The organism is Bacillus cereus group sp. BfR-BA-01331 (assembly GCF_022663915.1).
GTDB lineage: Bacteria > Bacillota > Bacilli > Bacillales > Bacillaceae_G > Bacillus_A > Bacillus_A mycoides.
Genome location: NZ_JAKUGJ010000025.1, coordinates 1 through 57,671, shown reverse-complemented (window position 1 = coordinate 57,671; position 57,671 = coordinate 1). Strand labels below are relative to the sequence as shown.

Genomic DNA, 57,671 nt, shown 5'->3' with positions numbered 1-57,671 from the left:
CTTATGTTTCGGAATCGTTAACGTGGCTGGTAAAGGGTATGTAGAATTTCCAATTACGATTTCTCGTTCTTGATAGGAGTCAGGTCGATCATAGATAGGATGCGGTATGGCATATGTTTTTTTAGGTGTCCTTTGCCCAACTTCATCTACTTTCCCGCCTGGTGTGAATTTAAGCAAAACTGGAATCGTAGTTCCTTCGAACTCTATTGGAATCTCAACTGTCTGATGAACCAAGTTACGTTCTTTTACTTCTGCTGTTCCTATGTTTTTAATCCCACCACCACTACTTTGTGTTCACCAATCTTGCAATTTTTGTGCAGTAAACTTCGATTGAAAAGCAGCGGATGTTAATTGCAGGGCTTCTGTATATTTACCATGCTGGAGATATTCAAAAAATAATGTTGTACGATCGGTTAAAGTGATTTGTTTCTTTTCTACAGATTGTTCCGCACGTGTATCCGCGTGAATAGGCGATGTAATTGGAAAAGATGAAACCCCTAAAGATAAGAGAAGGGTAATGGAAAGTGCTGATTTTTGTATGTTCCGTTTTTTTGTCATGTTTTAACCTCCAAAATGCGATAGTAAGAAATAGGGATGGTAATTAGTGGAATGGTTCCCTCTTGGAGTTTCGGTACATGTAAGGGGGAATCCTGCATAAATATCATAAAAAGCACGTTTGAAATAGTAGGGGATTATAGCAACGTATAGATACACGAACCCGCGATATACCATAGAAATCAATAGTTTTTCAGACAACTATTACAACCTCGTTATGATGTAGGGGAAGAAAAGCAATAAGAGATGGAGGAATAAGATGAAGAAATTTTTGTGGATGATTTCTACAATGTGTATCGCTTTAGGATTGGTAACAGGGTGTAGCAGCAAAGGTCACGTTTATACTCAAATAACATACGAGGATAAGGAGTTTGACCAGAAGATAGGAAGCGAAACAAAGGGAAATAATAATGAACAGGATAATTATGAAACCATATCCGTTCCTGTAAAAAAAGAAGAGTATACGGGTAAAATACAGCACCCAGAATTGATTGAGCAAACGGTGAGGCCAGTACCAGGGGAAAATAAGAAGCAATACAAGAACAAAATCGTTAAAGCGACGATATCATTTGGTGGGAACTATGGTTAGTTATGTTGATACATACGAGTCATGTGGTGTGAGTTTTTATTGTAATCGTGTAATAGTAGGGAAAGGTAGGTTGCTGGAAACCCGCTGATATAAAGGTATCCACAATCAATTACTTATATTCAGTTTACATAACATATCTTATCAGAAGTTGTGGAAATTAAAGCGAAGTCTGTCTCAAAATGAAAAGAATTCTTATCTTATTGAGACAGTTAAAAGAATTTCAAAGCTATGTTTTCAATTCTGTATTATAATTAAATTGGGCTCAACTTCTACATAAAACAAGAGTAATAAAGAACATTTTTGAAGTAAAAAGCAATAAAAGAAACCATCTCTTTCGATATTATAAACACCTCAGTTTCGAGTATAATACAGCCGATTTAGCCCTAAGGGCTTAACTTAGCTGTTTTGTCTTAAATTTATATAATTTTGAGTTTTTATGTTGTTTACACTCTATTAGTAAATGTACAATAAAAAAAGATATGTAAAAGCGGACAGAGCTGAAATCAAAAAATATTACTTACTGATGAAAAGTGAATAATGAATTCTGTTGATGAACATAAAAGAATGGAAAGAAGGGAGAAAAAACATACCTCAACAACTTCGCGCGAAATACCAATTTTACGAACAGTAAGTTATAATAAATAAAGAAGAACAAAAATAAAACGCCATCAGGCGTTCATATATCATAACGTAAGTATATGGCTTGTCTAACAACTTCTTTATTTTCTAAATCTAACGATACTAAAACATCGGGTAAAGTAATATCATCAAAGTTTTCATTGTAACATTGTAATCCGAATCGTATTAAAGATTTCTCTGCATTAGTGTAAGGTTTAATCAATTCTTCAATTTTATCTAAATCAACACCAGAATCAACACAACTCAATAATTCATCTTTATATGTAGCGGACCAAACCCAAGCTAATGACACACGGTAACGATCAGATGATTGTGCGCCCATTTTACTCATCAATTTAGCAAATAATTCACCGTGTAATGTAGATTTAAATTCTAATGTTTCTAACATACTTATCACTCCTGTTATTAATGATGTTATGTAGGCCATTTTCGAATAAATAAAACTTGATTTAACTTTATTATGTCATATAAACCAGCAACAATCTACAAGATTTTCTTAGCTTATTGCTCTTAAAACAACTTACCATAACTTTATTATGTCAATAAGTTTGTGTAAAAATTGAATTTAACGCGAACTTGTGTTCGTGTGTTTTTTCTGTTATAGTATATATGAGGTGATTTTTATGGATTACAGCAAGCAACGTCAAAAATCAGTACATCGTAAGAAATTATACGAGAATTTAAATGAAATGCCCTTTTACATAGAAGAATTTGTGGAGTATAAAGAATTGCATGATGCCTCTCCCTCCACCCTACTGAATTATGTATATGATTTTAGAGTCTTCTTTAATTGGTTATTATCTGAACAAATTATTGAATTTAAGCCCATTAAAGACATATCCTTCTCTGATTTGGAGAATTTAAAGAAAAAAGATGTTGAGAACTTTATGAGGTTTTTAAAACTACAACAAAATATGCAGAATTCCTCTGTTAACAGAAAAATTTCAGCCTTAAAGTCTTTATTTAAGTACCTTACCTCCCTATCAGAGAATGATGATGGAGAATGTTATTTTTATAGAAATGTAATGGCTAAAATTGAAATACATAAAGATAAGGAAACATTAAATGCCCGTGCAAAACGTATGAGATCTAAAATATTTCATAATAATGATGATCAAGAGTTTTTGAATTACATTAAGTACGAACATGAAAAGTCTTTAACAAAACATCAGTTGTTCTATTTCCTAAGAGATAAAGATCGTGATGTAGCTATTCTTTCCCTCTTTCTTGGTAGTGGTATTCGTGTAAGTGAATTGGCCGATCTTCGTATGGAAGATATAAACTTAAAAGAAAGATTAATTGATGTAATCCGAAAAGGAAACAAAGAAGATTCCGTATGGATTACCCCAATTGCATTGAATGATCTTGAAAAGTATATGGAAATTAGAGATAAGAAATATGCTCCAGGGAAGGAATTAAGAAATGTGTTTCTATCGAAGTATAAACATACTGCACAGCCTCTTTCGGTTAGGGCTATCCAAGATATAGTAGAAAAATATACTAAGGCTTATGGTAAAAAGATGTCTCCTCATAAATTAAGACATACACTGGCAAATAAATTATATATGGAGGAAAAAGACTCATTACAAGTGATGCAGCAACTTGGGCATACCAGCCAAGATACGGCCTTATTATACACACAGCTTGGAGAAACAACTATTAAAGATAGCTTAGGCAGAATAGGAAAAAATAAATAATAAAAGTTCAGCAATGCAAAATTGCTGAACTTTTATTATTTTCCCTGCTAGAGGTAGTAGTTTTAAATGTTATGTATTGTTCATTTCATCTTTAATTTTATTATATAAAAAATACATAGTTTAAATTCTAATCTAATTGGTATATAAAAACTCTCTCTTGTTAGATTAAATAAATGATAATTTTAGATTCCTACAATTGTTGTTTACGTTAAATGAGAATTTAACGAACACTTAGGTGGATGATGGGAGTAACCCCCTTCCCCCATCTGTACAAGGACATGAAACTCCAAACTATTTGAACAAGAAAGTTTAAACTTTCACTTTTAGATTATTGGTTGGGACATGAAACTCTAAACCTAAATTTTATAGATTTACAGAACTAACCCCATTTAATCTTGTGTAAGATGCTCCCATTCTTACCTAATGACTTATACCATCATTCTTGTTAATGCACTCATATAAATATAATGATTCAAATGGATTACGGGAATTACATTATCTTAAAGGAAAACTTTTCCCAACAATTCATATATGATTCAAAAGGTCTATGTAGTTTTGAAGTCCTTCAAAATGTTATCTCGAACCTTTCGACACATTGATTTTTAAAGAAATATAACTACATCAAAAGGCGTACCTTTTGATATGTGGAATTTAGAGTTTATTAAAATATTTTTATAGATTTATTCCTACACTGTATATTCTTTAACTAGTATAGGTAAAAAAATGAATCATTAAAGATTCAATTAATATGCTAAGTTAAAATGAGATGGGGGTGAAATTGTAAAAAAGGAAAGAAAGTAAAAAAACATAGAAAACGCTTTAGTGCGCAGTTCTGAAAAATATAGAAAGGAATGATATCAAATGACAAATATTCATAAGATTGGATTGCTTAGTTTCGTATGTACCTTTTTAATTTGGAATTTCTTTTCAGTATCATACGCTTTTGCTGTTTCGCAAGATAAAATAGAAAATAAAAATGCCTCAATAATGATGAAGCTATGAAACAAGCCACGAATAAAATAACTTCCTGGTCTGAAAATAGTCAAAGACGTAAAGGGACGATTGAGGTACCAGAGGGGACTTGGAAATCTCGATATTTGGTGGTGTAGCTTTAAAATTAACAACGAATATTTTTAGTAGAGAAGAACAAAATTAGGTTGCCCGCAGATGATTTTGTGAATATGCTGAGAAATAGTATAGGGAAAGGAATAGTGTATCAGAGGGAAGATGAAGAGACTGTTGTAGTTAAATCATGAGGGTGAGCATTTGGAATGTATTCAACTTAATCATTTATTAAAGTAAACTATATAATAGAAGAAGCTCGTCTTAAATGAAAAATGGAGAAATAATTAAGTCTAAATTTATGGTTCTGGTGCAAAGATTTTAGCCATTCCGAATAGTTGATGAATAAACTTTATTTTATTTTGGACAGACTTGTCCCGTAAAATAAGTTGGCCTTTTTTAATGATATGCATCACTTCTATTCCTGAAAGAATAGATTTAGCTGTACGAAAAGATTTCAATCCTAACATTGAAAGAACTCTCTTTTTAATAAAACGATGATCTTACTCTACAATGTTATTAAGGTATTTTACCTGCCTTATTTGGATGCCTACAGGCATCTTTTACTCCTTCTTCAACTCTTCACTCGCTATAGGATAGGCCGAATTTTTATCTACTGTAATCAAACAGGGCTTTGAAACATGAAAAGACTGCAAAGCTTTCTTGAAAAAACGCTTTGCAGTCCTATGATCTCTTGTTTTACTTAAATGAAAATTAATTGTATTTCCTTTTGAATCAACAGCACGGTATAGGTACGTCCATCGGCCTTTGACTTTCACATACGTCTCATCGACTCGCCAAGAATCATTGCTTGACTTAAGATGACGTCGTACTCGCTTATCTAATTCGGGACCATATTGATGAACTCATGGCATGATAGTTGTATGAGCAAGGGATAGCCCGCGTTCTTCTTCATATATTTGCATCAGAATCATTATACATTTAGACACAAATTAACCGGTTCTCTGTACGTTAAGGAACCGGTTAATAGTATTACTGATTAATAGTAAAGAAATCGCTCCTTAAATGTTTGCCGTAAATATAAGAAACTGCAACGTATTTACCTGGGCCATAAGCGTCAGTGATTTGCGTTTGGAATACCGCAATTTGCTTATTTGCGCTGTAATCAAATTCATTTGTCCAGTTGATTGTTTTAATACGAGCTAATTGTCCATCATCTAGTACACGGAAAATTTTCACTTGGTCATTTGCAGTTAAAGAGCTAGACCAGTCTGTAACAACTGTGAAGATATTTCCAGTTTTGTATCTAGACATAATATGTTTTTTGTATTCAGCAGGCATTGGTTGAATGTACTCATACAAAATATGTGTATTTATAATACCCCAGTCATCTTGTGTTACAGCTGCTTTTTGTACTGATGTAACTGCTGCCGCTGGTTTTGCATCAAATGCTCCAACTGCTGTTACACTACCTAATGCTAATGTTCCAATTAGTACTAATTTTCCTAACTTCATTATTATTCCCCCTAGTTATTTTCATAATTAACAATTGTTAAAAACTTAATATAATAATATAACGAATTGAATATTATTTTAAATATATTACAAAAAAATAAATTAGTTACTTTTTTTATAATATAAATAAGGTTGTATTAAATTTTGTAAAATTTGTATAGATAAAAGTTATCAGCAACAGAGCTAGTTGCTGATACTTTTATTTAAACTACATTTATTGATATAATAATTAGTTGGAATTAAAATCTGTAGCCTTCGTTTCATCAATTCTTTGTTGAATTTCTTTTAAGGCTTCTGCATAATTTTGTTTGCCTGCTATTTCTTTTATCTTTTTTTTATTTTTCTCTGATAGCTTATTATTGTATATAACAATCATTTTTTCATCCTGAATAATATTTCCATAATCATCAAATTCAATATGCGTATTTGAGCTGGCAGTTATATCAAATCCAGGATTTAATTTTTCAGGGATAAAGGTAGTGTCTGGAACTCCGTTATCTTGTTTTAAATACACAAAGTAATGTTTATTCTGACTTTCACGTTCATTTTTTACTTCTACTCTATCATCATTTGTACCAGATACGCTTTTTTCTTCAGTAATATTCTTTGCACCATCATTCAGAAGAAGATATCCACCAAAAGATAGAATACCCAAAATTATAAAGCAACTTAATAAAACTATTTGTTTTTTCTGTAACAAATATATCCCCTCTTTACTATATTTAACTTACTTTCCTAGTAACGTTAACTTGGTAATTTTGCGTTCTTTTGCAATCAATAAAATGCTCATTAATAAAATATCACAAATTGCCAAACCTAAACTAATCTTAAATAATAACCATCTATTATTAGAAAGGAAAAAACAAACCATAAAGGAAAACTGCCAAAATACCAATAAAGCGAGATAAACAACATTATGCTTTTCAAAAAAACTGTATCCAAAAACCCATTGTAATGCGAGTACTTGTTTAAACATTTCTAAATAATATATAGCAGAAAAGAAAAGTAACACAGCAGAGAGCACTAAAAATAATGTACAACTAATTATAGTTAATTGAAGTTTTTCTGTATCATTTGATATCTTTTGCTCTACAAGGGAATATGCAATAGATACAGGACTCCAAATATTATCAAAATTATACTTTTCAATTGTTTCTTTTGTTTTCTTAAAAGGAAACTCATTAGCTACATTCTTTGTATAGTAACCATAACCCATGGCAATTGAACTAGATGTATACATTGGCTCAAACTCATGCGTCAAAATCACCACTATTGGATCGATAATTTGATGATTCGTATCTACAGCCATTTGAGTAGTAAATGTAAAATAAGATTGTTCATTTTTTACATATAGTATCTTTATTTGTACTGAGTTAGGATTTTCATGATTTAGCATCATGGAATAATCTTTTTTTACTGTTGTTTTTATATCTTCTTGATATTCTTCATATCTTTTAGGCACTAAAACTGTTATTTCAGATTTATTAGGTTTTGGTAACTGTACCTTATTATAATCAATTCCATATATAGGATTTAGCGATAAATAATTTTTATTGATAACGATTTGTTTTCCTTCTATCCCCCAAGGATTGGGATTTAATTCATTATCCTTTTGATTGAAATAATAATAGGACGGAGCAATGTATATGGCTCCCTGATCCTCTAATTCTTTATATAAATTCTTGAATCGATTCAAGTTATCTTCATTTTTGATATCGAATCTATCTCCAGCCCCTACTTCCATTCCTAGTGATGCATAATCTTTCATCAATTTCCATTTTTCTTGTTGTGTTATTGTTCTTTTTAATTCACTAAAAGTGCTAATTCCTTGTTGCAGTGCAAGAATTAAGAATACAGCTAATATAAATCGAATCCCGAGATTAGAATAAAAAAATAGTTTTATTGGTTTTTTATTCTTAATCATTTGAGATATATGTATGTTTTTACTACCAAGCCAAGTGATGATTATAATTATAAGTATGATTAAGAATAATAGAGAGATGTTTTTTATCCAAAAACTTAGAAAAGGTACTATTTGCTGATATTGATTGTAGTAATGAAGATATATTAATAAACTCATGCTAGCCAGAAGGAATGAACCTAAAATGACATTTACATACCTCCTAAGTAAATATAACCCGATTTGTAAAAAACTATCTCCGTGCATATATTGAATGGCAATAGCCTTGTAATTGTTCATAACGTCATAAGACATAGCCAATAATAATAATAAACACAAAACAAAACTTGTTGTATAGATCATGGTCTGATACGGATACTCTGTAAAAACAGATATTGATTCTTTCTTTGTTATTTTTATTGAAAATCCATTATTCTCGGCCATTTGTTTAAATAGCTTAATATTTTCTGAATTGTTTAAATTATATGTGCCTCTAATATCTTTAATTGATGCTGCTGCAATCATTGGCCGAATTTCTATTGGATTAAAATTATGAAAAATCTCTATCTGACCAATTTGATTTTTATTATTAGTTTGTATAGTAGAAAGGAATGTATCAGGATTACTATTTGAATTCAAGAATTTCCCTGTTTTTAATTTTAGCTGCTTAAAATATTGATTGTAATCATACAATGCTACGTAATACACGATTTTTTCTTGTTTATTTGTTGCAATTTCGTGCGAAGTCCTTTGCAGATTAACCTTAGCTTGCATTGCAATTTTTGATAAAATTTCAAAATTTTCAATTTTATCCTTTTGAGGATTTCCTTCTTTTATTTCTAAATCAAAATTTTCCTGAGAATAGTTAACATCATAATTAAAAGCTTGAAACTCCAAGTATTCAAATTGTTTAATTGATAAAAAACTCACAATTGTAAAAGTAATAAAACTAAGAACAAATATTAATTTTTTCATAATAAAACCTTTCTCTTATAATTGAATGATTCTTGAAAACAGATGAGATAAAGATGTATCATGAGTTACTACAATAATTGTTTTTCCTTGCTGATGTAACTTTTGAAAAAGTGAAGTAATAATATCACGATTCTCACTATCCAATGAGCCAGTTGGTTCATCTGCTAAAATGAGCGTTGGGTTTTTAAGTAGTAGTCTAGCGATTGCGACACGCTGCTGTTCCCCTCCACTTAAAGTATGAACCTTCTCTTCACCATAGTTTGTAAGATCCACTTCCTTTAGTACTGAGCACATTGCATCTTTTTTCTGCTTTTTATTCAGTTTTTTATGTTTAATAGCAATTTCTAGATTACTATTTACGGACTCGTTATCTACTAATGCATAGTTTTGAAATATAAATCCTATATCATATCTTAATAAGTCTCTTTTTGTCTTCTTGGAATTTGTTTCCCTGCCTAATACTTTAATTTCGCCAGCATCTGGACTTTCTAACATACCAATAATATTTAAAAGTGTTGTCTTCCCTTTACCACTTTTTCCGTATATCCCAATAAATTCTCCTGTTTTTACTTCTAAATTAAAATTTTTAAAAAGCATTTTATTGTTAAAACTCTTATCCATATTCTTTATATAAATCATATAAATCCCACCTTAAAAAACATTTTAAGGGGATTTATATTTTATATAAATCCCCACAATATCAATATATTTAATTAATAAACATATTTTTGGTAAGTTACAGCATATGGCCCAGTAAAAGCTAAATGTAAAGCCGCTTTATAACCAGCTGGTGCAACTGCACTCTTATAAGGACGGCCATTTTTTGTGATTCCAGCGGCATGTGTTAAACCAGAATGATAATATATAGCGAAATGCTCCATTTTATTTTGATCAAAACCAGTATCAAAGCTTTCTGCAGCAGAAGCTGCAATAGGTACTAGTGCTCCAATCCCCAACATAGCTGAAAGTGCTAAAGTAATTGCTTTCTTTTTCATTTTTAATCCCGCCTTAAAAATTTTGTTTTTTATTATATCAGAAAAAATATTCCAATTTACAAATTATGAAAGGTGCGCATCTTTCAAATCAATCTTAATCTAAATGGTATATTCTAACAATACATTAATTAAAATATGCAGAATTACATATTTTAATTAATGTACCGCTTTTCACCATAAATACTATATAAAAAAGCTAGTTCCTCTAATAAGAACTAGCTTTTCCTCTACATTTATTATAACTTTGGGTACACTAATTTACTTTTCTATAATCTATCTTTAAAATAGCATTACCTGCTAATTCTAAGTATTCAACTGTGATTTTATGTACACCCGCAGTCATCGGTACTGTAACTTTTCGAATCTCACCCCCACTAGGAATCCAAGAATCGATTACTCGTTTATCATCAACATATACTCTTACACCATCATCAGCCTTGGCTTCAAATTCGTAATTTCCATTCTCAAATAGACCTAATTTTGTAAAACGAGCAGAAAAATTATCATTAGGAATGCTTGGGTATGGAGAAGCGTTACCCCAGTTAAAATCAATATTAATAAATCTATCTAATGACCATTTTCCTCCTTTTACTATGGCATCACCCTTTAAATCCTTATTGGCATAATATTCTGCTGTCCAATGTGGGAATGGAACAGCATCAGCATATGGCTCCATACCAAATTCTACTTTACTTCCGCCACCTTCTTCTAAATATTGTACTTCAATAAGGTGAACATCTTTTTCTGCAGACTTTCCAAGGATTGTTGCACCTGTATTGTCATCAATAATTACCTTTCGAGCATCTTCTACAAATCCACCACTTCCATGCCAACGATCTATAACAATTTTGCCATCAATATAAACTCGAAGACCATCATCAGCTTTTCCACGAATAATATATTCACCTCTAGGTAGACGCTTTACCGTGGTATAGCGCGCAGAAAAATTATCCTTAGGTACTTTCAAAGTTGGAGCGCCTTCGCCATTATCTTCTGCAAGTTTTTGCTGCTGCCCAAATGGTGCAATTACTTTAGCATCTACAGGAAGCCCTTGTAAATTCTTATTTGGATAATAATAAGCCAACCAATGATCAAATGGAACTACATCAGAGAATATGCCTGCATTTCCTGTTAATTCATGAAAATCTGTATCTATTTTATGCTCCCCTGCTGCTAACTTTGGCAGTAGCGCACGTTTGATTTGTCCAATTGAATCGTTATTCCATCCATCAATAATATTCTTGTCATCAAAATTTACTTTAACATAATCATCGGCAAGAGTTTGCATAAAATAATCCCCTGCTTCTAAATGTTGTGATTGATCAAATTTAGCCGAAAATTCATCATTCTTTTGTCCTTCTGGTGCACCTAAACCCCAATTATAATGAACTTGGCTAGTTTTTTCTTTGTAAACATTATTACTAGATGAAATATCAGCACCTGGAATAACAGCATAAAAATTATCAATATCCGGAGTCCAAACAAGATAATGATCTTGCGGAGTAGAAACCCATTCATCATGTACAATTGCTGAACGATGCCAAACTCTTTCTGCAGGATCAAAAATCTCTTCATATCCTACACCTGTTACAGCATGATTTTTATAAATAGGGTGGGTTTGAGTTGTAATAATAGCTGGTCTATTTTTATCTATCTCTTTCTTATATTCTTCAAAGACGGCTGGGTTTGCAGGTTTGTTCTTATATTCTTTGATAGAAACAGAATATTTACCTGTTTTCTCCCAATATTCTTTCGCACCAGCGATACCATTATTTCCAAATGTATTGCCCTCAGCATCTGTTTTCATTAATTTAGGTAAGGTATCAATAATATAAGTTTCATAATCTGCTTGGTTATTTTTCAAACGTGGAAATCCATTATTTAACCAATAAGTTGTAACATTTGCATAAGCTGTAGGTAAACATCCATGTGTCCAGTCGTAGTCTGGCACGTTCGGTATATACTTATGATTATAATATGGAGCATTTGCGGAGCGAGTTAACCCATTAACTTTATTTATATTCCCGCTATTAGAAGTAGTGTTCTTTGCATTCGTAAATATATTTATTTCTTCTAATTTTTTCTTTGATACTGATTTTTTAGTATTCAAATCTATAAAAGAATCTTCTGTATTCGATTTTTGCAAATACGAAATTGGACCTACATAAATACTATTTTCTCTATCTACTTCTTTGTATGGATTTGCACCTTTTCTTGTGGATTCTATTACACCTGGAAGTTTTTCTTTTCCACTCACAATTATAAACCCGTTGTCCTGATTTTCTTTTTGTAAAACAAATAGATACGCAGTTAATTTTTTATTTTCATCATATAATTTTCGATCTAATACTAGCGTACTTTCCTTCCAATCTGTATTAGAATTATTTTGAATAATATTAAAATAATTTTTCGCTTGCTGCGTTGCTTTCTCTACGGGGACAGTGTTTACATCCCCATTCTCTTCAGCACTAACACTTGTTGTAGCAAGGAAGAGTAAAAATAAAAAGGTTAAAACAGTATAACTTTTCTTAGATACTTTACACATACTAAAACTCCTTTTCTATATGTTTTGCAATTCTCGAATATGATATAACAATATTTAGAAAAAGTGAAATAATTTTTCTATATAAAAATTTACATATTAAAAGAATTGCATTATAAATATATAGACAAATAAAAAAGGGGGTCCATGTATATGTGGAAAAAAGCATCACTTATTTTGTGTTTATTATTCTCGTTTTATTTATCCGATGGTGGCTTTGTATCTGCTCAAACAATACCATCAAATGAAATGACTTCAAGCTTCTCTTATATTTTAAAGAGAAATGCCTTAATCATGGCATATGCTGCTGAAGAGGCTAAAGAAGAAGGCACTTATCCTTGGAGTGTTGGATTGGCATTTGCCGAAAAAGTAAAGCCTGGTGGTGAATGGGATTATAAAACAAAATTCGGAAGAAAAAAACAGTTCATTTACAATGGCTACTTGATGAAAGGTGAAGACTTAGGAAATATTCACTTTGGTTATGTAGCAAGAGCTGGAACAATACCAATTGAACTATTAGCTGATATTGAAGGAGCTTACCAAATGTGGTATAGCGAGGAATTAAAAGGATGGGCTGATAATTATTTTGATCAAGAAAATGATGAAGCAGGTAGAGCATATGGGGTTATTTTATGGGATAACAAATTGCTTCCGAATCCCCAAGATCCACCTCCTCCACCGGTGAAGCCTTTTAATCCTACTGCAGAGAAACAAAAATTTAATGCTTTGACTGTTCAAGAAAAAACTAAAATTAAAGCAGATATACAACGTATATCTAAAGAATTATCAAAATAAACATATAAAATTTTGAAAATGTAAACTGGCCTCATAAATAGGGGTCAGTTTTTTATATTCCTTAAATATGCAATTATACATATTTAAGGAATATAAATTGCTATAATATACCATTCATTCTAGAATATTATAAGATTATGAATTAAGGAGATTCGATATGAAACCAATTATTAAAGGATTAAGTATGAGTGTTTTAGCAATAAGTTTTTTACTTCCTTCTAACGTCAGTCTTGCAGATGAAAATATTACTCCTAGTCAAACAGAAAACACAGGCGCTTCGCTAGATGCAACATTTTTAGAGACAGATGAGGGGAAAAAAATAATTGAAATTGGAAAAGAAAAAGCAGAAAAAGCCTGGGAACAAGAAAAGAAAAAACAAAAAATGAATAGACTACGACAACCAAATGAAAAGTACTATTTAAATGCTACACATTTTGAGCAAAGCGATTGGTATTATTGTGGACCAGCATCAGGACAGGAAGTTTTAAGTTTTCATAAAAGAGATAGTGGCTCTGATTTCACTTTGCCAACGCAAAATCATCTCGCTTCTGTGATGGGTACAACCTCAGCTGGTACTAACTCTGCTAACTTAGCATGGGGATTAAACTTATATAAACAAGATTATGATTTTGCTGATAGTCCTTATGGAGCTTCAACTCCAAGCAGCATCAAAGAATTAGAAGTATTTATTAAATCTAAACTATCGCAACGGACTAACATGCCTATTGTCTTAACAAATACACAATATATGTGGCGCTATAAGGATGCTGAGAAAAATTACAGACATTATGTTGCAATAAATGGATATGATGGAGCAGATGGAACAATGCACGTAGTAGACCCTAATCATAAAAAAGATAAAAATGGTTATAATTTAGGAGGGGAATATTGGGAAAAGATTGGCGATTACAATATGACTGGATATGGTGTAGGAAAAGCAGTTCAAAGTGCTGCTGGTGCTAACCCGACATTAGTATGGTAAGAAGTATCAAAATAATTCCAGTTCTCTTTTTATGTTGGGGAGTCTTAGTTTCCTGCAATCAAACTGCCCCTACTCAATCAACAGCAAATAAACAAGATAAAAGTAACACCTATTCTGAATTAAAAATAAACTATGAGACATTTTATATGCCTTCTAATTCTAAAAATAAATTATATCTACCTGTTGATGATAAGAGTATGTCAGGAATGCCTAATAAGCTTATTGCTTATAACCTTTCTAACAAAAAAGAAGAAACTGTCTTTCATTCTCAAATAAAAGATGCAAATGTTCAAGGTGTTCAGGCTAATGAAAAATGGTTATTATGGATTGATACAGACTCTTTTGGGACAAATTCTGTTCTCTATGTAAAAAATTTAATTAATAATCAACAATCTAACATCTATACAACAAAAAAAATACTAGATCCATTTCTTTATGATCATTATGTATCTTGGATGGATATTGATGATGAGAATGGTATCGGAACTATAGTACTTTATGATTTAGAAACTAATACAAAAAAACAAATAGCTACATTAGAATCCTATAATACTTATAGTACAACTATTCATATGAATAATAATCAATTAGTTTATTCAAATTCTAATGGAGAACAAACAACTGTATACACTTATAATCTTAAAAACGAGCAAGTTAATACTTATGAAATTCCACAAAAATATATAATGAAGCCTAGGATTGTTGGAAATAAAATTTTCTATACTAGTTTTTCTTCTCCAGAAAAACAATTGCCAGAGTCATATTATATTTTAGATATGGAGTCAAAAAATGTAGTGCCGTTTTTAAAAGACGATATTACTGGAGAACAATCAAATAGTATTGGATTAGTAAGCGCATCAAAAGATTATATGATTTTTCAAACAACAGATCAAAAGATTTTTGCGTATCATATAAATAATAATGAGTATAAAAAAACAAAATTAGAAATATCTAATATGTTTAAAGTGCGCATGTCAGAAAACAGGGATGTTACTGTTATATGTGATAATCCAAACGCATCTAAAAAAAGTGATTTGCAATTTATTAAATTGATTCCCTATAATGAATTGAAAAAGAAATTTCAAAATGAAAAGTTACAATATTTTAATTACTAAAAAATTGTGTGTATAAAAAAGCTATTTCTTTGAAATAGCTTTTTTATTTCCTTAAATGGCACCGTTTCTTTGAAAAAAAGGAGTATATAGAAATGATTAAAAAAAGTATTTTAACAGGAGTTATAGGATTACTTTGTATTAGCTGTTTGTTTTGGTTTATGTACCCTTCACCTTACCTAGAAGAATTAAATCAACAAGAACAAAAATTATATAATCAATTTCACAAAAAAAAAGATATCTATATATTAAAAGATAAAGATCCAAAAACTATCGTTAGATTGTTTTTATATTCTATTCATCAAGAGCATTACGAAACCACTTATCACTTTTATACAACTCTTCATGATGAAGAAGATAAGAAAATGTTTTTAAAAAATGCAAGTGCTCAAAAAGAAATTTTATTTGCTTTTAAATTTGCAAATAAATCTATAGAAACTGGAAAATACTATGCGCGTATAAAACTACCGTCTTTTTTTAATAATAAATATTTTGAAATGACTCAAAAAGATGGTATATGGTTAATTAATGAGCCCCCCATTAATATACGTTAACTTATTTGTACACTTTCGTTTCGGTTCTGGTGCAAATACTTAGGAAAGATATAAAGAGGCGAAAAGTTTCCTTAGTGGAATCTAGTCTTAAGAAGCAATTCCAAATAGTTGATGGATGAACTTCACTTGATTTTGGACAGACTTGTCCAATAAAACAAGTTGCCCTTTTTTTACCATATGCATAGCTTCTATTCCAGAAATAATGGATGTTGCTGTGCGAAAGGATTTCAATCCTAACATCGAACGAACTCGTTTTTAATAAACCGATGATCTTGTTCTACTATGTTATTTAAATATTTTATCCTTCGGATTTTGGTGCCTATTGGTATCCTTTTTTCTTTCTTCAACTGTTCGATAGCAATTGGATAAGCAGGGTTCTTATCAACCGTGATGATACGAGGTTTTGAGACATGAAAAGACCGCAAGGCTTTCTTGAGGAATCGCTTTGCAGCCTTATGATTTCTAGATTTACTCAAATAAAAGTCAATCGTGTTTCCTTCAGAATCAACGGCACGATATAAATACATCCATTGTCCTTTTACTTTTATATATGTTTCGTCCACTCTCCATGAGTTATTCGTTTGTTTGAGATGACGTCGAATTCGTTTATCAAACTCTGGCTCATATTGATGTACCCATCGCATAATAGTTGTATGAGCCAGGAATAACCCTCGTTCCTCCATCATTTCCACCAAATCACGAAAGCTTAAGTTGTACCGTAGGTACCAACGTACAGTTAACAAGATGATGTCTGGTTGATAATGTTTCCACTTAAATAAATTCTCCTTTTCCATACTGGTCACACACCTTTTATAGAGTAGTACTATTAGTATTTCCAAGTTTGATAGATTATTTTCATATACTTCAAAGTTTTTGTACCAGAACCGTTAAATCAATATTTTGAATGTATACTAATGGCTAAAAGTTTACATTGGAGTTTTGAATCATTTTATAACTAATTTTGTAATAAATTTCTTAATATAGATATACTTGTTAATTATGGTTATAATATTAAAAATTAACAAAAAAAAAATAAATTATAATAAAAATATGATGGTTATTCCCTTTGTTTACTCCTTGTGCTAAAGATAAGATTGTGTTCCCGATCTTATCTTTTTTCTTTGTAGATTTTTGATACAAAAAAAGAATCCTTATAACAAGGATTCTGCAACAGGAAATAACAAAATATAAAAGATTGTAGCTCTGGTGCACAAGATAATTGAGATAGAAGAGAATTTACATTATATATTTGTAAGAGATATTTTGCGTATTGAGTATTCTGAATAAACTTTTCATACATAAATTAAAACTCCATAATAATAATCTTTTTTTATATCTCTTTACAGAAAAATATATAAATTTAGTTCTTATTATAATGGTAATCCTTTGGCTACTCTATTTTGATATTCTTTAAGGGGTAGTGTAATAGATTTATTTGGTGCATCTATTGGAGTTGCTTTAACATATATCTCAGAATAATGACCACCTTCACCGCTAAACTCAGATTGAATATCTACTACTGGTATTTGTATATTTTTATTATCTGGTTGTACATAAGATTCAAAGTTTAAATATGATGGTGTTGGTTTTGAACCATTCGTAAGTAAAGAATACACTTTTGAATTGTAAAAATTAGGACGTGATTCCTGCCACGTCCATCCATATCCATTTTGATCATAGTAGGATAGTTTCGGAACATGAACTTTTGATTTCGTTTTAAATGTTCCTGAGAAATTAGCGGCTTTCACTATACCAAAATATGTTGTGGTATAACCAGCCTTACAAATTACAGGCTGTGATTTAAATATAATTTGTTCTTCATGAGTAGATGTGTTAGAACTTGTATGAGTATAATTAAATTCAGATGAAAGTGTGATCTCTTGACCGCCTTCAGCAACAAAAGGAATTTTAACTGCTAACGTTGATTTTGAAGATACCCCTAATTTAGCCCCTTCTTGGTTTGAATAGGTAAAAGACTCTGTTGTTTTGATACTTTTTTCAGGAGAATACCATGTTTGGTCTACTAATCCATCATTTTTGTATGATAGTAGTTCTATTTGTTGTGTAGGTCCCCAACTATCAAAATGTGCTGTTATATCTAAGTTATTAACATCAGTATGATATTCGGGCTTAGATACATATTTAGTTGCAGTATTTGGATTAGCTGCAGTACCTTCTTGAGTCATTCTATCTTTTATATCTTGTATAAACTTATCTTCATTATAAACATTATCACTCTTTGTATTAACATTTAATATTGTACTTTTTGTAGCATCTGCAAAAGAAGTAGTAGGCATACTTACTACTCCTATACTTAACATACATGCGAATGGCATCATTACAGCCATTTTTTTATATGATTTCATCAATATTCCACCTCTCTTAATAGATTTAGCATTATGCTATTAATATATCCAATTGGCAGAAAATACTCAACATTCCATTTAATTAGTCGCTATCGGATAAAATTAACTAGTTTTTTACGTTTTATTAGATATATGCATCTAGAAATATGTTAATTTTTTTTGTTAATGTCATATTTAAGATAAAAAGATATATAGAAATTAAGAAATCTACTGTTAATTGTCATAAATTCTACAATGTTTTTAAATGTGTTTATCTTTCTGGCGTACCGCCAGCATTTCGGAAAAAAACCACGTTAAGCCAAAAATACAATAAGCTGTCCATATGGACAGCTTATTTACATAATTATCGAAAACGGAAGTAAATAATTCAAATATATTTCTCGATAGTTTAACATCTTCTTTTCAATTACAATTTATGTTAATTTGGTGATAAACTATAATTTTATTAAACAAAATAAGGGGAATTAAAATATGAACCTATTTGCTTACATAGTTGGTATATTTTTAATTATTATTGGTGGTTATAATATTTATAAAAGTCTTTGTTTCAGATTTTCCAAATATGGTACAACTATAAAAACAATGGTTATACCATTTTGGGTTATTCAACTTGGGGGATCTTTACTACTTATAAGTTTAGGAATGTTTCTAATAATGATTTAAAAAAAGCTAATTTTATATAAATTAGCTTTTTTAGTTTATGTAAAATTCAAAAGTGAAAATCAATGTATACCGTATTCACGTGAGGTTAACATAACATCTCATTATCGGTAGCAGGACTCGAAGCATTACGTTGGACAATTGAAGAAAAAGAGAAATTAACAAAAGCTGATTTATTACAAATATATAGTAAAAGATGGTTAAGGAAACATGGATTATCCACACCTTTACAAAGGTTTTGGAGATGAAATATAAATTTAATGTTGCAAGATCTATATGAGGTCTCGATACCCAAATGACATAAATCCTATATTAGGGGTCGCTATATTTTATGAGATAATACTTTCAAAATTTTAAGAGAACAGGAGTCAATTTTGACTCCTGTTCTCTTTTGTTAATTATTAAGAAGACACTATTTTTACATAGCAATTGTGGAAATAGCTTGCTTGTAGACTAGTTGTTGTTTACTCTGAACCATCATAAGAACGGTAAATTTATCCGTTGCAAGGATCTGCCCACGCACTGGAACGCCATTCTTTAAAAATACAGTAACTTCCCCTTTTTTCTCTTTCAATTGTTCATACATATCTTCTTGTAAATTAAACATGAAATGCGCCCCCTGGTTTGTTTGGATTTACTTTTCTTCTAATACCTGCTGCTTTTCACTGTTGGATATTTGTGATTCCCATTCGCTTTCTATTTTTCTAAACCATTTTCCTATTTTGCTTAGATAATATCTTTTTACTTCACCATTAGGAATCCAAATTTCACGTTCCTGTATTTGATTCATCACTTCATGAAGAATCTCATCATGTTCATACTTTCTAGGTTTTCTATAATGTGTTTTTACAAACTGTGTATATTCTCTACGTAACCAATTAGAAATATGTTGTCTTTGCTTGAGATGTGACCATTTTTTATTTGTTTGAAGGATTTTTCCATTTACTTTTATGTGGTTTTTCATCGACACTCCTCCCCTTTTACTAGCAAAACGAATATATAACTATCGTATCACATTTAAATTGAAATACTGCTCTAGGTACATATTTCGCAAGAAATCTATCCAAAACACACAATACAGTTTCCATTAAGGGGTCACCATATCAAAAAAAGAAAATTGTACGTTAAGGAAGCTTTTTACATGAAAAAGATTATTCTTTTTATAATATTTTTCTTTATCATAACTAGAAATTATTTATCAATATCTATCTAGGAAGAAATTTGGAGGTATTTGTAAAAAGAAAAAGAATGTTTATAATTGCTAGATAAAAAAATTAAAAATGTAGGAGGATGTTAAAATGGAAAAAACAATGATGGTAGGTACAACAAATATGATGATGTCTATGGAAAAAATGATGTGTGAAATGAAGTGTATGAAGATGATGATGAACAACATGATGCAAATGAATGTAAACATGGATAAAGCTATGATGAATACAATGCATGAATGTGATGAAATGATGACTTCTACTATGTCTATGATGAAAGCTATGAAAGAGAAATGCTGTTAAAACATATTGGTATTTCATTCCGTATGGCACATAGTTTTCTATATGGTTTTTAGCTGTCATATATGAATGTACATTTGCATTTTATTTCTTAGAAGACGGTTCAATATTGACCGTCTTTTTCGGTTGTTTTCCCTATGCCAATCACAGAGGGAAATAAATATGAGGAAACTTACAATGGCCGAGTGATTAGTACTTTTGTTGTCCGAGGACATTAATTAATCAAAAAGAACTGAAGTCAAAATTGACTTCAGTTCTTTTTCTGGAACCTTATAATCCATTTTTTATTTGATTCGACCATATCCTGCAATATATTTACTCCAATACGTACTATCTAAGCTAGCTTCACCTACTCCGGAATTACTAGCATTATAAAACTTGTTATTACCAATATACATACCAACATGAGTAATACCTGATTTGCCCGCGACCGTTCCTTTAAAGAAAACTAAATCTCCTGGTTGAAGAGCCTTTTTTTCAACGCGTATTGTTTGATTATATTGATATTGTGATGTACGCGGTAATTTAATCCCTTGTGTTCCATATCCCCATTGCATTAATCCTGAACAATCAAATCCAGTTTTAGGACTATTTCCACCATATTTATATGGTTTACCTTCATATTTTTTCATCTCTGCATAGACTTTGCTAAATTGGCTCGCAGTTAATATAAATATTATAATTCATTCTTCCGTACTTACAGTATAAGGCTAACTCATAACAAAAAATCCCGTATACAATTATTAGTATTGGATTTGTTACTAATGACAGGAGTATCCTTTTTGCATTTTCCTTAAATATAGAAATCACTCCTAATTACATGAATTACTGATATTAAGTATATCTTAAATTCCAATTCACCTAGTATATATACGTCTTTATGATAGCTGAGCAACAGACTTTATTCTGTATGTGCCATAATATTTTTTAACAACTTTATTAATATTATCAAATTCAATTCCTGCGTTTTTGGCGATTAGCTTCCTACAGTGAAGCTTGGTTTTTTTTGCTGTCCTTTTTTGCAGTTGCTTTCTTAATACGTAGGCTGAAAGCTCACGCACAACTGCTCTGGCAATTTCTTTTAAAAGTTCAAACAATAATTCCTTGTTATATTACCTCCTTTTCTTCCGAATGGAAAGAAGGGAGAAATAATAAGTTAAAGAAAGCAATAGGTGTTTTTACTGAGACACATTGATTACTCTTATTACTCATTACAACAAAGTTTATTCAACTGAATATATTATGTTTTTTATAAAATAATACAAACCCTGATACAATATGACTACACTGTATCAGGGTTAATTTTTGATGTTGCACTATCCTCTAATACATATGATAACTATAGTTATCATATGATGGAGATTAGTTAGGCCAAGACCCTGTCCACGTATTGTGCCCACTTTTGGAATGGTGGTCTACTAACCATTAACAGCCGCGAATTGGCTGTTATACAGATTGGCGTAGTAGCCGCTGCGCTCCAGCAGCTGCTCATGACTGCCGCTCTCGACGACATCCCCGTCCTTCATGTAGAGGATCATATCTGCCTCACGGATTGTCGACAAACGGTGGGCGATAACGAAGCTCGTTCTGCCTTCCATCATCTTCAGGAACGCCGCCTGGATACGAATCTCCGTAAGCGTATCAATGCTGCTCGTTGCTTCGTCGAGAATTAGCATAGGCGGATCAACCAACATAACCCGAGCGATCGTCAATAGCTGTTTCTGTCCCTGGGATAGGCTGTCACCGGAGCCATTGATTATTGTATTATAGCCCTGCGGCAGCCGCTTGATGAAGCTGTGGGCGTTAGCTGCCTTAGCGGCAGCAATAACCTCCTCCTGGCTAGCATTCGGTTTCCCGTAGGCGATATTGTCATGAATTGTCCCGCCAAACAGCCAAGTATCCTGTAGCACCATCCCAAAGGTATGGCGTAAGCTGTCACGGTCCATATCGTTAATGTTAATACCATCTATCGCAATCTCGCCGGCATTAACATCATAGAATCGCATTAACAGATTCACTAACGTTGTCTTGCCAGCACCCGTCTGTCCCACGATTGCGAAACGTGTTCCTGGTTCGACAACTAGGTTCAAATCGGTAATAAGGGGGCGGTCAGGCTGGTAAGCGAACTTCACATGATGGAATGTAATCGTCCCCTGCTTAGCTGGGATATGAACTGCATCTTCAACGTCCGGTGACTCCGCCGATTTATCAAGTACCTGGAAGATACGTTGTGCCGAGGCCGTAGCTGATTGCAACTGTGTAATTATTCCGGTAATCTCGTTGAACGGTTTAGCGAACAGATTGGCATAAATCAGGAAGCTCGATAGTCCCCCGACCGATATTCTAGACATAATGACCATAATACTCCCAATTAAGGCGATGATTGAGAAGGTAACATTGTTCACGAAACGGGTGGATGGATTTGACAGAGAGCTGACGAATTGTGATTTTACCCCGGTGTGATACAATTCATCATTTCGCGCTGTAAACTCCGCAAAAGAGTGGTCTTCATAACGGAAGGCCTGAACAACCTTCTGCCCGCCGATCATCTCCTCGACATAGCCATTCAGCCCACCCAATATACGGGCCTGATCACGAAATAACTGCTGAGAGCGCATCGTGATGAACCGCGCTACGAAGAAAGTCACTGGTGCAGATAACAGCACGACGATGGTCATGAGCGGATTCGTATACAACATGAACGCGATCGCCCCGATGATTGTAACAACACCGGTTAATAATGTGGAGAATCCCTGCAGCAACCCGTCCGATATGGCATCCATATCGTTTACGAATCGGCTGATGCTGTCCCCTTGCGGATGATTATCATGATATTTCAGTGGCAGTACATTCAGCCTGTCGAACATTTCGCTGCGCAAATCATTTACTGTTTGATTAGCAAGTCGATTCGTAAGATATGTCAACAGCCAACCGAACAAGCCTCCGATGAGATACACCAGACTAAGCTGTATAAGCAGTCTGAATATGTCCGCGAACTCAACAGCACCCTTGCCGACCATATGGTCGATCGTAATCCCAATCATAAATGGACCGATCAAGCTGGAAGCTACGCTAATAATCGCACTAATGAAGGCCCAGATTGTATACCTTTTATATTTTCCTGTATAAATTAGTAGTCTTCCCCATGTTTGCTTCATGTTCATTGTTGTCCTACCTCCTCATTAGCGAACTGTGAGCGGCAAATATCTTGATAGACACTACAATCTCGCTTGAGTTCAGCATTGGTGCCGATGCCAGCAATCCGTCCGTCTTCGATGACGATGATTTTATCCGCCTGCTGCACGGTGCTAACCCGCTGCGAGACGATGAATACCGTAATTCCCTGGCTGTTTTCCCGGATCGACCTTCTTAACGCCACATCTGTGGAAAAATCAAGTGCACTCGAAGAATCATCAAGGATGAGAATATCGGGACTGGCGACAATTGCCCTGGCGATTGTTAAGCGCTGCTTCTGCCCACCCGACAAATTAAGTCCGCCCCTTGACACCAGAGTGTTATAGCCTTCTGGCATTTTCGTTATGAATTCATCAGCCTGGGCAATGATAGCTGCCCGTTTGACCTCTTGATCCGAAGCTAATTCGTTGCCCCAGCGGATATTATCGGCAATCGTCCCTGTGAAGAGCAGTGCCTTCTGCGGAACGATCCCGATCTCGCCGCGTAGCTCATGTAGACTATAATCCCTTACATCAATTCCGTTGACGAGTATTTGTCCGGAGGTAGCGTCATAAAATCTCGGAATCAAGTTCACAAATGTAGATTTGCCTGAACCAGTACCACCGATAATTCCCACAGTCTCGCCACGTTTTATCTCCACCGATATATCTGTCAGTGCCGGTTCACTCGTTGTACTATATCCGAAGGAAACATGATTAAATGTAACAGCAGGACCATCCTTCTTGTCTTCTATTTTCGCTGCAGACTGTTTTTGCTCCTCAGGCACAAGGTCAGCGATGGAAGGAACGGTTTCGAACACCTCATTGATCCGTGATGCTGAGGACGCTGCCTTGGTAAAAATAATAATCAGATTCGACACGACAATCAAAGCGAGCAAAATTTGCGTTACGTAGTTAATAAAGGCGATGACCTCGCCAGAAGATAATGTCCCCGCATTAATATGGAAACCACCAATCCATAGAATAGCTATAATTACTCCGTTGACAACAACCGTCGTTGCCGGATTAAGCAGCGCAGACACCCGCCCTACTCGGATTGCAGTGGCCGTAATGTCGTCGGAAGCCTCGCTAAATCTCACCTTCTCTGCCTGTCTCTTGGCGAACGCACGGATGACGCGAACTCCCGTCAAATTTTCGCTCAATACTAGTGCGATTCTGTCCAACTTTTTCTGGTATAACCGATACATAGGTGCTGTTTTGGTAATTATTAAATATAGAATAATAGCAAACACTGGTGTCGCCGCAATCAGAACAAGCGATAGTCTAAAATCAAGCAGCATCGACATAATGATTGCACCAATGCAAATGAACGGGGCACGAATCACAAGCCGAATCAGCATCGCTACTGCAATCTGGAGCTGATTGACATCATTTGTGATACGGTTGATCAATGATGGTGTCCCAAAGCGGTCAATCTCAGTATAAGACAGCGTCGAGATATGCCGGAACAGCGTATTACGCAGTGTTGTACCGAACCCCTGTGATGCCCGGGCTGCATAATATTGACAAATCAGTGAGCTACCGAACCCCAATATCGACATGACGACCATTAAACCACCCATCTTCCATACATAAGCGATATCATGCCTGTCTATTCCATGGTTCACAATCAGGGCCACAATCGTCGGCAGAAGAAGCTCGAAAATTGCTTCCACCAGCTTAAAGAAAGGACCAAGAATACTTTCCTTCTTGTAAGGTTTTAAAAATGTTGTGAGTCTAAACAAAGTATCATCCCCATCATAATTGTTATAAGGTCGCTTTTGATTATGAAGTGATTTCGATATCGAATCTTGAATTAACCTGGGCATTTCGGCGCTCACGTACAAACTATATACGCTCCGCTCCTCATAGCCTAGCTTCATCCAAATTTCTCAGTACTAAAAATCGGCCATTCTGAAATTGGACTAAAATATTCAATTTAATGCAATTCAAAAGGTTTGACGAATTTTATTTACCGGATATGATTAAAAAATAACATAACATCTTCCATATTAATAATATTTGTTTAGTATTTAATCTATATGAAATTAATATGGCAATTCAAAAGGAGAACCTTATGGACATTAGGCAATTGAAATACTTCCTGATGATTGCGGAAGAAGGCCAGATTACCTCGGCCGCCAAAAAACTGCAAATGGCTCAACCCCCGCTCAGCCAGCAGCTTAAGCTGTTGGAGGAGGAGCTTGGCGTAAAGCTGGTAGAGCGCGGTGCACGCAGTATCCGACTCACGGACGCCGGGGAGATGCTGCGCCGCAGAGCGCAGCAAATTGTAGATTTAACAGATTCGACGTCAAGAGAGGTCAGTGACTTTGCCAAAGGATTGAAGGGAACATTGGCAATTGGAACGGTTTCCTCCTCTGGAGCAACGTTATTAAAGGATAGATTATCCGAATTTCACAAGGCTTACACCGGGATCAAATTTGAAATCCATGAGGGAAACACGTTCAGGGTCATTGAATTGCTACAGAGTGGGGTCATCGAACTGGGAATCGTCAGAACTCCCTTTCATAATGCGGGGATGGGATACAAATGTGCGGAAAACGAGCCGATGATCGCCGTGATGACCCCGGAGCTGGATTGGAGCAGCGGGCAGGATGCAATCCGAATCGAAGAGCTGCACGAGCGCCCTCTGGTCATTTACCGCCGATTCGAACAGCTGATTCGCGAGACTTGTCAGAAAGCCGGCTTCGAGCCAAACCTATTCTGTAAAAATGATGATGCACGTACCACCCTACTATGGGCCAATGCCGGCCTCGGAATCGGAATTATCCCGAAATCCGCGTTTGAGCTGGCGAACCACAGTAGTCTGATCTATAAGGAAATCGACAGTCCTTCCCTCCAGACCAGGATCGCGGCAATCTGGATTAAGGACCGTTACATGTCCTCATTGGCCAGAAAGTTCTTGGAAAATTTCAGTAAGGAATAATAAAAGAAAGGAGTGAACAGTCGGTTCACTCCTTCTCTCTCCAAATCTTTGAGGGCTTTTTTGATCTTTTCATGAGGAAAGATCAGGCGCCTCTGATTATTTATTTATAACTATTTTTTAATTAAAAAGGCAGTAGCTGCAAACTGGGCGTGTGATTTGATATTGCAAAGCTCTCTGGCATCAATTTTCTCATCATCTACCATTTTAAAAACAACAACAACAACAACAAATCACTTTACTTTATCAATAGCCAACTTCTAAACTTTCAATACTTGTAGTAAATTCCCCGCCAAACAGCTTTTCTAAAAATAAATGACAGCTACCGAAAGTGAGTCACAGATTGAATTACAAAAAAGAACCAGCTCTTATAGCTGGTTTAATTGTGCCAATCATGAATATGAAATAAGGATTTCTAAGTCTTAAAGATAATTTGAATCTGCCAACGAATGGAATAAAAATCATGTATTTGTACCATTTTTAATAATTTATAAATTCGTTGAAATGTTCGCATCAAATTCATCTGATTTTTTAGTATCTATTTTTTCCCCATCTATTGTCACTCTTATTTCTTGTTTTTGGTTTGCTGTTACCATCCAAGCATTCGGTAAATAACGATCTTCATGGGATAATGTAGAAGGTGAATTTATAACCTTTCCTCCTAAATATAGCGTAGCAGAAGAACCTCCATCCATAGCCATTGCATTTATGGCTCCTTTTTCATATAGAATATCTTGACACTCTTTTAACGTAGCTCCTATGCTATGTGTCTGCCTACCGTCTATCACTAGAAACATTATTGTGCCGTCCTCTTTTTGGGCCATAATACTTCGTGGGGCAGAACCCCAACCACCGTCTCCTTCTGTGATCATTTTTTCTCCATTTACAATTAACTGTGGCATAAATCCTGCTGCTGAAACGACTTGTTTATCCAAAAGTTGTTGGGTAGAATAATTCCCTGTTATCATTTGTCCAAACTTTGTTAAGCCCGTAATAATTGTAGGGGTATTTTTATCTATATTTGTATCAATTGCTTTCCCATTTTGTATTACTATTCCAGTTGCAATATTTCCTCCACCCCTTCCTGTTTCATCAGCAAATCCACTTGCATTCACAGCAACAAGTGCAGTATTACGTTTTGCCATTACGCTAATTTTTTCTCCTCTTTGATCACCCTGTGTCCCTTGATGGCTAACAAGTTTAACATTGAAGGGATTGCTAATGGTAATTAACTTTCCTTCGAAAAGAAAACGACTATCTTTATTACTTTTAATTGTTTCTACATCAATTTCTAATGGCTGATTTTTTAATTCTTCTAATCTTTTTCCTGCTATTTTTTTATAAATGGCCTCATCACTATTTGACCATTTTGGATGATTAATTCTATCTTGCAGTTTATCTAGTTCCTTTTGGGATAGGAATGTATATTTCGCATATTGTGGATGCTGAGAAGTTAGTATACTTCCAGCAATTGTTACACGAAGATCTCGGCCATAGTTAGTACCAAATAATATTCCTATGCCAATAAGCATGAAAATAGACAAAAGAAGCAAAATTCGTTTGAAGATTTTTCTTAGATGTTTCATAGGTTTCTCCTCCGGCATTAATTACATTCAATGAATCTTTTAAGATATTATTTGCCTAAAGACAAAAGTGTTTGTTTCCCTCATTCCCGAGTTCCCCACTGTGTCTTGGCAAGCAAAGCAAAATACTTATTCTACATTTCGTATTTATTTCAGTGTATATTTACAAATTTAATAACGTTTTTGCAACCATGAAATAAATTACTAATCCTGTTCCGTCAACAAATGTTGTAATAAACGGACCAGAAACGACTGCAGGATCTAATTTTAATTTTCTCAGAATCAAAGGTAAAACAGCTGCAACAAGAGAGGCCCAAATAACAATAAATAATAAAGTGATTGCTACAACTTGTGCAACTTCTGTTCCAACTCCTAACATATAAGCACGAGTGAGCCCAGCTAACCCAAGTGCAAGTCCGAGAAGCATGCCAATTGCAAATTCCTTTTTCATTACACGGAAAATGTCTTTAAATTTTACCTCTCCAATACCGATTGCACGAGTAATTGTTGCTACAACCTGTGTTCCTGTATTTCCTCCAGTACCTACTAATAACGGTACAAAGAAAGCTAAGGCAACTACTGTTTCAATTTCGTCTTCAAAATACTTTAGTACTGTACCTGTATATGCTTCAGCAACAAAAAGAAGCAATAACCATGGTAGACGTTTGAAGAAAATGCTCCAAATACTAGATTCAAAGTAAGATTGATTTAACGGTTCACTTCCGCCTAACTTTTGGATATCTTCTGTAGCTTCTGCTTCCATAACATTCATTACGTCATCAAATGTTATAATACCAATCATTTCATTATTTGCTGTTGTTACGGGTAATGCTGCTAAATTATAATTCAGTAGCTTTTTTACAACTTCTTGCTGATCAACTTCAGCGTGTACTGAAACTACCTCTTGAATCATGATAGTAGATAATATCTCTTCATCTGCTGCTAGTAATAACTCATGTATGGAAACGATTCCCTTAAGATAACCATGACTATCAAGAACATAGATATAAGATATTGATTCTACATTTTCAGAATGCTCCCTAATGTACTTCAATGTCATTTTTACTGACCAATTCCCTCTAACTGCAACAAAATCACTTGTGACAAGACTTCCTGCCGTTTCAGGTTTGAAAGCCATTAATTTTTTTACATTATGTTTTGTAATTTTATTTAAATACGCCATTAATTTAGCTTGTTTTTCCGGATGAACCGCTAGAAGTAGATCTACTGTTTCATCAATCGGTTGTAAATCTAGTAACTTTTTAGCTTTGTTTTCAGATAAGTGAATTAAGATATTATATTTTTCTTCTGTACTCAAATGTTGAAGAATTTTTGAGCTTTTTAATACAGGAATCTTATCTAGTAATATGACTTGATCTTCAATTGAAAACCGTTTTACTTCTTGCGCAACATCATACGACGGATGACGTAAAACTTTCTCTGCATCCAAATTATTTTGGGTTACAAGTAATTCATTTAATAATTTCTTCATGTTAACTCCTCCTTATATTGCTAAGGGAGACTCTAGAGTTTCATGAGTGGTTTTGAGTTATTTTATCTGTCTAAAATTTTTATTAGAGCATTAATAGTTACATTGCAATCAATTTATTATTTAGAACTACCTCCTTTTTGAATATAGACAAGATAAAAATAAATAACATTAAACAAAAAAACCTTTACTCAAAAAGGAGTAAAGGTTTTTTACAATACAAATAAATGATTATTAAGACAGCTCTGTTAAAGTCCCAGAGTTGTCTTTCTATCAAATCGTATACCACTCCCTCGTTGAGTTTTAGCACTGTATAGCATAGGTTTTTATAACCAGCTACATTAAAAAGGGCCTTAATCCGACCGTTCCTGTTGACCCATTGGCGTCTCTCGACATTTTTGGGCAGCAGCGTTTCTCTATACAGGAGCCTCACCTAACAAAGATTATTGAATTACTTCAAAATTTAAACCAGATTTTAATATTTGTCAACTAACGTTCAATTCGATTCATAAAAAAATTATTTTATAGAAAAATGAAATTATATTCTATTACAAATTTAAAATTCCACTTAAAAAACATAGAATTCAAATAGATTTAATTAAAAGAAACGTTATAAAACATATGAAATCTCGTATATGAAGCTTATTGTTTATGATGAATTTTTAACTTTATAACAGAAGTGGAATCATTAGTCATACCGTACTTCAAAAGAACATTCTTCAAAAAATCTTATTATATGACTAAAATCTTCTTTACTGTTTATCAAATTTATATGGTTAAACTACTTAATCATATACACCCCAAGTCGAAAATATGTATCTATATGAGACGATTAAATACAATTTCTCACATCATTTCTCAAAGAATTATAAAGCAATAAAGAATATAAAATTAGCGATACGTATACTTGACAAGCAAAAAAAAAGTAATTATGCTGGCTACACGAAACAAATACATAAAATTTATATTGCTAAACCTGTTAGGTGAGGCTCCTATACAAACACAGGCTATTGCCCAAAAATGTCGAAAGACGCCAATGGGTAGAACAGGAATTGTCGGATTAAGGCTCTTCTTAAGATAGCTAAGTAATCAATTTCCATTACTTTACGTTGTATAGTGCCAAAGCTCTACTAGGGGGAGGAAAGCTTTATTTAGTCATGCCAATTTAAATCCCCCTAGTATGTAACTAGGGGGGATTTTTGCGTAAGAAAACAGGGTGTAAGCTATAGAATCTTTCAAAACAAAAATACTATTTAGTAGTTGATGAGAACAAGATTCTACTCATTAGCAAATGTAATATTAAGTGTTAATGTAAATCAGGAGGATATTAAAATGAAAAAAATATTAAAACTCGATTATCTATTGCTCCTCCCTCTATTCATAACATGTACTTTAGGTATTATCATGATGTATAGCGCGAGCTCCATTGTTGCTGTTCAACATTACGGTTATAACAGTAGGCATTTTGTTGATTCTCAATTAACAAAGCTATTTTTAGGAACAATAGGGTTAATAGTTTGCGCTATTCTCCCATATGAAATATGGAAAAAACGAATAGTCTCTATTTGTATTATGGTTGGAGGAATTTTTTTATTAATTATGGTTTTGTGGAAAGGAAAAGTGGTAAATAATGCTCAATCATGGATCTTTGGAATACAGCCAGCTGAATTTCTTAAATTAGGAACAATACTTGTAACAGCCCATTTTTTTGCATTACGACAAGAACAAGCTAAAAATATTTGGAGTGGTAGCGGAAAACTTTTATTTTTTTTAGCTGCAATTTTTTTCCTAATCTATAAACAGCCAAACTTAGGATCTGCACTTTTAATATTAGGTATAGGTTTTAGCATATTTCTTTGCTCTGGAATAAATGTAAATCTATTAATTAAAAGAATTATAATTGGTTCTATTTTTTGGTTACCTTTTTTATACTTTTTAATTCAATTTAGCTTGTCAGAAGTTCAAAAGACACGTATTACTACAATTCTCAATCCCTTTGTTGATGCGCAAGGAAAAGGATATCAGCTTGTAAATTCTTTTATTGCCATTGGCTCTGGAGGAATTACTGGACGTGGATTCGGAAATAGTATTCAAAAAACAGGTTATCTTCCAGAACCACATACTGATTTTATAATGGCTATAATTTCTGAAGAACTTGGATTTATTGGTGTATTTATTATATTGGCTGGAGTTTTGACTATAGTACTTCGCTCCTTAAAAATTGCACAACTATGTGTAGATCCATTCGGAAGTTTTATAGCGATTGGTATAGGGTGTATGATTGGTATGCAATCGGTTGTTAATTTAGGGGGGATTACAGGAATATTTCCTCTTACGGGTACCCCATTTCCGTTTGTAAGTTTTGGTGGAAGTTCTTTAATGGTTAATTTAATAGCAATAGGAATATTACTTAATATTTCAATTTTCAATAAAATTAAGTTCGGCAATCATAATATTTAAATATAAAATTTTTATATATTATTCTATTTTTCATAATTGCTTTTTGGAAATAATAAAATTTAACTCCATTGAGCAATCTATGTTCAAATAATGTCTAATTAAGTTTTTAACTGTATGAATATTAATTTTATTTACAAAAAAGGCAGGCATTAATATATGCTTGCCTTCCGTTTTCAAAATCAATTATACCTAAAATAAAGTGGGGTAAACCAAATCCAAAAACTGTCTTCTACGCTCTATTTTTTTTTTACTTTTCTAAAACAATTTCTGCTATTTCATTAGCATATTTTTTAGAGTCATATTCATCATAGTTACCTAGTACCACAACAGACAAAGATTCTTCTGGAAACCGCATGAAGTGTGAACGATAACCTGCCCAGCTTCCTGAATGCTCCAAGTATTTACAGTTAAAACCTTCCGCAAGCCTTAGCCCAAAAGCATAATCTTCATTGTCAATAATCGTCTCTCCAGTTGGAGAAATTTTTGGACCTATTTCGCTCATCCTTTTAACAAGGTCATTTCCACCAACGGTACCTGTAGTTAAATTCTCTCCCCATTTTACCAGGTCTTCAACTGTTGCATGAACTGCCCCATCCCCTGTATGTTCCCAAGGGCTTTCATAGATTTTATATGTTCCTTGCTCATTCTTCGAATATCCACTAGTAATTGATATAGTAGCTTGGTAGTAATCTACAATTGTTGTGTCTCTCATATTTAAAGGGTCAAAAATACGCTCCTTTGTAAACTGACGTAGAGACTTGCCATTTACCTTCTCTACCACTTGTGATAATAAAAAATATCCTGTATTGCTATACTCAAATTTTGTTCCAACCGGGAATCTTGCAATTTGATGATTTCTAAGGTGTTCTAGCGATTCTTCCACTGTTAATGTATCCGTATATTTAATATTTACTGCTTCAGCCAATTCCATATAATCAACTAGTCCACCCGTGTGATGAATTAGATGTCTCAATGTTACAGGTTCAGCATATGCTCCTATAGAAGGGACAAACTTTACAATTGAATCATCTAAATTCAATTTCCCCTCTTGTTCTAAGAGTAATATAGAAAACGCTGTAAATTGTTTAGAAACTGAGGCAATATTAAAAACGTTTTTGGTAGTTATGGGTAGATTTTTCTCTATAGAAGCTAAGCCAACTGCACCTTTATAAGTTACTCCGCTATCGAAACTAGCGATATATGCAAAGCCAGGAGCTTTTGGTGGAAATTTGTTAAATAATTGTTTAATCGATGTATGTGTCCTTTCATTATATATATTATTCATCTCAATCACTTACCCTTCGCTTAAAATGATCAGAAATATATTGAACTATTATCTTTCTCATATCGAATTCAATTGGACCACTTTTGTATTTCTACCCCCTACCATAAAAAATACTACATATAAAAAAATATCAGTATGAATGTAAGTGTTTAAAGTCATAGTATGAGTCGTATCGTCTATTATAAAAAAGCGAACTTAATTAAGTTTGCTTTTTTAAATGTTCTTCCAAATCTAATTAGTTTTCATAAAATATCTTCTGCTTCCTGTGGAACGGATATGTTTTTATTTCTTCTGTATCTAAATTTTCATGAAATAAATGAATAGCTATAATTTGTCTACAATCATAGGTATGGTAATAATATGTACCGGATTCCATACACATTGCACTTGTATATATGGTATTGTCTAATGTACCTTCGTCCGTTATCACTCCACCTTTTGGAACCTCACAAGTTGATAAGATATGAAATATGGCCGATACCCCCTCTTCTTCGTTATCTATACCTTGAATATTTTGTTTCCCAAATGCTGCCCGCACAAACCTTGATGGTGGGGTGAAATCCCCAGGTAGTCCCATCGAACCCGATCCTTGTCCAAAAGCACTTAATGGCAAATCACTCCATTGTGTTGGCGCATATGGCTGCGATTTAAGACCAATAAATTGTCTTAAATTTTGTAAATGCCAGTTAAACTCAGGACTATTGGTCATTACCCCAAGAGGATTATCATATATTTTTAGTCCTTCAGTTGTCGGCTCTAGTACAATACAATCTCCCCATCTATCCGTTAAAATCCAATGTAGCGGTGGAGTAACTCCTAAAACAGGTAATGGTACATCCAAAAAGGAAATACTATCTACAGATTTCTTTAACTCTTCGACAGAATTGAATTGTGTGAGACTCCATGCCACAAAATCAAATGGAGCCAGATTCGTTTTATTGTCATATATACTGTTACTATAAGTAGCGAATCCTGGAAAATAGAGTGTTGCACATGTCATACCTGATTCATTTACTCAGTCCGCCAGTAGTATCCTTCCTTGATGGTTAATCCCCATCCCGACAACAGCTTGCTTCGCCTCGATGGTTTCACCAGTTATATTGTTCCATTGATAACTTCGAGGAACTATTATTACTTCTTGATTGAATTCTAATGTAAAATCCATCGTTCTTGCAAAAAGATGCTGACCGCTTTTTGTCTGTAATGTCAAACTAGTACACATAAAGAACACTCCTTTATTTAGTTTATTTGAACAAAAACATATTTAATTTCTATCCTTAAGTTGATGGATGTGTGACATTACCCCTTATAAGGGTTTATGTTGTTATAAGGGTTTCCATCTGGATAACTTCCAGTATGTGATTTTACATAAGTAGCGTCATTTCTGCATTATCACAACTCATGAATAGTAAATATAGAATATCTTCACAAAAAAAACTAGAGAAAAGTTCTCTAGTTTTTTTCTACTACTGTGTAAGTAGTAGGACAAGTTAATATATATATTACCAAAATTTTACATATTATGCAATACTTTTTTAAAAAGAAAAATAGAGGCAGTAAACTCACTCTATTTTTCAATGCAATATAAACTCAATAAATAACAGAACGATTAACATTAACTTAGTTAGTAGATAATACACCTACTTCATTTTTAATTATGTTAAACTCATGGCCAACCTTCTCGAAAATATTTAGTATTTCATCAATTTGCTCATCTGTGTGCGTAGCCATAAATGATGTGCGAAGTAATTCGCTTCCTTCCGGTACTGCTGGAGAAATAACTGGATTTGTAAATAAACCGTTTTGCATTAAGCCCTGCCAAAATGAAAATGCTTTTGTAGTATCACCTATAATGATCGGTATAATTGGTGTTTCTGTTTCACCTATGTTGAAACCTAATCTTGTTAATTCACCACACACTTTTTGGGTAGTTTGAGACAATCTATCGCGTCTTTCTGGCTCACTTTCTATGATATCCAATGCTTTTATTGTGGCAGCTACACTTGAAGGAGTCATACTCGCGCTAAAAATCATGCTTCTTCCCTGGTGCTGAATGTAATCAATAACATCGGCATCACCAGCAACAAATCCTCCTAAACTACCAAATGATTTACTAAACGTACCAGTAATCAGGTCAATATCAGACTCGACATCAAAATGCTCACATGTACCACGGCCATTTTTTCCAAGAACCCCAATTCCATGTGCATCATCAACTAACACTCGTGCACCATATTTCTTTTTCAATTCTACTATTTCCTTGAGTTTTGCTAAATCGCCTTCCATACTGAAAACACCGTCAACGATAATTAGTTTCCCTACGTTTTCTGGGCAACTTTTAAGTTGTTTTTCAAGGTCTTCCATATCATTATGGTGGAAACGTTTCATTTTTCCGTATCCTAGACGTATACCATCTACAATAGAAGCGTGAACTGTTCGGTCAATAATTGCGATATCATGTCGTCCTAATAGAGGGGAAATCGCACCTAAATTTGTCTGAAATCCTGTTGAAAATACCAATGCTCTATCTTTATGTAAAAACCTTGCTAACCGTTCCTCTAGTTCTTCATGAATGGATAAAGTTCCGTTTAAAAACCTTGAACCAGATGAAGAAGTTCCAAACTTTGCGGCTGCTTCCGCAGAAGCTTCTATTAAACGTACATCGTTAGATAGACCTAAATAATCATTAGAACCGACCATCAACATTTTATTGGAATCCACAACTATCTCTGTTCCGAATTTATTTTGTATCTTTTTGAAATAAGGATACATATTATTTTCTCGTAATCCCTTAACAAAATCCCAATCATAACACTTTTTAAATATGTCCATTGTTTTCCTCCAAATATCCCTGATATCATTTATTTTATAATTGCTAATTCCAATTTCCTTAAGCACAATAAAAACTAAGTTATAAGGCTATTATTCTATAAATAATTTTTATGTTCGGTCTTTTTTGTTTCGCCCTTCAAAAATCTTAATGCAATGCTGTAACATACCAAAATGGCACTTAGAATATAAAGAGCTGTTGATACATTAAACATATCTGCAAAAAAGCCACCGAATATTGGACCAATCATCATTCCGACAGAGTACGCAACATTGAAAACGGCAAATGCAGTAGCATATGCTCCCCCTCCTAAGCGATCAACAGAATTCGCTAGTTCTGGAAGTGTAGGTGTCAAAACCAAACCAGCCGCTGCCCCTAAAAAGAACAATATAACTCCTTCTAATACCAATGAATTTGGAATCGTTACTAAAGGTAAGAATACAGCCAGAATGATTAAACCAATCATCATAATAGAAAAAGTCCCACTTTTATCTGATAACCAACCGGCAATTGGACTTGCCAATCCATATGCAAGGGTTGTAATCCCGAACAGAAAACCTATATGTACAGTATTTGCGCCTAGATGTTCCATAAGATAAATAGGCAATGTTGGTTCTAGAATGCTTATTGCGGATGACCCAAGTAAAACAACTCCAAAGATTTTTAACACTTCAAAGTCCTTAAATATTTTCAGGATGTCTACACTACTTGCTTCTTTATCTTTCGGTGGATCTTCTAATAAAAACATCCTTGCTAAACCATCTAATAACGCAATACCGGCTGCCAGTAGAAAAGGTAGTTGATATCCTCCCCATTCATATAACAATCCACCAACAGGTGCCCCTAGAAGTGTTCCAGCTGACATGAAAGTAATAACGGTCCCTAAAGCCTTACCTCTTTTATTTGCTGGGTATAGGTCGGTAATAAGGGCTAAGCCAGCGGTCCATGTGGCAGCGGCGGCAATCCCCTGTAATAGCCTTGCTAGAATTAATATGTACATATTACTTGCGAAAGCAAACATTAAAGTGCTTGCTATTAGTACTACCATTCCCCAAAGCATTGAGCCACGTCTTCCGAACTTGTCAGATACTACACCTAAAATCGGGGTAAAAACTATAAAAGTAAAAGCATAGCAACTTATTAAAATCCCAACAGTAGTCTGAGAAGCTCCAAATTTCGTAACATATAAAGGGACGATAGGAACCACTAAACTATATAGCAACATATCGATAAATACGGCCATAGAAATTACAAGTAATCCAGTTAGCGGATTTTTTTTCAGACTTTGAAATCTTGTCACTCAGTATTATCCTCCTTTCCGTTGAGATTCTGGAAATAATTGACGATTTTAACTCGTCTGAAAATTATGATATGACAATATGGTATCGTCTGTCAAATACTTCTAATTATTTTATCTGAAAGTTAGAATATGACTCTATGTCATTTTGTGCTAAATAATTCTGATTAATTCTAATTAATTGCCCCTTTCTATTAACATCTTAGTAAATTTTGCAATCTTATTCTGAGAAACTCCGCTTAATTTTATTTATATAATTTGTATATCATGTACATAAAATATAACTTGACGAAATTTTTTCTCAGTGATAGCATGAATTCTGGGTTTGCAAATTCCGTTTTTTTACAAATGACATCTCATTAGGTCACTCTAGTATTGTTGGTAGGTAGCCGTTTTAATCACTAATTAACTATTTACGGAGGGAAATTCATGTTAAACAAAGTCAAATTAGCAGCACGAGTTGCATGGTTTAAAGTTTCGAATCAATATGCAGATAGCTCCAAAGATTACGATAAAGCTAGTGATGATTATGATTCTTTCTTTTCTAGTACAATGGGAATACATTCACTAGGTTTACTAAATAAAATGAATATACAACCTGGACAACACGTATTAGAACTAGCTTGTGGAACTGGTTTTATTACTGCGGAGGTGGCCAATCGTCTAAATGGTGAAGGCACTATTTCAACTGTCGATCAATCTGCTGGTATGCTAGACGTTGCACGGAATAAAATATCTAAATATTCTGGATTGAAATTCAATATGCACCAAGGAGATATGGTGGAATTTTTAAAACAAATCCCTAGCTCAAGCATTGATACGGTGGTGTGCGGTTGGGCTATTTGCTATACAAATCCAGCTATTTTTCTCAAAGAGGTCCATCGTGTTCTAAAATCTAATGGCCAAGTTGGAATAATAGAAACAAGATGTGATTCAGAAGAAATTCTTATGAAAGCATTTGAACGGGTTCTTAGTAATGACCCTACATATTTAAAACGTTACATCAGTATTAACTTGCCACCGAATTCTCTTACCCTACAAAAATGGTTTAATAAAGGGAATTTAAATACAATTGATCGCTGGGAAGGGGAACAAATCCTGCCTTGTAAAGATGCAGAAGATGCGATGGAATGGGTTTTTCGTTCTGGTGCCGCAGCTGGCTTCTTAGATGTACTCGATAGAGATAGAGAAGAAGAAATATTACATAAAATTAAAGAACAAATAAATCTATTTATTCAACAGGGCAATGAATTTAAATTAAGCCATACATTTGTTGCTGGGGTGGCATCTAAAGGTAGTAGTATATGAAAGGCGGAAGACGAGTAAATGGGCAATGAGAAACTCCATTATATAAACAACTTAAAAGCATTTCTTGCTGTTTTAGTTGTCTTATTTCATACGAGTAGTGCCTACGGGGGAGCTGGAGGATGGTATTATATAGAACCGTCGGATGATACCATTTCCACATCTGTCCTTACTCTAATAAACGCTCTATGCCAAAGCTTTTTTATGGGCCTTTTCTTTTTTATCGCAGCATATTTTTCACCTAGGTCTTTTGACAACAAAGGCTTTTCTAATTTTTTGAGAGATAGAGTTCCTAAACTTCTTATCCCTGCTTTTGTTTATTTCTTTGTTTTAAACCCCTTGAGTATCAACCTTGTAAAGAAACAAAGTTATCTCTCGTCATTAGGCTTTTATAATTTATGGTTTGTTATGGCGTTATTCTACTTTACTGTAATGTATGCCATAATCAGAAAAACTACGGCAATAAAAATACCGCAGATTAGTTTTCCAGGCATTATGAAAATATTCGTCTTTATTATATTTATGGGTATCTGTAACTTTATTGTTCGATTACTGTTTCCAACTGATCGACTATACATACATGACTTCACACTTGGATATTTCCCTCAGTACATTGCATTATTTATAATCGGAATCATTGCATACAGAAATAACTGGCTAAATCAAATAAACGATAGAGTTGCATCCATTTATTTTAGAATTTCAATAGTTTCTATAATAACGATGCCTATTGTATTCCTTTTAGACGAGGATCGCATAAATTACTTTTTCGGTGGGTTTACACTTGAATCGCTATACTATTCTTTTTGGGAGCCATTTACATTTGTAGGCATAATTTTAAAACTATTAGTCCTATTCAAGAAGAAATTAAACTATACTACTCCCCTACTTAGTATAATTAGCCGTTCTAGTTATTCTATATATATAATTCAGGGACCAATTATTGTTGGCTTACAACTTATGTTTAGTTCGTTTGATTTAAATGTTATTTTAAAAACGATTACAGTTACAAGTTTGACCTTAGTTTTATCACTAGGGATAAGTATTCTATTGCTCCGTATTCCTAGGGTAAACAAAATAATATAAAGCACATCCTAGACATGACATACTATATACTAAATTTGTATAGGAGGAAAAAATGAAATATTTAAAACCATTTTTTTTCGTAACTGATATTGGGTTTATTCTTTATTGGCTAGTTACTATTTTCCACCTTATACCGGAAAGTTGGGCATTTAAGGATTATGATAATCCAATCATCGTGGCATGGAATTGGTCGTTTTTCCCGCTGGATATATTAATCTCCATTACCGGACTTACCAGCATATACCTATATAACAAAAAACGTTCTTCTTGGAGTTCCCTTGCTTTAATATCACTGATTTTAACATTTTGTTCTGGTTTACAAGCCATTGCATTTTGGGCTTATAGCAATGATTTCGATATTACTTGGTGGGTATTTAACGGATATTTACTTATCTATCCATTGTTTTTCATTAAAACTGTTGTTGCCCCAAAAGATAATGATAATTTTTTATACTCATCAAGAAATCACAAAATATAGTACCTAAAAGTCACTATAAACTCTCTTTTATAGTTCTCCCACAAAAAATACCCTTCGAGCTAGACACTTTTTAGTGACTATTTCGAAGGGTGTATGGGAAAAGTCTAAGGATTATAAAGACTGAGTAGAAAAAAACATATGATGAATTAAAGATAATGTAAAAAGGAGAAGCAGCTGTATAGCCAATTCTCCTTTTTTATTTAAGGTGAATAGCAGATTACATTCAAATTCTGTAAATAAACCTCACGGGTATACAGTATGCAACAGGAATCTTTATTATTTGCCGCGAATGTAAGGTAGAGCATATGTGAATAGGGTAATTGTAATGAACGTATCTCATACAATTGATTTTTCAGGTAACCGTTTAACTAATTGTATAAACTTAAGATGTATTATTCCATTTCTAGTCCTTTTCGCTCAGATCTTAATATTTTCCCTTTCATTTTGGATAAGTGCTGCGAAACAGAGGACTGTGGTATGTCCAAAATCTCAGTTAATTGAGAAACGTTGAAAGACTTTTGGCTGCTTAATTCTTGCACAATCTGAAGCCGAATGGGATGTGCCATTATTTTTAAAATCTCAACATCTTCTTCCGTAATAATCCGTTTTTTTGAATCAAATGTAATGGAAGTCATTGTTTCTCTCCTTTATTATTGTATTTTGTTCTGTTTGATTGTGAAGTGCATCAAGATTTCTATAAGGTCTAGTATGCATCGTCGTCATGTTTGTGTTCTACACGATTCATTGCTTGAGATGCTTAATTTTATTTATTCGAATGTAACAGTTGTTAAAATGAAATGTATCACCTACCCCTATTATAAATCTGGAATGTAAATATTTTACTACAGATTCATTACAAAAATGTATTTTTTCAAAACGTCTTATTTTCGAAATAAACATTTTATTATGGAGGGATTTTGATTCTTTAGGTTGATGGAAATGTATGGTACCCCCTTTAGTTTAACTACATATGAATAGAATCTACTCTTTAGGAATACATAAAATATATATGTACATGCGTAGTCTAATCACTACATCCTTAGTGAAAGTAGGATTCTATAATTTTTGGAGGAAGACATATGAAAAAAAAGGTTCTCCTGTTTACAGATTTGGGAATTGATGATGCGTTTGCTATGCTGTACACCTTTTTTCGTAAAGATATTCAACTTGTAGGGATTGTAGCCGATTATGGAAATGTATCAAGAGAAAATGTAATAAGAAATATTAACTATTTGAAGTACATTGCGGGAAAAAAAGAGATACCTGTATTCCTTGGTGCTTCTGTACCGTTGACGGGTATATTGCTTCAGTATTTCCCTGAGGTACATGGAAAAGTCGGATTAGGACCTATCATTCCCCCTGAAATTTCTTATCCAGTTTATCCTTTAAATGATATTTATCAAATTATACATTCAAATTTAGACGACCTTACAATTATCAATTTGGGAAGACTCTCTTCGCTAGCTACGACCTTTGTATTGAATTTAGAAACAATGCGAAACGTAAGAGAATGCATTTGCATGGGCGGAGCTTTTTTCTATCCAGGTAACGTGACTGCCGTTGCTGAAGCTAACTTTTACGCTGACCCTTATGCAGCAAACTTAATTCTGCAGCATGCGAAGAACTTAACAATTATTCCGTTAAATGTAACTCAACATGCGATTGTTACACCCGAAATGGTTCAGCAAATCGATGCATTTCATCGGAATACACAGGATCTTGCAGGACTCATCATCAAACCTATGTTAGACTATTATTATAATTTCTACTCCAAGTCTAATCCTGGTATAAGCGGAAGCCCTATGCATGATTTTGTAACAGTGTGGTATTTGCTGAATCAAGAGGCTGTTAGCCTTTCAAGAGTACCCATTAAAATTATTCCTGATCAAGGAGAGGGATTTGGTCAAAGCATTGCAGACTTTCGTTTTGCTACTAATCCAGGCTATAAAACGCATAATGTAGCTTTTCAGTTTGATTATGAAAGATTTAAGAAGGATATTATGGAAACGTTCTTAAAGAAGAGAGTGTAACATACTTTATTAACTTCAAATAATACGGATTATGTGAATGAAAAGTCACTTCACTTAACGTACAGGAATTCGACTTTTCGGGTTAAAATTCGCTTATCGTACAAAATTTCAAAAATGTTAGCTGTACCCCACGCCCATCAAGCTAAGGTTATATAAAGTTTAATCCAAATAAGATTATGTCTTTTTCAAAAAATTAATTATAGCCTATAATCGGCCGAGGATTTAAAGCATGCCGTTAATGAGGTGTTGCAGGATTCAACTTACAAAGAGAATGCAAAAAAATCAGTCAATCATTCCGTGAGGCACGTGGTTATATCAAGGCTGTTGATGAGATTATTAAATTTACTCGTTAATGTTTGAAATTCCGCCCTACCTTCTTCATACAGCATTGCACAACATAACTGGCTTAATCTTTATACAGCTAAAATTTGATGTCAATATACATCTTTGTTTAACAACTTTACTTTAGTTTACTATGACTAACGCACCCGCCTGCGCCAAATGTATGGCAATGCTACGCCCTATTCTCCTACTAGCACCTGTTACTAATGCAACTTTCATCTTTAACGAATTTACCGAAAGAATTCTCCTTCCTCAAGCGTGTGAAGGGCGATAGCTCAACGGTAGGTGGGAGATGAATTTCGGTTTGGCATAGCCAAAAACTTTTGATAAACTAGCTATATGAAGTTCTTTGATAACTTGATATGTAAGGTTGCAGGAAGAAAATAGAGTGCCAAAACCAAGCCATTTGGTTCCTGCTTAAAATATCAACCGTACCAAGAGAGCGTCCAAGCGTTGGACATCTACACCCCGAAGTAACGCTCAGGGAGACGGAAGGTTACTTTCATCGTGGAACTGAGAAGCTCCCACTTCAAGCTTTGCTTAGTGGCGAGTAGTTCACAATTCAACTTAGTTATATCACAAAATGACCTTTAAAATATTGCGCTCTTATTTGGTATCTATTAAACAGAAAAAGCCGACTCACAAATATAAGGATCGGCTCTTTCACTTCAAATATACATTGGTTTTCCTTGCATTTCCCCTAACTGTTATATCCTTCATATTTTGCACCAAGTATAATGCAAATAACCTAATTAGTATCGATACTATTTTATTAAAAAACTTGCTTTTATTTTTATATTTTCTTTTCGTTGACTAATAATGCGCGATTCTAATAATACCTATTCCTAAAGACCAAATACAAGTCATTCAGTAAACCTTTAGTTAAAAAGAAATATTAGCAAAAGCTGAATGTGGAATTTGAGTAAATAATGTGAAGGCTTGTTCATTGTTTACAAATTCACATATTATTTATGTAGGAGATAAAGGCAATGTAAATGAAGCAACCAGAGTAATAAAAATAAAATATATAACACCTAACAGAACCACCATTAATATCGTACAACTTATGTCTAATCTGGTAACGACTCAAATCACCTTATTTCACTCTCTTCGGTAAAGCTGAGCCTGAATGTTCAATTACTGGATGAACATGAACATTAATTTCAGCATTACTAAAATAATTTTCACCTTGATCCCAATTCTTACTTATTTTCTTCCATTCTTTATAATTATGCCGCTTATATACTTCTCCTAACGCTAATACATCCACCTTATGTTTTTTTTGAACAAGCTTTATTGATTTTTGAATCCTTTGCTCCATCTCTTTTGAAATGTCCTTCGTTAAGCGTTTTTCATTCATAACTTGTTTATGATCACTAAAATGCAACTCCGCCAAAGTACCTTCGAGAAATAAATGAACATCAAACTTCGGTTTTGTAGTATTTTCAGTAAATACCTTTATTTTTCGGTGTAGCTTATGAATTTCATATGTAATAAGCTGATTCTTTTTACGTATGGTAAAATAACCTCCTAATTTTTCACCAATTACAAAGTTCATTCCCAATGTTTGTTCTCCGTTTAACATTCCAACACACTTGTTATCCTTCCCACGAAACAACGCAGCCCCTTCCATTTCTATCCCTTGTTTTGTTAGCCCTAAGACAGGTAGTACAAAACTTCGTTTTGAATTTATCTTTTCCTGCACGTCACCAATTCTTGCTGCCTCAACCATCTGAGCATTTTTGGGAGGGTGTTCAGCTAGCATATCAATATACTGTGCCGGTAAATTTTCTGGTTTTGCATTTTGTTTCAAGATTGCTTCTGCATTTTTCTCAGAAACAAATAGACGAATATTTCTTCTCATTTCATGATCTCGAATGTATACATCTAACGTATTTTGTAAAACATTTGGATTCGAGAGTAATTCTTCAGAAAAAATGATTACTTGTATATGTGGAAAGAATAAAGTACGACTCATTTTTTTAGAGATTATTCGTATTTGTTCAAACACACTATCTGCTTTTGCACTCACATCAATATAATTATTCCCTACACCTTTTCCACCTTGTTGCGTTAACTTACTGGGAATTACCATCTGATACGTCCCTTTCATAATTGGATTGGATTTCTTTTTTTTTACAATATCGTAAGCTGCACCTACAACAAATCCTCTTTCTTCTATTTCAGTTAACTCAGAGCAACCGCTGATAGCCCCAGCTAAAAACGTAATTGTTATTACTTTAAGAAGACATTTCATTTCCACCATTCCTTCATTTTATCTTATATATAATAAAAACTAGTAAAGGCGTTAACACAATAAAGCTCATATCAATGCACTTAAAATCAAAATAATCCCACCGTCTGAAAATAAAGTTTGCATAGCGATATCTCGCGGCATAGACAACGCACCTATACCAAAATTAGTTGAAGATGCCACAAAACCAAGTTCCCATTTCCTAAGTTTTTCATCTCCATGCTAAAATGATTTCAATTATTTTTGCTCCTCTAGATTTATTATAGAATATTTCATTCGATATCAATCTGATTTATCTGTCAATATCGTTTTTGACAGACGAATAAATTCTTCTTTTCAATCTAAAAAAATGCAGGAGCAATAAGAGTTATATAAGGAATACCAACACTTTTTAAATTTGTTATATGAATCGTAAGTGCAATAAGATCTAAAATGATTCCATATAGTCCAAAATCAATCGCAGTAACTAAAACAATAATACTAAGAGCGGATTCACAATCCCTACATTCACCGCCGCTTCTCCAATTACAAGATCAACTGTTTGTCCCATCGATTTCAGAAGCCTAATTCCAAATTTAACAATTCCACTCACTTAGCTTCCCTCTCAACAGGTTTTAATTAGGTTCCGCTAGTAGAAGGAAATATATACTAGAAAAGAGCTATCTTTAAACATAGCTCTAACAGATGAATTATTTAACTCGCTTGGCAAGTCTAACACAGCCTTAAGATAACTAGGTTCTGGTGCGAAAACTTCAAGATAATTGAAAGTAATCTCCTAAACTTGGACATACTGATAGTATTACTCTAAAAAGGTGGGTGATCGGTATGGAAAGGGAAAGTTTATTCAAATGGAAGCATTATCAGCCTGAACTCATATTATTAACAGTAAGGTGGTGGAAATGATGGAAGAAAGAGGATTATCCATCGCTCACACAACGATTATGCGATGGGTTCATCAATATGGACCTCAATTAGAAGAGAAAGTACGACATCATCTTAAATCAACAAATGATTCATGGAGAGTCGATGAAACCTATATTAAAGTAAAAGGTCAATGGACGTATTTATATCGTGCCGTTGATTCAGAAGGAAATACCATTGATTTTTATCTAAGTAAATCAAGAGATAAACAAGCAGCCAAGCGCTTTTTCAAGAAAGCATTGATTTTTTCGTATATTGCTAAACCTCGCGTGATAACAGTAGATAAGAATCCTACCTATCCTGTAGCAATTCAAGCGTTGAAAAAAGAGAAACATATGCCTGAAGGCATACAGATTAGGAAAGTTAGATATCTCAACAATATAGTGGAACAAGATCATCGTTTTATTAAGAAACGTGTGCGTTCTATGTTGGGGTTCAAGTCATTTAAAACAGCAATCTCTATATTGAGTGGCGTTGATGCCATGCATATGATAAAAAAGGACAGTTTGATTTAGAAAATCAGTCTGTCCAAAATCAAAAAGAGTTCATCCACCAACTATTCGGACTTATAGCATAAAATACGATTCCGTTGGGAATTTACTATTCTCCGTGTTATTCTTCAGATATTTGCACCAGAACCCTTATTTTTCACCCACTTACACTCTATAACTAATGAATTAGTAAACTCACAAGTATAGGAAAAAAACCTAAGAAACTATAAAAACAAGTCCTTATGTCACAATTATAAACCCATTCCATAATGTATAAAGAATATGTATTCATTCCAAATGGCTTTCAATATATCAAAGGGGGCTTGCCCCCCAGAATATTAATACTTGAGTTAGGTATAACCGTCTGAACTAATTTTAGTAAAATCGTTACTGAGCAAAATACTGATGTTATTGCCGTTCCTGTTGGTCCTGTTAATAAAATAAGAGGCGGAATAAATATCAATGTTGGATCAATTGTATTTGATTCAACAACACACAAAAAAACCACGATTATTTTTAGATCGTGGTTTTCTCAATGTAATAATATCCTTATAACTTAGTTTAAAATGTATCTCGGCTAAATCCCTTAATTTTAAACATACTGATTTAACTGTACAAAAAAGACAGAAATTTTAATTATTTTAGGGTAACAACCTTCAAACGTATGTAAAAAAATAGACCAAACATATTATATATATAAAATATGTTTGGTCTATTTATTATTATTCTGTTCGTAACGATTGTTGTTTTATCTTGCCTTACCTTACTCAACTAATAGGGCAGGTTAGTGGAAGAAGAACGACAAAAGGAGAATTCAGATTACTATATTTATCTCGAATTTGAGGACGAGTTTGATAAGACATACAAAGATACATGCAGTTGGTTAGTTACCAAAATCAAAGAAAAAGCAAGCAGTTCAATGTTCTCAATTTGCTGGGGAGATGGTAGTTACCTAAGTTTTTGGGGCCTTGATGAAAATGGAGATGTAGTTTTTTAGTAACTGACTTTCTTATAACTGATTAATTCATAAGTGATGTAAGCTCCACTGTTTATTTTACTGAAAGACAAGTGAAATGAAGTTTAAGGCTTGAACTAGAAATTTCTTACAGAGGTTACACCCTTAGTTAGAATCAAAAAAAGGATTTACTTATATTCTTTCTAAATTATTTACGTTCTTTTTCTCCTACGGATAGAGTATGTTATAGAAAACAAAATGGGAGGTGTATGTAATGGATACACAGCACTCAAGTGTGTTCACTTCTAGTACAAATTCATCAGATTCGATTCCAAAAGAAGATAAAGCATTAGAAAGAGAACTTACAACTATGATTAGGGAGGTTTTATCTGATTTAAAAACAAATTTTAAACTACAAAAAGTACAAGTGAAAAAGAACGTTCGTGACATGGGAATTGCAAATAAACAAGAAATTCTAAAATACACACACGAACGTTTACAAAGCATCCTTACGGATGCAAAACAGCAGATCCAAGTGAGTATGGATAAAATAGGAACAACGGGAAATAAAGAAGAGTCGGTTGTTGTTCCCATTGAAGAAGAGAAGGAAAAGAATCAAGAAAATGAATAAAAAATAGGGGGAAAGAGAGTGAAGAATGGAATCCTTTCAACACTCTCTTTTTTATGATAAAGTTTGTGCGGGAACTGTGTAACCCGCAATCGAACATAAAGAAAATACATAAATCGTCGTTGGTGTTGTTAAATTATCTACAAAAAATGCAAGGCAATCACATATTTTTAGTACAAAAAGATTATCAATACTTGTTGCAAGACCGCTAATAAACAAATTGATTTTCAAACCAATGGTTGCAAACGTCTCTAATTCGGAACGAAGTGTATTAAAACAACACAAATTTTGTTCACAATCACATTTCGAATCACAATCACAACATTTATTTTCTGTTTGGAAATTACTACAATTATTTGCGATACCCGGTAAGAAATCGAAAATATCATTAGTGCTAGCAATATCATTGACAGCACTAATTCCTGCAATGGTACTAATTTGTAGTGTGGTATTTGGAGTGGTAGTAACTTGACCTGCATTTATAAAAGTTACAGAAATGCAATCATTCACATTTGTTAGAACTTGGTTCGGAATCGGATTTCCGGTTGGTAGTAGGGTATTTGTATAAATTGTAATTTGTTTATCTATCGGAAGTGGAATGGCAGCCTGTGCGGTTTGAACCATTTGTAAGAGCGTAGCGATGGACGAAGTACAGCAATCACAACCTTCACATTTTTCTCGTTCACAATCTTTTTTGTTATTTTTACGATTTTTCTTTTCGTTACAACCACATTCAACACTTAGATTTACAGTTACACCACTCACAGTAGTAGAGATGGTTTGACTGTTGTTTAACGGAGAGTCATTCGTATGACCCTGAATAGTTTGTTGTCCTTGCGCTTGGAGTTGGTCTCCTAAAGTTTGTGTTTGTGTTTCACTTTGTTCCTGAGTTTGACCTTCTTGTGAAGTCATTTGTGTAGGATTTTGATTTGTTGTTTGGGTTGTCATGGGTGTGGTTTCTGTCGTGTTCGTAATAGTTGGAGTAATAGTTGTTGTAGACTCAGTATCTGTAATGGGCATAGTCACATTGCTAGAAGAGGTTTCCGTATCAGATGTGACAGTTGGTGTTACCATTGTATTCAAAGTTGATGTCGTGTCGGTATTTTGCGAAGTTTCTTGATCAGGAGAAGGACCAATGATAATTGGATTTTGTGTTGTATTTTGTTCTTGGTCAGTATCTGCACCTTCTTGTTTGGAAATTTGAATTGTATTTTGGTCCTGATCTTGATCTTGGTCTGAACCTTCTTGGATAGCGTTTTGTTCTTGGTCTTGCTCTTGATTTGCTTCTAGTTCTGAACCAGTTTGAATAGGAACTTGTGTTGCTTCTTGATTCTGTTCTTGATTTTGACTTTGGTCTTCATTTTGTTGTTGACATCGACAAGGTTGTGGTGCACAGACCACGCAACATCGACAATTCATTTTGGATTGTAAACACTTTTCACAAAAACCAATAGGTATTTTTTCACCCTTTTTCTTGTGACAATTCTCTTCCCTATGACTCATGTAGTTATCTCCTTTCATGCAGTATGTTTCATTATATTTGATGAAGGGTTTAAAGTGATATTTTGGTTAACAGTACTTCAGAACAACTAATTAAGAAAAAGATGTATTAACGTAGGTTTTATGTCATTGAGTTGGCGGAACACCAATGTAGTAATAAACGGGTGAGAAAAACATAAAAAAATAGGCGTATCTAACAAAGTGTTGGTACACATTAAAATTTATTGTTAAACAACATGTGTCATCGTGTAGTATATCTTATATATCCTGAATTACTTTAGAGTCAGGATTACATATTAGTGGAGTCTATTTAAACAAGATTGTGAAGATATGCACTTAAACTAACAGGTGCGTTAGTTTAGTAAGAGACAGCGATTGCTGTCTCTTACTATGGCTTATGTGACAATGTTCACTACCATAGCCTTTGTTATAATTTTTTATATAATTTGCTAGTTCTGTACTTTCTACTTTGCGCAATCCTTTGTTTTCATCTGGTTCTGTTGCAAAGTTCCCGGTACAGCTGATCCATCAATTGCGGCATCTAAATGTTGATCTGTGTTGCGTTATCTTTAATCCACTTTTACAAATAAAAATCCCCCTTTAATAAAAAATAGGCCATTTTTTATTTGTAAATTATTTGTGTGACGCTTGGATAATCATAAATCTTTTCGCGAATAGCGGATGCAATAAATTCTTCAATAGAACTATTCGTTTCTTTTACAATGTTTGTGATTGCATGGTATTCACTGCTTGTTATCGTTACTGCCTTAGTGACACTACTGCTATCTAAATACACGCTATTATTAACACGTCTTGTTAATTTTCCTTCTATTATATATGGGGTTAAACAATCAATCCATTCTACCTGCATTTGCATTGGTAATTGAATAATGGATTGACGAACATCAAAATACCAAAAACTATCTTCCTCAGAAACCTTAATATTTCTTGGTGATACATACTGTAGTACTAAGTCAATTAAGTGAAAAATGTTACTTCGTAATTGATTTGATTTAGGAAAACGAAACTTTACAAACTTTTGGTGATGACTTCTTGGTTTATCGGATAAAATATATGCAGGCTTATACCCCATTTTAATTGCATCATCTAATGTCATATTGTTTCCAAACTCATCAATAAGAATAATATCCCCACGCTTCGGAATGGATATTATTCGTGCTAACTTATTACCCTCCATAAAGTTTTGGAACAATACTACATTATGCTTTTGTGAGAATGTGTAGAGAGTATTTGTCTGATCCAATTGCTGTACCAATTCTTGTATTTCATCTTCTTTTACAAATTTCGTTTCACGATTACGATGTTTCTGTATAGTATAAGTTAAATCCTTTTCTTCAATCCACTTTTCAAGTTGATACATACTCACATTATAACTTTTGGTTGCTTGATATAAGGTAATCCCTTCTATTTCACGTTCTTCTTTCAATTTTTCTATATCTTCTCGCTTAAATAAAAAACTACCATCTAAACGCCAGGTATCTCTATTAATTGGATTTAATTTGCCTTGCTTCATAAGAGTACTGAAAATGAAGCTACTAATTTCTAAATAAGCCTTTACTTCATTCGTATTCATATTCGTTTCTTGCATTTCAAACATTTTCTTTCCCCCTACGAGTATGATTCTTTTTTGTGATACTTATAATCTTATTATGTAAATTTAAATTACTAAATTATATAATTCAAATTAATTATAACACAATTAACACTTAATTTATTTTTAAAATAATAAGAAATCCAACTACGTTTTCTAACTAAATTAATTTTTGTATTTTTAAAAAACATGTATAAAATTACATTTAAAATTAATTTAATTATAATCATAGAAAATGTGAGATTTTCTATAGTCATATTGCACTTTCATTTTTATAAAATTTAATTTTACTATGTAAATAATTTTGAATGTAATTCAGTTATAATAATAGATATAAAAGAAATTAATAAGGAGTTGAATGACAATGAAATTTGAATTGATTACAATTCATAGTGAAACTTCTTTAGAAAATATAGAGAAACAAAAACAGAGTTTTGCAAACATAATTGCATTATGGAATCGTGATTATATAAATGAAGCTGAATTTAAAAAGGAAAATAACGAAAGAGAAGATTCATATACATATGAGGGATTTTCAGATGAAGAAATATTGTACTACTACTTAAATCGACAAACACATTTTGACCAAGAAAAACGTATAAAGGATTCATCCAGGATTCTATATGCACGCGATCTAAGCCAGTTCTATTTTTTCATCAAACAAAGCACAGAGTTTCTGCAGCAAGATGTTAAAGATTATGTAGTTGGCCAAGTTTGGAGAAACTTAAGAAAACGACATATCCGAAACTACCAAAAGTGGTTATCCCAGGAGGCAATCTCCTATCAATCAAAAGAAAAGTACAAAGCATCTACAATTAGTAGAAAACTTGGTGTAATCCGCTCTTACTTGAAATGGTTGTATGAAATTCAATATATCCAGGAACCCCTTCATGTGGAGATTCTTAGCACGACGGTAAATGAGCAACATAAACCAAAACGCGAATTATCTTACGAAGAAGTGAAACAGTTGCTACATTATTATAAAGATAATGAAATTAACTATGCTTTATTATCGGTTCTTGCTACTACAGGGTTACGTGTTGCAGAAGTGGCCCATGCAAAGTGGGAAAATCTTGAGTATGACGCTATACGAGGACGATACTATTTAACGGTTGATACAAAGGGAGATAATGAACGAATTGTTTCTATTAATAAGGAGATTTTTAATCGTATTGCCGCATTTCGAGTTCGAAGAAGATTACCTATAGACATTGGGAATATAAATGGTGGAACGGTATTTCAAACTAAGAGCCATACTGGTTATAGAGATAATTACTTGTCACAATATATTTCTAAAATCATAAAGGATACTCAGTTACCTTTTACAGAAAATATCCGAATTACTCCTCACTTCTTTAGACATTTTTATGTACAGTATCTGTATGATTACAAAGGATTACCACCTCATGTCATCGCAGCTGCAGTCGGTCATAAGAATGATCGGACAACGAAAGAAAATTATCTGAAGCAGAGATTGACGAAAGATAATGATGCCGGCAATCTAATTTCGGAAGATGAATTTTAATTTTATCGATTTATATTAGTATTACAGTACTTCAATAATACTGATTTTAGTTATGTAATTTTTATATAACTAAAATCAGTTTCACGCCTATTTATTGGTCTTTGTAAATATCATTGTTCTTCGCCAATATTCCCTGGAAATTTTCGTATCTATAGGAAAACGTGTAGAGCCTTCCTAGTATATGTTGAATTTTAAATTAACAAATCAGAGGGTTATAGCAGGATATTCAATTCATACTATGATCCTCTTTGACACATATATTTGTTTTATCGTTTTCTGAAAGAATACTCCTTCACACGCTTGAGGAAGGAGTATTCTTTAGGTAACCGGGAAATACCATGATATCAGTACTTTTGTTATTCCCTATGAATAAGAGTTATTCATAATTTTATACATCGGCTTAAAACCGCCATTTTCAACACCTAATCACTGTTATTTCCTGCATAAACTTCACCTTGTTAACTAACTCTATTTACTAATTTAATTGAGTTATTTCTTCTTGCAAGGAGACGTGGTCCATTCAATCGAACAGACCAACCCCCCCATTTGTAAAACGATCCGGTTTTAACATAGAAATCAAGAAATCCACATGACAGGTGTGTTTTTATTACCTATGAGTCCACAAATGAAAGGCGGTACGCTTATACACTCAATGAGAAGTAAAATATAAATAATTTCGGGAAGCTCTTATTCCCTCTAGCCTCCGCGTCACCGAGTAACGTTATTATAATGGGAACGCTATCCCAAAAACGTATTCTCTTTTCAAAGAACTGTTTATAGGAATAGCTTACTGTTATGTTCATTTGCAAAAACTCCCTAAAAAATATGCTATTTCTCTGCATTTTCTCTGCCATTTTCAAATGATCCCTAATGTAGTAGCAATCAATTTAATAGCACTCTTCTTCTTCTCGTAAAAGTATGAGTTCTTCATCATCAATTTATTTTGTACGAATGAATCTTTAACTGATTTATTATCTAAGAACCTCATAGTAATGATGTTTCTTTCATATTCATCCAGGATATGATTCAAAGTCTTCTCTATTTGTTTCACTTTTAATTCGCTTACCCTTCTTGAATTTCGTATCTTTGGAAACAGACTGATTCCTTCTTGTTCCACTTCATTATTGAATCGCATCTTTAATGCACGGTATTCCTTTAAGATGCTGACTACTTACTTTTGCACTTTCTTGTCCTCGATTGCTGGTAATAAAGATAATTATTCCATGAAGGAATCCCCTTATTTCTAAATTTTAATTTTCATATTTACATCAGGTACGTGAAATTTTATTGTCTCATTGTTGAATAAGGGAACCATGCCATAGCGAGTAGCCCCCACCATCCACTCTGCATGGTTCCGTTATCCATTAAGCCTTTAATAACTTGTATTTCTTGTTGGCCATCTTCTCTTTTGCTTCTTCAATGTTATTTGCTACTTTCTTATGGTCCTGATCAAATTGAATCATTCCATCAAACATAATTAGAGTAACTGCTTCATCAACGTATTGTAAGTAATCAATCGGTGCTCGTTATGTCTGTTCTACTAAGTACCCATAAATATCAACGTCTGCTCTTGGTATGGACTTCTTACCTTTTGGTTGCTGCGACATCCTTACATAATATTGAATGACTGATAGTGGTACCGCGAATACTGACTGGTCCTTGCTAAATCCGATAAGGAAGAAACATATTGCTCCCATCTTCTCTGCTTTCTCCAAGTAGCCTAGCTGGTGCTGTGCAATGTTCTTTAAATCAAATCTATTTATCTCGTTTGTAGATTTCGCTTCAAATGCAATGGTTCGTCCCTTATATACACCGTCATAATCTACTGTACTCTTAGATTCGTAATATCCATCTTTCACACGTCCATAAACTATTTTTAACACCTTCACAGGAGTCGGACGCTTGTTTATAAGCGCCACGCCCTCTCTTTGATACATTTCATTTGATAGATTGATAAGCTCCAACGGTTTCCTTGTCCCATTGTTATTCCTCTCTTTCTATTCGTTGCGATAGGTAAGACTTTGAAGTTATCTCCATCTTTTCCCCCGCTTAACACTGTACGTGCGACTTTCATCGCATACAGCGTCCCACCTTATGCTTCTATACTATAGTAACTAGATTACAAGCTTTACGGAGTTTGTTTATTTTCTTCAATTGTTTATCGTTCAATTGACTGCACAAACATATAATATTTTGTGTTCCTTTCTTTATATATTGAAATAGTCTTTACAAATGGATAATCTCGTCACGAGAGCACTTTATTAAGTGCTCTTTTTGTGTTCTAAATTAATACAAAATGAAATTTTTATTAAAATGGCATTTCTTTATTTCTCAATATAAAGTTTGTTGATTTTTTATTAAAAATCATGTAGTATTTGAACAAAGAGTAAGGTAAGAGTTACTCTTTGCCATTTTAGGAGAGGATCTGCTATACATAGCAGGTCCTCTTTTGTTATGAGAAGTACTCATTAAAATAGCGTTTTTTGTTATAAAAATTATTTACTTGGTATTCCTTGTTTTCTATAAATCTCAATCACTTCCGGATGTGCATAACGAGCAGATGACCATCTTATTTCCTGTATTCTTTCCGAATCAGATTCTACATAATAAGCGAATCCCATAGTATCAACTGCAAATAACATTCCCCGTTCTGGGTTTTTGTGAAACTCACACTCTTCATTAAGACAAGTAACCTTAACACGATGTAAGATTCCTTCCTTTTTTGCATATTGTTGACTCCAGAAATATAAACCGCAGCAAGGACAAAAGAATTCCCTATTCATTCAAATACCTCCAAATAAAGATTTTGTTCAGAATTTGCACATACGCTAAAAACATACATATTATATATTGCTGTCACATTATCATTTTTGATATGAGTCTTGGTCAAAGAGCGCTTTCCCGGGCGCTCTTTTTCCGCTTAAATAAGGACGTTGTTTAAATTACTTCTAGATTTTACATAACCATTTTCTTTAGTGACAAGCTTCATAAATCCAAAGTAAGACATACACTATTAAGAATTTACTCATAAAACACTTTACTTACACCACTTATCTTTTTAAGAGCACACATATTTGTGTGTTCTATTCTTTTGTAACTGTTGCGATAGGTAAGACTTTGAAGTTATCTCCATCTTTTTCCCCGCTTAACACTGTACGTGCGACTTTCATCGCATACAGCGTCCCATCTTATCCTTTTATACTAAAGCAACCAGATTACAAACTTAGTTTTGTACTCACCAACGTATTCATTCCCCTTTCTTACGAAAGGTCACATCATCTTACTCGATCCTGTGAGTTACATCTAATTGATTTAGCTTTCAAAGAACAAGACTAGGGACTATCCCTCCACATTCGTTACATGCTTCGTCGGTACTGTGTCCCCACCTTCACAAGAATGGAGCAATTTCGGTTCGTTAGAACCTTATATGCATCTGTCCGCTAGTAGGCGTTGTTGACAGTTTCTTGCTTATCACGTTCCGTTTGACCTAGCTATACATATATCCTTAGGTGCTTGCTGTAAGCCTGTTACCTTTATATCCTCATTGTTAGATGTTCCGAATTTCATACTATTTAATCTTACTTTTCGATAGATAACGTTGTCATTAACGACATACACATTTCTGATGTATTAAACGTTTAGACCCGTACATTCGCAAGTTCGCCAGTCCTTTGTCGGACATTCTCACCATAGATATTTTGTAGCATCCCGACCTATCCATCACCATATGATTTCTCACTTAGGCTTTGTTCAGCCGACTTCACCTAGCTTCATACAATTTATGACTACTATCACGCCTTGCATGTAGGAGTATTAGATAAGTAGTTTCAGCTCAACCTGACGGCTTTCATTCCTATTTTCAGTCAATCAGTTATTGTTATCAAAGTGATAACCCTCCTATTTCGTGTTTACACACTTATAAGGAAACGTGTCGCGCAAATAGCGTTTTTGTTCAAAATGATGCCCCATTCATTTGGACGCATTTACCAGTATTTTTACCAAGAAATTCATGATATTGTTAATTAGTCGAGTACGTCATTACTTGACGATTACCCTTAGAAACCCCGCATAAAATCGGGGTTTCTTTTATTTATTTTTGTCACCTTTTTATAGGACGAGCATATGTTATTGTATGGAGACCCTCCACGCATAGAAATCTACCTTTCAAAGGGCACGCTTATATGTGTGCCCTTTATTTGTTTACTTAAAAGTTGCACATACACTAAAAACATACATACGATATAATCATAATCACCTTTTTTCGATATGAGTCTTGGTCATAGAGCGCCTTAAAAAGCGCTCTTTATCTTTAAAATAAGGATTTTGTATGCTGTATGGAATTTCCGTGGATATCTTATAGCTTTATTTTAAAGACACTCCAAAGTGTCTTTTTTTATGGGATCCCGCCAACCAAAAATGTCTTAGCGTGAGTTTTATATCATTGGGTTGGCGGGACCTCTAGTAAGAGTTGAGGAGTTTAAGATAGATGGATTGAAAATAACTTTCAAAATCCTTTCCCATTATTTATGGATTTTTTTTCACGCATAGCTGGAAATGACTATATGGAAGATACTATAGATTTAGCAGATCTGGATGCATCCGTTGAAATTTGCCCTCAAGGTTTGGAGAACACAAGTGATATAGTAATTTAACTATATATCCCATTAAAAGAATTATCAGAAGAAATTCTTTCTGTAGTAAATTAAAGTATTAGTATTCGTTCATTTCTAGCAGAATGTATACTAGTAACCGGTTCCTTAACTTACAGGGAACCAGTTATAATGTGTCCAAAATGTGTCTAAACGTGCATTATTTTGATATGGTGCCCCAATGCCCATCAACTTAAGTAAACAAATCCACCCCAAAACGATAAAATGAGCTTTTGGGTTACAAGTTAGCACAAAATTTCGTTTTGGGGGTACTAAAAAATTTTAGCTTGATAGCGATGGGGTAGCACCACACATCCATCAACTTAACGTATATTCTTATACAAAATGCGGTCTTTCCACGTAGTTTTTTATTATCTGTTATAGATGTTATAAAAGTAGGCACATCAAATAAACCCTGACGGGTTTC

Annotated in this window: 42 protein-coding genes, 10 pseudogenes and 2 riboswitches (1 of these 54 running past the window's edge); of the genes and pseudogenes, 17 read left to right on the top strand and 35 right to left on the bottom strand. The window is 33.6% G+C overall.

Annotated features, from left to right (window positions below; translation table 11 throughout):
• Positions 1-558: pseudogene (locus MR155_RS26455) on the bottom strand (alpha/beta hydrolase) (it extends 825 nt beyond the left edge of the window).
• A 256-nt stretch (positions 559-814) separates the two neighbouring features.
• Between MR155_RS26455 and MR155_RS26450 the strand changes: the two are divergent.
• The gene (locus MR155_RS26450) at positions 815-1,144 is read left to right on the top strand and encodes a hypothetical protein (RefSeq protein WP_242311552.1); all 330 of its coding nucleotides are present in this window, start codon (positions 815-817) and stop codon (positions 1,142-1,144) included.
• Positions 1,145-1,820: 676 nt separating this feature from the next.
• Here MR155_RS26450 and MR155_RS26445 read toward each other — a convergent pair.
• Positions 1,821-2,210, bottom strand: coding sequence for a hypothetical protein (locus MR155_RS26445; RefSeq protein ID WP_242311550.1), 390 nt, complete (start codon positions 2,208-2,210; stop codon positions 1,821-1,823).
• A gap of 196 nt (positions 2,211-2,406) precedes the next feature.
• On the opposite strand from MR155_RS26445, the gene xerS reads away from it, so the two are divergent.
• Positions 2,407-3,480, top strand: coding sequence for a tyrosine recombinase XerS (gene xerS / locus MR155_RS26440; RefSeq protein ID WP_242311548.1), 1,074 nt, complete (start codon positions 2,407-2,409; stop codon positions 3,478-3,480).
• Between the two features lie 872 nt (positions 3,481-4,352).
• On the opposite strand, the gene MR155_RS26435 is transcribed toward xerS, so the two are convergent.
• The 8 genes and pseudogenes from MR155_RS26435 to MR155_RS26400 all read right to left on the bottom strand — a co-directional run bounded on the left by MR155_RS26435 (position 4,353) and on the right by MR155_RS26400 (position 12,433).
• Complete coding sequence (locus MR155_RS26435; RefSeq protein WP_172805485.1) at positions 4,353-4,526, bottom strand: hypothetical protein; 174 nt, start codon at positions 4,524-4,526, stop codon at positions 4,353-4,355.
• 315 nt (positions 4,527-4,841) lie between these two features.
• A pseudogene (locus tag MR155_RS26430) lies at positions 4,842-5,453 on the bottom strand (IS6 family transposase); the annotation flags it as partial.
• A gap of 82 nt (positions 5,454-5,535) precedes the next feature.
• Positions 5,536-6,018, bottom strand: coding sequence for a DUF5065 family protein (locus MR155_RS26425; protein ID WP_242311546.1), 483 nt, complete (start codon positions 6,016-6,018; stop codon positions 5,536-5,538).
• Between the two features lie 229 nt (positions 6,019-6,247).
• Positions 6,248-6,718 carry a hypothetical protein gene (locus tag MR155_RS26420; RefSeq protein ID WP_242311544.1) on the bottom strand — a complete coding sequence of 157 codons (471 nt, stop codon included), beginning with the start codon at positions 6,716-6,718 and terminating at the stop codon, positions 6,248-6,250.
• Between the two features lie 27 nt (positions 6,719-6,745).
• Entirely contained in the window at positions 6,746-8,893 is a 2,148-nt protein-coding gene (locus MR155_RS26415) for a DUF1430 domain-containing protein (RefSeq protein WP_242311543.1), read from the bottom strand.
• Between the two features lie 15 nt (positions 8,894-8,908).
• The gene (locus MR155_RS26410) at positions 8,909-9,532 is read right to left on the bottom strand and encodes a putative bacteriocin export ABC transporter (RefSeq protein WP_242311542.1); all 624 of its coding nucleotides are present in this window, start codon (positions 9,530-9,532) and stop codon (positions 8,909-8,911) included.
• A gap of 74 nt (positions 9,533-9,606) precedes the next feature.
• On the bottom strand, positions 9,607-9,888 hold the full coding sequence (locus tag MR155_RS26405) for a hypothetical protein (protein ID WP_242311541.1): 282 nt from the start codon (positions 9,886-9,888) through the stop codon (positions 9,607-9,609).
• Positions 9,889-10,141: 253 nt separating this feature from the next.
• A complete protein-coding gene (locus MR155_RS26400; RefSeq protein WP_242311540.1) occupies positions 10,142-12,433 on the bottom strand; it encodes a PA14 domain-containing protein in 2,292 nt (763 codons plus the stop codon).
• Between the two features lie 150 nt (positions 12,434-12,583).
• On the opposite strand from MR155_RS26400, the gene MR155_RS26395 reads away from it, so the two are divergent.
• From MR155_RS26395 to MR155_RS26380, 4 genes are all read left to right on the top strand, one after another.
• Positions 12,584-13,225, top strand: coding sequence for a polymorphic toxin type 44 domain-containing protein (locus MR155_RS26395; protein ID WP_242311539.1), 642 nt, complete (start codon positions 12,584-12,586; stop codon positions 13,223-13,225).
• Between the two features lie 157 nt (positions 13,226-13,382).
• Complete coding sequence (locus MR155_RS26390) at positions 13,383-14,207, top strand: C39 family peptidase (RefSeq protein WP_242311538.1); 825 nt, start codon at positions 13,383-13,385, stop codon at positions 14,205-14,207.
• Positions 14,201-15,322, top strand: coding sequence for a hypothetical protein (locus MR155_RS26385; RefSeq protein WP_242311537.1), 1,122 nt, complete (start codon positions 14,201-14,203; stop codon positions 15,320-15,322). Before MR155_RS26390 ends, MR155_RS26385 begins: the two co-directional genes overlap by 7 nt.
• A gap of 92 nt (positions 15,323-15,414) precedes the next feature.
• Positions 15,415-15,873 carry a hypothetical protein gene (locus tag MR155_RS26380; protein ID WP_242311535.1) on the top strand — a complete coding sequence of 153 codons (459 nt, stop codon included), beginning with the start codon at positions 15,415-15,417 and terminating at the stop codon, positions 15,871-15,873.
• Between the two features lie 87 nt (positions 15,874-15,960).
• Here the strand turns inward: MR155_RS26380 and MR155_RS26375 are convergent.
• From MR155_RS26375 to MR155_RS26360, 4 genes and pseudogenes are all read right to left on the bottom strand, one after another.
• Positions 15,961-16,667: pseudogene (locus MR155_RS26375) on the bottom strand (IS6 family transposase).
• A gap of 576 nt (positions 16,668-17,243) precedes the next feature.
• A complete protein-coding gene (locus MR155_RS26370; RefSeq protein ID WP_242311534.1) occupies positions 17,244-18,239 on the bottom strand; it encodes an ETX/MTX2 family pore-forming toxin in 996 nt (331 codons plus the stop codon).
• A 1,078-nt stretch (positions 18,240-19,317) separates the two neighbouring features.
• Positions 19,318-19,506, bottom strand: coding sequence for an RNA chaperone Hfq (gene hfq, locus MR155_RS26365; RefSeq protein WP_113937249.1), 189 nt, complete (start codon positions 19,504-19,506; stop codon positions 19,318-19,320).
• 27 nt (positions 19,507-19,533) lie between these two features.
• Positions 19,534-19,863, bottom strand: a complete 330-nt coding sequence (locus tag MR155_RS26360; RefSeq protein ID WP_242311533.1) for a transposase — start codon at positions 19,861-19,863, stop codon at positions 19,534-19,536.
• Positions 19,864-20,197: 334 nt separating this feature from the next.
• Here MR155_RS26360 and MR155_RS26355 point away from each other — a divergent pair, with 334 nt between their 5' ends.
• The gene (locus MR155_RS26355) at positions 20,198-20,410 is read left to right on the top strand and encodes a hypothetical protein (RefSeq protein WP_086390030.1); all 213 of its coding nucleotides are present in this window, start codon (positions 20,198-20,200) and stop codon (positions 20,408-20,410) included.
• Positions 20,411-20,691: 281 nt separating this feature from the next.
• On the opposite strand, the pseudogene MR155_RS26350 reads toward MR155_RS26355, so the two are convergent.
• From MR155_RS26350 to MR155_RS26335, 4 genes and pseudogenes are all read right to left on the bottom strand, one after another.
• Positions 20,692-21,075, bottom strand: a pseudogene (locus tag MR155_RS26350) (C40 family peptidase); the annotation flags it as partial.
• Between the two features lie 210 nt (positions 21,076-21,285).
• Entirely contained in the window at positions 21,286-21,504 is a 219-nt protein-coding gene (locus tag MR155_RS26345) for a hypothetical protein (RefSeq protein ID WP_113937247.1), read from the bottom strand.
• Positions 21,505-21,825: 321 nt separating this feature from the next.
• Complete coding sequence (locus MR155_RS26340) at positions 21,826-23,571, bottom strand: ABC transporter ATP-binding protein (protein WP_242311531.1); 1,746 nt, start codon at positions 23,569-23,571, stop codon at positions 21,826-21,828.
• Positions 23,568-25,325, bottom strand: coding sequence for an ABC transporter ATP-binding protein (locus MR155_RS26335; protein ID WP_242311530.1), 1,758 nt, complete (start codon positions 25,323-25,325; stop codon positions 23,568-23,570). Before MR155_RS26335 ends, MR155_RS26340 begins: the two co-directional genes overlap by 4 nt.
• A 332-nt stretch (positions 25,326-25,657) precedes the next feature.
• Between MR155_RS26335 and MR155_RS26330 the strand changes: the two genes are divergently transcribed.
• Positions 25,658-26,527 carry a LysR family transcriptional regulator gene (locus MR155_RS26330; RefSeq protein WP_113937244.1) on the top strand — a complete coding sequence of 290 codons (870 nt, stop codon included), beginning with the start codon at positions 25,658-25,660 and terminating at the stop codon, positions 26,525-26,527.
• Positions 26,528-27,012: 485 nt separating this feature from the next.
• On the opposite strand, the gene MR155_RS26325 is transcribed toward MR155_RS26330, so the two are convergent.
• Positions 27,013-28,110 (bottom strand): phosphodiester glycosidase family protein, encoded by a 1,098-nt coding sequence (locus MR155_RS26325; protein ID WP_242311529.1) that lies wholly within the window; start codon positions 28,108-28,110, stop codon positions 27,013-27,015.
• Positions 28,111-28,270: 160 nt separating this feature from the next.
• Entirely contained in the window at positions 28,271-29,599 is a 1,329-nt protein-coding gene (gene mgtE / locus MR155_RS26320; protein ID WP_242311528.1) for a magnesium transporter, read from the bottom strand.
• A 277-nt stretch (positions 29,600-29,876) separates the two neighbouring features.
• Positions 29,877-30,044, bottom strand: a riboswitch (M-box (ykoK) riboswitch).
• 520 nt (positions 30,045-30,564) lie between these two features.
• Positions 30,565-30,741: riboswitch (M-box (ykoK) riboswitch) on the top strand.
• A gap of 187 nt (positions 30,742-30,928) precedes the next feature.
• Between mgtE and MR155_RS26315 the strand changes: the two genes are divergently transcribed.
• A complete protein-coding gene (locus tag MR155_RS26315; RefSeq protein WP_242311526.1) occupies positions 30,929-32,056 on the top strand; it encodes an FtsW/RodA/SpoVE family cell cycle protein in 1,128 nt (375 codons plus the stop codon).
• 247 nt (positions 32,057-32,303) lie between these two features.
• Here MR155_RS26315 and MR155_RS26310 read toward each other — a convergent pair whose 3' ends face one another.
• The 4 genes and pseudogenes from MR155_RS26310 to MR155_RS26295 form a co-directional block, all read right to left on the bottom strand.
• Entirely contained in the window at positions 32,304-33,341 is a 1,038-nt protein-coding gene (locus tag MR155_RS26310; RefSeq protein ID WP_242311524.1) for a serine hydrolase domain-containing protein, read from the bottom strand.
• A gap of 235 nt (positions 33,342-33,576) precedes the next feature.
• Positions 33,577-34,563 (bottom strand): annotated as a pseudogene (locus MR155_RS26305) (choloylglycine hydrolase family protein).
• Positions 34,564-34,961: 398 nt separating this feature from the next.
• The gene (locus MR155_RS26300; protein WP_242311522.1) at positions 34,962-36,173 is read right to left on the bottom strand and encodes an aminotransferase class I/II-fold pyridoxal phosphate-dependent enzyme; all 1,212 of its coding nucleotides are present in this window, start codon (positions 36,171-36,173) and stop codon (positions 34,962-34,964) included.
• A gap of 95 nt (positions 36,174-36,268) precedes the next feature.
• Complete coding sequence (locus tag MR155_RS26295; protein WP_242311521.1) at positions 36,269-37,471, bottom strand: MFS transporter; 1,203 nt, start codon at positions 37,469-37,471, stop codon at positions 36,269-36,271.
• Positions 37,472-37,897: 426 nt separating this feature from the next.
• Here MR155_RS26295 and MR155_RS26290 point away from each other — a divergent pair, with 426 nt between their 5' ends.
• The 3 genes from MR155_RS26290 to MR155_RS26280 are packed head-to-tail and all read left to right on the top strand — an operon-like array spanning position 37,898 to position 40,337.
• The gene (locus MR155_RS26290) at positions 37,898-38,776 is read left to right on the top strand and encodes a class I SAM-dependent methyltransferase (protein WP_076539111.1); all 879 of its coding nucleotides are present in this window, start codon (positions 37,898-37,900) and stop codon (positions 38,774-38,776) included.
• A gap of 18 nt (positions 38,777-38,794) precedes the next feature.
• Entirely contained in the window at positions 38,795-39,859 is a 1,065-nt protein-coding gene (locus MR155_RS26285; protein WP_242311520.1) for an acyltransferase family protein, read from the top strand.
• Between the two features lie 52 nt (positions 39,860-39,911).
• The gene (locus MR155_RS26280) at positions 39,912-40,337 is read left to right on the top strand and encodes a YvaD family protein (RefSeq protein ID WP_242311519.1); all 426 of its coding nucleotides are present in this window, start codon (positions 39,912-39,914) and stop codon (positions 40,335-40,337) included.
• A gap of 392 nt (positions 40,338-40,729) precedes the next feature.
• Here MR155_RS26280 and MR155_RS26275 read toward each other — a convergent pair whose 3' ends face one another.
• Positions 40,730-40,972 carry an ArsR/SmtB family transcription factor gene (locus tag MR155_RS26275; RefSeq protein WP_201063413.1) on the bottom strand — a complete coding sequence of 81 codons (243 nt, stop codon included), beginning with the start codon at positions 40,970-40,972 and terminating at the stop codon, positions 40,730-40,732.
• A gap of 444 nt (positions 40,973-41,416) precedes the next feature.
• Between MR155_RS26275 and MR155_RS26270 the strand changes: the two genes are divergently transcribed.
• A complete protein-coding gene (locus tag MR155_RS26270) occupies positions 41,417-42,367 on the top strand; it encodes a nucleoside hydrolase (protein ID WP_242311518.1) in 951 nt (316 codons plus the stop codon).
• 468 nt (positions 42,368-42,835) lie between these two features.
• Here the strand turns inward: MR155_RS26270 and MR155_RS26265 are convergent.
• The 3 genes and pseudogenes from MR155_RS26265 to MR155_RS26255 form a co-directional block, all read right to left on the bottom strand.
• Positions 42,836-42,928 (bottom strand): annotated as a pseudogene (locus MR155_RS26265) (hypothetical protein); the annotation flags it as partial.
• 877 nt (positions 42,929-43,805) lie between these two features.
• Positions 43,806-44,966 carry a Ger(x)C family spore germination protein gene (locus MR155_RS26260; protein ID WP_242311517.1) on the bottom strand — a complete coding sequence of 387 codons (1,161 nt, stop codon included), beginning with the start codon at positions 44,964-44,966 and terminating at the stop codon, positions 43,806-43,808.
• Between the two features lie 336 nt (positions 44,967-45,302).
• Positions 45,303-45,534 (bottom strand): annotated as a pseudogene (locus MR155_RS26255) (spore germination protein); the annotation flags it as partial.
• A 254-nt stretch (positions 45,535-45,788) separates the two neighbouring features.
• On the opposite strand from MR155_RS26255, the pseudogene MR155_RS26250 reads away from it, so the two are divergent.
• The 3 genes and pseudogenes from MR155_RS26250 (at position 45,789) to MR155_RS26240 (ending at position 47,961) form a co-directional block, all read left to right on the top strand.
• A pseudogene (locus MR155_RS26250) lies at positions 45,789-46,461 on the top strand (IS6 family transposase).
• Positions 46,462-47,162: 701 nt separating this feature from the next.
• Positions 47,163-47,372, top strand: coding sequence for a DUF4241 domain-containing protein (locus tag MR155_RS26245; protein WP_242311516.1), 210 nt, complete (start codon positions 47,163-47,165; stop codon positions 47,370-47,372).
• Between the two features lie 232 nt (positions 47,373-47,604).
• Positions 47,605-47,961: a hypothetical protein gene (locus MR155_RS26240; protein ID WP_242311515.1), complete on the top strand. Its 357-nt coding sequence runs from the start codon at positions 47,605-47,607 to the stop codon at positions 47,959-47,961.
• Between the two features lie 51 nt (positions 47,962-48,012).
• Here the strand turns inward: MR155_RS26240 and MR155_RS26235 are convergent, their stop codons facing one another.
• Together MR155_RS26235 and MR155_RS26230 are read right to left on the bottom strand one after the other, a co-directional pair.
• Positions 48,013-49,359 carry a hypothetical protein gene (locus MR155_RS26235; protein ID WP_242311514.1) on the bottom strand — a complete coding sequence of 449 codons (1,347 nt, stop codon included), beginning with the start codon at positions 49,357-49,359 and terminating at the stop codon, positions 48,013-48,015.
• A 721-nt stretch (positions 49,360-50,080) separates the two neighbouring features.
• Complete coding sequence (locus MR155_RS26230) at positions 50,081-51,076, bottom strand: DNA-binding protein (RefSeq protein ID WP_242311512.1); 996 nt, start codon at positions 51,074-51,076, stop codon at positions 50,081-50,083.
• Positions 51,077-51,434: 358 nt separating this feature from the next.
• Between MR155_RS26230 and MR155_RS26225 the strand changes: the two genes are divergently transcribed.
• Positions 51,435-52,595 carry a tyrosine-type recombinase/integrase gene (locus tag MR155_RS26225; RefSeq protein ID WP_201063626.1) on the top strand — a complete coding sequence of 387 codons (1,161 nt, stop codon included), beginning with the start codon at positions 51,435-51,437 and terminating at the stop codon, positions 52,593-52,595.
• 856 nt (positions 52,596-53,451) lie between these two features.
• Here the strand turns inward: MR155_RS26225 and MR155_RS26220 are convergent.
• From MR155_RS26220 to MR155_RS26205, 5 genes and pseudogenes are all read right to left on the bottom strand, one after another.
• Positions 53,452-53,793 (bottom strand): annotated as a pseudogene (locus MR155_RS26220) (ArpU family phage packaging/lysis transcriptional regulator).
• A 166-nt stretch (positions 53,794-53,959) separates the two neighbouring features.
• Positions 53,960-54,532: pseudogene (locus MR155_RS26215) on the bottom strand (Holliday junction resolvase RecU).
• Positions 54,502-54,669, bottom strand: a complete 168-nt coding sequence (locus MR155_RS32290) for a hypothetical protein (protein ID WP_374100929.1) — start codon at positions 54,667-54,669, stop codon at positions 54,502-54,504. The pseudogene MR155_RS26215 and the gene MR155_RS32290 overlap by 31 nt, the downstream one beginning before the upstream one ends.
• Positions 54,670-55,090: 421 nt before the next feature.
• A complete protein-coding gene (locus MR155_RS26210) occupies positions 55,091-55,378 on the bottom strand; it encodes a hypothetical protein (RefSeq protein WP_201063625.1) in 288 nt (95 codons plus the stop codon).
• Between the two features lie 2,104 nt (positions 55,379-57,482).
• A partial coding sequence (locus MR155_RS26205; protein WP_242311510.1) for a hypothetical protein occupies positions 57,483-57,671 on the bottom strand: 189 nt, incomplete at its 5' end.

Excerpts from the sequence above, each read along its gene's own strand:
- MR155_RS26450 (WP_242311552.1), top strand. The coding sequence starts at position 815 with ATGAAGAAATTTTTGTGGATGATTTCTACAATGTGTATCGCTTTAGGA.
- MR155_RS26445 (WP_242311550.1), bottom strand. The coding sequence starts at position 2,210 with ATGGCCTACATAACATCATTAATAACAGGAGTGATAAGTATGTTAGAA.
- xerS (WP_242311548.1), top strand. The coding sequence starts at position 2,407 with ATGGATTACAGCAAGCAACGTCAAAAATCAGTACATCGTAAGAAATTA.
- MR155_RS26425 (WP_242311546.1), bottom strand. The coding sequence starts at position 6,018 with ATGAAGTTAGGAAAATTAGTACTAATTGGAACATTAGCATTAGGTAGT.
- MR155_RS26415 (WP_242311543.1), bottom strand. The coding sequence starts at position 8,893 with ATGAAAAAATTAATATTTGTTCTTAGTTTTATTACTTTTACAATTGTG.
- MR155_RS26410 (WP_242311542.1), bottom strand. The coding sequence starts at position 9,532 with ATGATTTATATAAAGAATATGGATAAGAGTTTTAACAATAAAATGCTT.
- MR155_RS26405 (WP_242311541.1), bottom strand. The coding sequence starts at position 9,888 with ATGAAAAAGAAAGCAATTACTTTAGCACTTTCAGCTATGTTGGGGATT.
- MR155_RS26400 (WP_242311540.1), bottom strand. The coding sequence starts at position 12,433 with ATGTGTAAAGTATCTAAGAAAAGTTATACTGTTTTAACCTTTTTATTT.
- MR155_RS26395 (WP_242311539.1), top strand. The coding sequence starts at position 12,584 with ATGTGGAAAAAAGCATCACTTATTTTGTGTTTATTATTCTCGTTTTAT.
- MR155_RS26390 (WP_242311538.1), top strand. The coding sequence starts at position 13,383 with ATGAAACCAATTATTAAAGGATTAAGTATGAGTGTTTTAGCAATAAGT.
- MR155_RS26385 (WP_242311537.1), top strand. The coding sequence starts at position 14,201 with ATGGTAAGAAGTATCAAAATAATTCCAGTTCTCTTTTTATGTTGGGGA.
- MR155_RS26380 (WP_242311535.1), top strand. The coding sequence starts at position 15,415 with ATGATTAAAAAAAGTATTTTAACAGGAGTTATAGGATTACTTTGTATT.
- MR155_RS26370 (WP_242311534.1), bottom strand. The coding sequence starts at position 18,239 with ATGAAATCATATAAAAAAATGGCTGTAATGATGCCATTCGCATGTATG.
- hfq (WP_113937249.1), bottom strand. The coding sequence starts at position 19,506 with ATGTTTAATTTACAAGAAGATATGTATGAACAATTGAAAGAGAAAAAA.
- MR155_RS26360 (WP_242311533.1), bottom strand. The coding sequence starts at position 19,863 with ATGAAAAACCACATAAAAGTAAATGGAAAAATCCTTCAAACAAATAAA.
- MR155_RS26355 (WP_086390030.1), top strand. The coding sequence starts at position 20,198 with ATGGAAAAAACAATGATGGTAGGTACAACAAATATGATGATGTCTATG.
- MR155_RS26340 (WP_242311531.1), bottom strand. The coding sequence starts at position 23,571 with ATGAACATGAAGCAAACATGGGGAAGACTACTAATTTATACAGGAAAA.
- MR155_RS26330 (WP_113937244.1), top strand. The coding sequence starts at position 25,658 with ATGGACATTAGGCAATTGAAATACTTCCTGATGATTGCGGAAGAAGGC.
- MR155_RS26325 (WP_242311529.1), bottom strand. The coding sequence starts at position 28,110 with ATGAAACATCTAAGAAAAATCTTCAAACGAATTTTGCTTCTTTTGTCT.
- mgtE (WP_242311528.1), bottom strand. The coding sequence starts at position 29,599 with ATGAAGAAATTATTAAATGAATTACTTGTAACCCAAAATAATTTGGAT.
- MR155_RS26315 (WP_242311526.1), top strand. The coding sequence starts at position 30,929 with ATGAAAAAAATATTAAAACTCGATTATCTATTGCTCCTCCCTCTATTC.
- MR155_RS26310 (WP_242311524.1), bottom strand. The coding sequence starts at position 33,341 with ATGAATAATATATATAATGAAAGGACACATACATCGATTAAACAATTA.
- MR155_RS26300 (WP_242311522.1), bottom strand. The coding sequence starts at position 36,173 with ATGGACATATTTAAAAAGTGTTATGATTGGGATTTTGTTAAGGGATTA.
- MR155_RS26290 (WP_076539111.1), top strand. The coding sequence starts at position 37,898 with ATGTTAAACAAAGTCAAATTAGCAGCACGAGTTGCATGGTTTAAAGTT.
- MR155_RS26285 (WP_242311520.1), top strand. The coding sequence starts at position 38,795 with ATGGGCAATGAGAAACTCCATTATATAAACAACTTAAAAGCATTTCTT.
- MR155_RS26280 (WP_242311519.1), top strand. The coding sequence starts at position 39,912 with ATGAAATATTTAAAACCATTTTTTTTCGTAACTGATATTGGGTTTATT.
- MR155_RS26275 (WP_201063413.1), bottom strand. The coding sequence starts at position 40,972 with ATGACTTCCATTACATTTGATTCAAAAAAACGGATTATTACGGAAGAA.
- MR155_RS26270 (WP_242311518.1), top strand. The coding sequence starts at position 41,417 with ATGAAAAAAAAGGTTCTCCTGTTTACAGATTTGGGAATTGATGATGCG.
- MR155_RS26260 (WP_242311517.1), bottom strand. The coding sequence starts at position 44,966 with ATGAAATGTCTTCTTAAAGTAATAACAATTACGTTTTTAGCTGGGGCT.
- MR155_RS26240 (WP_242311515.1), top strand. The coding sequence starts at position 47,605 with ATGGATACACAGCACTCAAGTGTGTTCACTTCTAGTACAAATTCATCA.
- MR155_RS26230 (WP_242311512.1), bottom strand. The coding sequence starts at position 51,076 with ATGTTTGAAATGCAAGAAACGAATATGAATACGAATGAAGTAAAGGCT.
- MR155_RS26225 (WP_201063626.1), top strand. The coding sequence starts at position 51,435 with ATGAAATTTGAATTGATTACAATTCATAGTGAAACTTCTTTAGAAAAT.
- MR155_RS32290 (WP_374100929.1), bottom strand. The coding sequence starts at position 54,669 with ATGAAAGTCGCACGTACAGTGTTAAGCGGGGGAAAAGATGGAGATAAC.
- MR155_RS26210 (WP_201063625.1), bottom strand. The coding sequence starts at position 55,378 with ATGAATAGGGAATTCTTTTGTCCTTGCTGCGGTTTATATTTCTGGAGT.